Source organism: Streptomyces sp. NPDC110618, from assembly GCF_055657065.1.
On the sequence record NZ_JBVKBN010000010.1, the window covers coordinates 222,544 to 269,463 of the forward strand.

The following is a 46,920-nucleotide window of genomic DNA, read 5'->3' on the forward strand; positions in this document are numbered from 1 at the left end:
CGCCCCGGCGCCGGTCCCGGCCCCGGTCCCGGCGGGCGAGTTCCGCCTGCCCCCGCAGGGTCCGCAGTTCATCGGGCGGTAACGGGGCCAGGGCGGGTCAGCGGTCCGCCTTCGTCTTGTAGCCGCGGCCCCACTGCAGGCCCCAGCCGTACAGACGGTCCAGTTCGGCCTGGAAGCCGTAGACGAACTTGACCTCCCGGCGGACGATCAGTTCGCCCTTGACGTTCTCGATCATCACCACCGCGCAGGAGCGGGCCAGGGGGTGGCGTTCGTCGAGGCCGATCTCGATGCGGGGGCCGTTGCTGGGGAAGAGGGTGACCGTGGCCTCGGTGCGGTCGAAGGCCGGCGTCTGGTCGTAGATGTAGACGAAGACCAAGAGCCGCTTGATGTGCTCGCGCTGGTCGAGGTTGATGTACATCGTCTCGCCGGAGGCCGAGCCGAACCGGTCGTCGCCGCTGAGCTTGACGTACGGCGGTGAGTTCACATCGCCGAGCAGGCCGCCCAGCGGCTGGACGACGCCCTTGGTGCCGTCCGCCAGCTCATACAGGCACCCCAGGTCCAGGTCGACATTGACCATGCTCTGGCTGTGCGCGACGACCTCCGGCGGCTTGAGCGCCTTGAACGGGTGCCGCAGCAGGCTCTCCCGCTGCGGCCCGCCTATGTCGGAGCTGCGCATCCGCCAGTTCAGATTGATCCGCAGATGACCGGTGGCCGCGTCCTGCTTGGTCAGCGAGACCTGACCGTGCCGCTTGGTCAGCTCGATCGCGTTGCTCGACGCACTTCCCGAGTCGAACTGCGGGCTGCGCCCACGCCACAGCAGCCCGTCCAACAAGCCCATTCCCGCCCCCACACGCCGGTCAAGCAAGGAGAACGGGGCGGCCGGAGACCGGCCGCCCCGTCAAGAAGCGTTCCTCATACCGAGTGGTGTCACACCCCGGACGAGACCTCAGTCCTGTCCGAGGCCTCCGCTTTTCCCTCGGCCGCCGCGAGCGCCCGGTTGCGCCGCACCGAGGACCAGAAGGACCAGGCGATCAGAATGACACCGATGGAACCGGTGATCAGCTCGCTGATCTGGTACTGGATGGTGACCAGCAGGATCACGGCCAGGGCGCCGATGGCGTAGTGCGCGCCGTGCTCCAGGTAGACGTAGTCGTCGAGGGTGCCCTGGCGGACCAGGTAGACGGTGAGCGAACGGACGTACATCGCGCCGATGCCCAGACCCAGCGCCATCAGCACGATGTCGTTGGTGATGGCGAAGGCGCCGATCACGCCGTCGAAGGAGAAGGACGCGTCCAGGACCTCCAGGTAGAGGAACATGAAGAACGCGGCCTTGCCGGCGAGGGCGACCGCCGAGCGCGGCTTGCCCGTGCGCGCGGCCTCCTCTTCCTCCTCGTGCTCGCGCTCCTCCTCTTCCTCCAGCTTGTCCTCGAAGTAGCCGGAGAGACCGCCGACCACCATGTAGGTGATCAGACCGCCGATACCGGAGAGCAGAACCGTCTCTGCCTTGTCCGCGCTGCCCGCGTGCAGATGCGCGTGGGTCGCGAAGGTCATGGCGCTGATGAGCAGCACCACCAGCGCCACGCAGACCGACAGCATGTCGACCTTGCCGAGCTTGGCCAGCGGCCGCTCCAGCCAGGCGAGCCACTTGATGTCCCGGTCCTCGAAGATGAAGTCCAGGAAGATCATCAGCAGGAACATACCGCCGAAGGCGGCGATCGCCGGGTGGGCGTCCGTGACGAGCTGCTCGTAACGGTCCTTGTCGGTCAGCGCCAGGTCGACGGCCTCGATGGGGCCCATCGAGGCGCTGATGGCGACGATGACGACAGGGAAGACCAGCCGCATACCGAAGACGGCGATCAGGATGCCCACGGTGAGGAAGATCTTCTGCCAGAAGGCATTCATCTTCTTCAGGATCCCGGCGTTGACCACCGCGTTGTCGAAGGACAGCGAGATCTCAAGGACGGAGAGGATCGCCACGATGCCGAAGGCGGTCCACCCCCCGAAGAGGACCGCTGCGACGAGGCCGAGCGCGGTGACCGCGAACGACCAGCCGAAGGTTTTCAGAACCACTGGCTACCCAATCCTGTATGTACGGGTCTCCCCCGTGCCGTACTCGGCTTTACGAACTTTTGAAGCCGCAGTGTAGTCGTCAGTCCCTCGAACCCCAGGGGCCCCCGACTTTTGCTCATAACGCGTTACGAGCGTTGCCAACGCGTTATGAGACGTTGACCCCGAAGTCCAGGGCGATTCCCCGCAGACCGGACGCGTACCCCTGGCCGACCGCCCTGAACTTCCACTCGCCCTGGTACCGGTAGAGCTCACCGAAGATCATCGCCGTCTCGGTGGAGGCGTCCTCGCTGAGGTCGTAACGGGCGAGCTCCTGGCCGTCGGCCTGGTTCACCACGCGGATGAACGCGTTGCTGACCTGCCCGAACGTCTGGCCGCGCTCGTCGGCCATATGGATCGAGACCGGGAAGACGATCTTGTCGCACTGGGCGGGCACCTTGGACAGGTCGATCAGGAGCGATTCGTCGTCGCCGTCACCCTCACCCGTGAGGTTGTCACCGGTGTGCTCCACGGAGCCGTCCGGGCTCTTGAGCTGGTTGTAGAAGATGAACCACTCGTCCCCCATCACCCGTCCGCCGCTGCACATCAGCGCGCTGGCGTCGAGATCGAACGGGGCTCCGGTGGTCGAGCGCGCGTCCCAGCCGAGCCCGACCATCACCTGGGTGAGGTTCGGTGCGGCCTTGGACAGGGAGACGTTGCCCCCCTTGGCGAGCGTGACGCCCATGATGCTGGTCCTCCCCAGGTCAAGCTTCTTTGGTTGTTTCCCTGCACGTCCGGCGCCGCACGCAAACCGTGCGGCGCCGGGCGGTTGGAGCGCGGGTGGTGACGCGGCTCAGACGTTCACGCCGAAGTCCTGCGCGATACCGCGCAGGCCGGAGGCGTAGCCCTGGCCGATGGCGCGGAACTTCCACTCCGCACCGTGCCGGTAGAGCTCACCGAAGACCATCGCGGTCTCGGTGGAGGCGTCCTCGCTGAGGTCGTAGCGCGCGATCTCGGCGCCACCGGCCTGGTTCACCACGCGGATGAACGCGTTGCGGACCTGGCCGAAGGACTGCTGCCGGTTCTCGGCGTCGTAGATCGATACCGGGAAGGTGATCTTCTCGACGTCGGCCGGGACGGCGGCGAGGTTGACCTTGATCTGCTCGTCGTCGCCCTCGCCCTCACCGGTGAGGTTGTCACCGGTGTGCTCCACGGAGCCGTCCGGGCTCTTGAGGTTGTTGAAGAAGACGAAGTGCGCGTCGCTGGCGACCTTGCCGGAGCTGTTCAGCAGCAGCGCGCTGGCGTCCAGGTCGAAGTCCGTACCGGTCGTGGTGCGGACGTCCCAGCCCAGACCGACGATGACCGCGGTCAGGCCGGGGGCCTCCTTGGTCAGCGATACGTTGCCGCCCTTGCTGAGGCTGACTCCCACGAGTCCTCCATTGGTGTTCAGGGGCGGGGAGCCCCGCCGTGCGTGTGATATCGGATCAACGTGTCGATCCTAGTGAGGGGTTCCCGTGGCACGCAGGCCCTGGAACCGAAGAATCACAGGGTGTCGAGCGCCTGGACGTACTCGTTCAGGTCACGGGCGTCCGGCAGGGCGTTGACGACGGTCCAGCGGACGACGCCCTCCTTGTCGATGACGAAGGTGCCGCGGACCGCGCAGCCCTTGTCCTCGGCGAAGACGCCGTAGGCGCGGGAGACCTCGCCGTGCGGCCAGAAGTCGCTCAGCAGGGGGTAGTCGAGGCCCTCCTGCTCGGCGAAGACGCGCAGGGTGTGGATGGAGTCGTTGGAGACGGCGAGCAGCTGGGTGTCGCGGTCGGTGAACTTCGGCAGGTTGTCCCGCAGCTCGCACAGCTCGCCGGTGCACACGCCGGTGAAGGCGAACGGGTAGAAGAGCAGCACGACGTTCTTGTCGCCGCGGAAGTCGGACAGCTTCACGGTCCGGCCGTGGTTGTCCTTGAGCTCGAAGTCGGGGGCTTTGTCGCCGACCTGGATGGCCATCTGCGGCGGGTCCCTTCGGTGAGGCTGTTCGGGTGGTCGTAGCCCACCCTACGCAGGGATCACCGAAGGCCTGCGGACGGGCCGACCGGAGTCGGCCCGTCCGGTGTGCCGGGCCAGGGCCTGACGACAGGCCCCAAGGGCTACTTCTTGCCGGACTTCGCCGCCTTCGGCGTCACCAGCCGGCTGCCGCTCCAGTCCTTGCCGACGCTGACGCTCTTGGACGCGGACAGTCCGGCCGTGGTGGCGGCTTCGGAGATGTCGCTCGGCTCGACGTAGCCGTCACGTCCGGTCTTCGGCGTCAGCAGCAGGATCGAGCCGCCCTCCTCGATGTACGTGATGGCGTCCACCAGCGCATCCGTCAGGTCGCCGTCCTCGTCGCGGAACCACAGCACCACGGCATCGGCGACGTCGTCGTAGTCCTCGTCCACGAGGTCACTTCCGATGACCTCCTCAATGGCCTCGCGGAGTTCCTGGTCTACGTCTTCGTCGTAGCCGATCTCCTGGACCACCTGCTCGGGCTGGAACCCCAGCCTGACGGCAGGGTTCGTCCGCTCCTCCGCGTGGTCCGCGGTCGCGCTCACGGGTTGCCTCCAGATCATGTCTTCGGGAATAACTCAGCCACGCGCGTGCGCGAAGCATTGGCCGTAGTCCACACGGGCGGGACGGATCGCGCAAGTACCCGGCCGTGCGGACCGCCGAAACGGTGACGTTCCGTGCCGTGTCACCCCAACCAGCGTCATCACGTCACACCCCAAGGTGACACACGCCACACCGTTCTGCCCTCTTTGCGGTTTTGAGAACCCTCCGAGGGGACCACGCTTGGATTACCTCGCAGTAGAGATGACGTTTGCCGTCCCGAGGTACACGATGGGGATCGGCGCAGACAGAGCAAAACACCGGAAACAAGCCCTGAAGCAAGCCGAAGCAAGCCCCGAAAACCAGCCCTCTGACAGGTAAGGACCAGCGTGGCTTCCGGATCCGATCGCAACCCGATCATCATTGGCGGCCTTCCGAGTCAGGTTCCTGACTTCGATCCCGAGGAGACCAAGGAGTGGCTCGACTCCCTCGACGCCGCTGTCGACGAGCGCGGGCGTGAGCGGGCCCGCTATCTGATGCTCCGGCTGATCGAGCGGGCCCGCGAGAAGCGCGTGGCCGTGCCCGAGATGCGCAGCACGGACTACGTCAACACGATCGCGACCAAGGACGAGCCGTTCTTCCCCGGCAACGAGGAGATCGAGCGCAAGGTCCTGAACGCGACCCGCTGGAACGCCGCGGTGATGGTGTCCCGGGCCCAGCGCCCCGGCATCGGGGTCGGCGGGCACATCGCCACCTTCGCCTCCTCCGCCTCCCTGTACGACGTGGGCTTCAACCACTTCTTCCGCGGCAAGGACGAGGGCGACGGCGGCGACCAGGTCTTCTTCCAGGGCCACGCCTCGCCGGGCATCTACGCCCGGGCCTTCCTGCTGGACCGGCTCAGCGAGCAGAACCTGGACGCGTTCCGGCAGGAGAAGTCCAGGGCGCCGCACGGGCTGTCCTCGTACCCGCACCCGCGGCTGATGCCGGACTTCTGGGAGTTCCCGACGGTGTCGATGGGCCTCGGCCCGATCGGCGCGATCTACCAGGCGCGGATGAACCGCTACATGGAGGCGCGCGGGATCGCGGACACCTCCAAGTCACACGTGTGGGCGTTCCTGGGCGACGGCGAGATGGACGAGCCGGAGTCGCTCGGCCAGCTGTCCATCGCCGCGCGGGAGGGCCTGGACAACCTGACCTTCGTGGTCAACTGCAACCTCCAGCGCCTCGACGGGCCGGTGCGCGGCAACGGCAAGATCATCCAGGAGCTGGAGTCGATCTTCCGGGGCGCCGGCTGGAACGTGATCAAGCTGGTCTGGGACCGCAGCTGGGACCCGCTGCTGGCGCAGGACCGCGACGGCGTGCTGGTGAACAAGATGAACACCACGCCGGACGGGCAGTTCCAGACGTACGCCACCGAGACCGGCGCGTACATCCGTGAGCACTTCTTCGGTGACGACCACCGGCTGCGGGCGATGGTCGAGGGGATGACCGACGACCAGATCCTGCACCTGGGGCGCGGCGGCCACGACCACCGCAAGATCTACGCGGCGTTCTCGGCGGCCAAGGCTCACAAGGGCCAGCCGACGGTGATCCTGGCCAAGACGATCAAGGGCTGGACGCTGGGGCCGAACTTCGAGGGCCGCAACGCCACGCACCAGATGAAGAAGCTGACGGTCGACGACCTCAAGCGCTTCCGGGACCGGCTGCACCTGCCGATCCCCGACAAGGAGCTGGAGTCCGGCGCGCCGCCGTACTACCACCCGGGTCGGGACAGCGAGGAGATCCAGTACATGCACGACCGGCGCAAGGCGCTGGGCGGGTATGTGCCGACCCGGGTCGTGCGGGCGAAGCCGCTGCCGCTGCCCGAGGACAAGACGTACGCGACTGTGAAGAAGGGTTCCGGTCAGCAGTCCATCGCCACCACCATGGCTTTTGTCCGGCTGCTGAAGGACCTTATGCGGGACAAGGAGATCGGCAGGCGGTTCGTGCTGATCGCGCCGGACGAGTACCGCACGTTCGGCATGGACTCCTTCTTCCCGAGTGCGAAGATCTACAACCCGCTCGGGCAGCAGTACGAGTCGGTGGACCGGGAGCTGCTGCTGGCGTACAAGGAGGCCCCGAACGGGCAGATGCTGCACGACGGCATCTCCGAGGCGGGCTGCACGGCCTCACTGATCGCGGCGGGCTCGGCGTACGCCACGCACGGGGAGCCGCTGATCCCGGTCTACGTCTTCTACTCGATGTTCGGTTTCCAGCGCACCGGTGACCAGTTCTGGCAGATGGCGGACCAGCTCGCGCGCGGTTTCGTACTCGGCGCGACCGCGGGCCGTACGACACTGACCGGCGAGGGCCTCCAGCACGCCGACGGCCACTCCCAGCTGCTGGCGTCGACCAACCCGGGCTGCGTCGCCTACGACCCGGCATTCGGCTACGAGATCGCGCACATCGTCAAGGACGGTCTGCGCCGGATGTACGGGCCGACGGCGGACGGGAAGCCCGGCGAGGACGTCTTCTACTACCTCACCGTCTACAACGAGCCGATCCAGCACCCGGCCGAGCCGGAGAACGTGGACGTCGAGGGCATCCTCAAGGGCGTCTACCGGTTCAGCGAGGGCACGGCGGGCTCGATCCCGGCGCAGATCCTCGCCTCCGGTGTCGCGGTGCCGTGGGCGGTGGAGGCGCAGAAGATCCTCGCCGAGGAGTGGAACGTGAAGGCCGACATCTGGTCGGCGACCTCCTTCAACGAGCTGCGCCGCGAGGCCGTGGCCTGCGAGGAGCACAACCTGCTGCACCCCGAGGAGGAGCAGCGGGTGCCGTATGTGACCCGCAAGCTGTCCGGGGCGCAGGGTCCGTTCGTGGCCGTCTCCGACTGGATGCGCGCGGTTCCGGACCAGATCGCCCGCTGGGTGCCCGGCCGGTACCAGTCGCTGGGCGCGGACGGCTTCGGCTTCGCCGACACGCGGGGCGCGGCGCGCCGGTACTTCCACATCGACGCGCAGTCGATCGTGGTGGCCGTGCTGACGGAGCTGGCCAAGGAGGGCAAGGTCGACCGCTCGGCGCTGAAGCAGGCGATCGACCGGTACCAGCTGCTGGACGTCTCGGCGGCGGACCCGGGCGCGGCGGGCGGCGACGCGTAGCGCTGCGCGGCTGAGCCGCCGAAGGGCCGGAGGCAAAAGCCTCCGGCCCTTCGGCGTCCGCGCCCGATACGAACATCGGGGCGCCGGGTGAAGAAGACCCCCGCCGCTTCACATCGGCCAGGGACCCGCTAGCCACAGCAGGGCCAGCAGTGTGTCGATCGCGCCCAGGACCACGGCGATCAGGGCCGGGAGAGGGCGCTTGCCGGACCAGGTGCGGTCCATCGCGAGCCAGCCGCAGAGGACGGCCGCCGGGCCCAGGACGAGGCCCAGGGTGAAGAAGCCGGCCACCGCGCAGATGACGCCGATGACGCCGAGGGTCGCGCGATCCGGCCCGGACCGTGACCGTGTGCGGCCACGTGTGCGGGGGTGCCTGCGCGTTCCGTTTCCGAAGCCCGCCATGGAACTCAACTCCCGGGAACCGGTCGTGGGTTGGATTCGGTTCCCCGCGCGGGTACCCAGTGGGGAGGAGTTACTCCTCCTCAACTCCCCCTGGTCCTCCGGCCGGCGGCGCGCTGTCCCCCTCCGGCAGCGCGCCGCAGCACCGGGCACCCTTGCCGTACGAACGTGCCCGAGGAACATGCCGTACGGAGGGCTTGACCCACTGTGAACCGCGGCGCGTGCCGGGATCGAGGAATCTTTAGCTTTGTCACCCTGATAGGGGAAAGCCGGGTGAAACCCCTTGCCCGGAGCGGGCCTTAGATATGCGCGGCGCCCGCTCCCGCCTCCGCGTTCTCGCCCCGCTTGGTCAGGAACGCGACCGCGACGGCGACCGCCGCCACACCGGCCGCGACCAGCGACGCGAGGCTCATGCCGGAGATGAAGGTGTCGTGGGCGACGCCGGTGATCTTCGCGGCGATCTCCGGCGGGGTGTCCGCGGCCACCGGAGCGACCCCGACCTGGACCGCCTCGGCCGCCTGCGCCTCCTGGGCCGCCGACAGCTTCGGCAGGCCGGCCTCGGCCCAGTTGCCGGGCAGGTCGCTGTCCACCTTGGAGGCCATCACGGCGCCCAGCACGGCCGTGCCGAGGCTGCCGCCGATCTGCATGGCGGCCTGCTGGAGACCACCGGCGACACCGGACAGCTCCATGGGCGCGTTGCCGACGATGACCTCGGTGGCACCGACCATGACCGGCGCGAGGCCGAGGCCGAGGAGCGCGAACCAGACCGACATGACGCCGCTGCTGGCGTCCGTCTCCAGCGTGGACATGCCGTACATGGCGATGGCCGTCAGAGCCATACCGCCCGCCAGCGGGACCCGCGGGCCGAGCTTGGTGATCAGCGCGCCCGCGAGCGGCGAGCCGACGATCATCATGCCGGTGAGCGGGAGCAGGTGCAGACCCGCGTCGATCGGGCTCATGCCGTGCACGTTCTGCAGGTAGAACGTCACGAAGAACAGGCCGCCCATGAAGGCGATGGCCATCAGGACCATCAGCACCACACCCGCCGACAGCGGAATGGAGCGGAACAGTCCGAGCGGGATCAGCGGCTCCCTGACCTTGGTCTCCCAGAACCCGAAGACCGCGAACAGCGCCACCGAGCCGATGATGAACGACCAGGTCGAGGTGGAGCCCCAGCCCCACTCCGGCGCCTTGATGAGCGCCCACACCAGGCAGAACATCGCACCCGAGAGCAGCGCGATGCCGAGCACGTCGAAGGAGCGCGGGGCGTTCTCGGCGCGGTGGTCGAGCAGGATCAGCACGCCGAGGACGAGGGCGAGGATGCCGACCGGCACGTTGATGAAGAACACGGACTGCCAGTTGACGTGCTCGACGAGCACACCGCCGAGGATCGGGCCGCCGGCCGTGGAGGCGCCGATGACCATGCCCCAGATGCCGATGGCCATGTTGAGCTTCTCGGCCGGGAAGGTCGCCCGCAGCAGACCGAGCGCGGCCGGCATCAGCAGCGCGCCGAACAGGCCCTGGAGCACCCGGAAGGCGACGACGAGGCCGATGCTGCTGGACAGGCCGATCGCGCCGGAGGCGGCGGCGAAGCCGACCACACCGATGAGGAAGGTCTGCCGGTGCCCGAAGCGGTCGCCGAGCTTGCCCGCGGTGATCAGGGAGACCGCGAGGGCCAGGAAGTAGCCGTTGGTGATCCACTGGACCTCGGCGAAGGTGGCCCCGAGGTCCTTCTGGATGGCCGGGTTGGCGATGGCCACGATGGTGCCGTCCAGCGCCACCATCATCACGCCCACGGCGACGGTTATGAGCGTGAACCAGGGATGCCCACGAAGCCCTGACGGCGGGGCGGCGTCCTGGGGCGCCTTGTCGACGATGGTCTGACTAGTCATGCCCCGAGGCTAGTGACAGCCTCTGACAATTGACAAACCAATTCACAAGTCGGTAACTGACGCATATGCAGACACTTCGCGAGCGCAAGAAGCAGCGCACCCGCATCGCGCTGCTCCGCGCGGCGCTCGAACTGTTCACCACCCGCGGCTACGAGGAGACGACGGTCGACGACATCGCCGCCGCCGTCGATGTCTCCCAGCGCACCTTCTTCCGCTACTTCGCCAACAAGGAGGAGGCCGCCTTCGCCGTCCAGGAGATGGTGGAGGCGTACTACGTGGAGGCGGTACGCAGCAGGCCGCCCGGGGAGGCGCCGATGGAGGCGCTGCGGCGGGCGGTGCTGGAGAGCTGGGACGGGCTCAACGAGGCCATCGAGTCGGTCGTACCGGTGGAGCTGCATCTGCGGATGTACCGGCAGGTGGAGTCGACGCCCTCGCTGCTGGCCGCGCATCTGCGGCGCTCGGCGGAGACGGAGGAGAAGATCGCGCGGGTGCTGGCCGAGCGCGAGGGGCTCGATGTGGACGCCGATCCCCGGCCGCGGCTGGCGGTGGCGGTCTTCGGCGGAGTGATGCGCGTCACGGAGCGGCAGTGGAGCCAGGGCGATGACTTCAGCCTGGCCGGAATCCGCGAACTGACCGTCTCCTACCTGGAACAGGTGGGACCCGCGCTGACCGAGAGGTGGCGGCAGGGCTGACCGGGGGCGGGCGGCGGGAGCGGCGGGATGTATCACGAAACGTGATCCCGGTCACTCGGTTAACGCGAGACCCGTCCGTTCTCCTAGTGTGTCCTCCCAGTGACTTCCTTCGACACGTCCCCGCAACTGAACGTCTGGCGCGCACTGCTCGCGCTGGCCGTGGTGTTCGTCATGCTGACGACCACCGGCTGGACGGCGCTGCGCAACCAGCGCACCACGCCGCCGCTGCAGGCATCGCTCGCCGCCTGGGACAAGGGTCGGATAGCCGGACGCGATCTGCCCTCTCCGAACTCCGAACCGGCGCTGCTCGCCCGCTTCTTCGCCACGCTCACCAACGAGCAGAGCGCCGCCCTGGTGCGCCGCTACCCGCTCGCGGTCGGCAACATGAACGGCGCCCCGGTCAAGCTGCGCTACCGCGCCAACCGCGTGGCGCTGCTGCAGGCCCGCAAGGTGGAGCGCGAGCGGATGCACGACCGCCGGCTGTCGCGCGCGGGACAGGCGGAGGCGGGCCGCCGGATGGAGCGCTACGAGGCGCTGATGAGCCCCGGACGGCACATCCTCGCCTTCGACCCGGCGGGCTCGGGCCGGGTGGCCGAGGTCTTCGGCGACCTCGACCGCGCCCAGCGCGTCTCGGTGGTCGTCCCCGGCGTCGACACCGATGTGCTCACCTTCCAGCGCAGCTACCGCAAGTACTCGGCACCGGTCGGCATGGCGCAGTCGCTGTACGCGGCCGAGCGCACCGCCGCCCCGGCGACGCGTACGGCGGTGATCGCGTGGGCCGACTACACCGCGCCCGGCGGGCTCGGCATCGAGTCGGCCAGCGCGGGCCGCGCGGCGAGCGGCGCGGTTCGGCTGAACGCGCTGGTGCGGGCGCTGCCCGGAAGCTCCCCGGTCTCGCTGTTCTGCCACAGCTACGGCTCGGTGGTGTGCGGGGTCGCCGCGGACGAGCTGCCCGACCGGGTGGCCGACATCGCGGTGGCCGGCAGCCCCGGGATGCGCGTCGCCCATGTGTCCCACCTGGGCACCTCGGCCCGCGTGTGGGCGATGCGGGACGCCGACGACTGGATCGCGGACGTGCCCAACCTGGAGCTGGGCGGGCTCGGCCACGGCGCCGACCCGGTGGCCGAGGGCTTCGGGGCGCGGCTGCTGTCGGCGCGGGACGCGGAGGGCCACAGCGGCTACTTCGAGCCGGACACGGACAGCGTGCGCAACTTCGCCGAGATCGGGGTTGGCTCGTACGAGTCGGTGCAGTGCGCCGAAGATGGCGAAGACTGTCGGGAGGGTTTGTCCGGCACCACGAAGGTCGGACGCGCGTAGAGGCGCAGAAACTACGGTCTGCGCGAGGAGGCGACGGAGGAGCTCGTGCCGCATACGATGAGCCGCATGGGTGACGTACTGGCCGGATTTCATGCCGCCTGGGAGTTCGAGTCCGACTCCGTGCTCATCCGTTACGAACGGGGGATGCGAACACCCAAGCTCCTCCAGGCGCTGGGGGAACGCCGGGTGCCGCTGTCGGCGATCTCGGGGGTGACCCTGTCGCCGGGCAAGCGCGGGACGGTGGTGCTCCGCGCCGAGCTGCGGCCCGGGGCCGATCCACTGCTGGAGGCGGCGGACGGACAGCTGAAGGAAGGGTGCGACCCCTACCGGCTGGTACTGCCGGCCGACCGCGAGACCCTCGCGGAGTACTACGCCGACGAACTCAAGGCGCAGCTGGGCGAGTCCGGTCCGGCCGACCGCTTCCTGGTGGCGGCGCCCGAGCCGCCGCGGTCGTTCAAGGCGTACGACGGCAAGGCGTCCTTCGACGGACGCACGGTCTCCTTCCGCTGGTTCTGGACGGGCGCGTCCTCGGCGAAGTGGAAGGCGGGCGACCAGTCCTTCGCGATCGGTGACCTGACCGGCGTGGAGTGGCGCTCCCCCGAGGTGTTCGAGGGGTATCTGCGACTGCTCAGGCGCGGGGTCGACGCCCCGGCGCAGGCCGACCACGACCCGGCGGCCGTGGTGTTCGGGCTCGGGTACGGGCCGGTGCACGAGTCGCTGCCGTTCGCGGCGTCGGTGCTCGCGGCGGTGCGCTCGGCGGGGCCCGCGGTCCCGGCGGCGGTCGCGCCGCGCCGGGACCCCGCGGACATCGCCGAGCGGATCCGTCACCTGGGGGAGCTGCACCAGGCCGGGCTGGTCACCGACGAGGAGTTCTCGGTGAAGAAGGCCCAACTGCTGGCCGAGTTGTAGGCGTCGGTCACTCCCGGCCGGCGGACGTGAACGTCATGTCCGCGTACCGGTCCCCGGCGACCTGTCCGGCGATCGGCTCCAGCAACCCCAGTTCCTCGGCGGTCAGTTCGATCCGGGTGGCGGCCGTGTTCTCCGCCACCCGGCTCGGCTTGCGGGTGCCGGGGATCGGGACGACGGGCAGGCCGTGGACCTTGGCCTGCTGCTGGACCCAGGCGAGGGCGATCTGGCCCAGGGAGACGCCGTGCGCGTCCGCGATCTTGCGGATCGGCGCCAGGAGCGCGGCGTTGGCGGTGGCGTTGTCGCCGGTGAAGCGGGGCTGCTGGCGGCGGAAGTCGTCCTCGGTGAGGTCCTTGTCGGCCGAGCCGAAGGAACCGGCGAGGAAACCCCGGCCCAGCGGGGAGTACGGCACCAGGGCCACGCCCAGTTCCCGGGCGGCCGGGACCACATGGGCCTCGATGTCCCGACTGAACAGGGACCACTCCGACTGCACGGCGGCGATCGGGTGCACCGAGTGCGCGGCGCGCAGTTCGGCGGCGGTGACCTCGCTCAGGCCCAGGTGCTTGACCTTGCCCTCGCGGACCAGTTCGGCCATGACGGCGACGGTGTCCTCGATGGGGACGTTCACATCACGCCGGTGCATGTAGTAGAGGTCGATGGTCTCGACGTCCAGGCGCTTCAGGCTCGCCTCGACGGCCTGCCGGATGTAGGGCGCGTCGTTGCGGATGACCCGGCGCGTGGGCTCGCCGGGCGGGACGGACAGGGCGAACTTGGTCGCGATGACGACCTCGTCGCGGTGAGCGCGGAAGAACGGGGACAGGAAGAGTTCGTTCTCGCCGGCGCCATAGGCGTCGGCGGTGTCGTAGAGGGTGACGCCCAGTTCCAGGGCCCGTTCCAGGGTGGCGCGGGACTCCTTCGCGTCCGAGGGGCCGTAGGCGAAGCTCATGCCCATGCAGCCGAGGCCCTGCACTCCCGTCTCGGGGCCCTTGTCGCCCAGTTGTACGGTCGCGATCCTGCTGTTGTCGGTCATCGGGGCCTTTCCGACGCCAGGGCGCGCCCGGCGTCGCCGTAGAAAGCGATCTTGCGGTCGAGGACGGCGAGCGTGTCCTGGAGTTCCGCGATCCGGGACAGCACGTCCCGGCGGGTCTGCTCCAGGAGTTCGTAGCGCTCGCCGTAGGTGTGGTCGCCCTCGCGGACCAGTTCGGCGTAGCGGACCATGTCGGCGACGGGCATGCCGGTGAGCCGGAGCTTGCCGACGAGGTCGAGCCAGTCCAGGTCGCGGTTGCTGTAGCGGCGCTGGCCGGTGTGCGAGCGGTCGATGTGCGGCATCAGGCCGATCCGCTCGTACCAGCGCAGGGTGTGCGCGGTCAGGCCGGTGAACGCGGCGACCTCGCTGATGGTGTAGCTGTCCTGCCCGTCGGGGCGGCGGTCGGGGCTGGGCGGGCCCGCGCAGGTGTCGGTCCTGGTACCCGTGGTCTCCATCACCGTCATGCGCTCCACGCTATGGCCTTGGAGTGCGCTCCAAGCAAGCGGAAGCGGTAAGAAAACCGGGGGACATGAGGTGATCACCTTCACTAGCGTGCGACGCATGAGCCTCGTACGCCGAGCCACGCCCGAGGACGCCGCCGAAGTGCTGACGCTGCGTCAGGTGATGATCGACTCCATGGCCCCGGAGCCCGGCGAGACCGACTGGCACGCGGAGTCGTTGCCCACTCTGCGCGCCCGGCTGTCCTCCCCCGAGGACGACTTCGCCGCCTTCGTGGTCGACCACCCCGACCGCCCGGGTGCGTTGGCGGCCCTGGCCGCCGGGACCCTGGAGTACCGCATCGGCCGCTCCGGCAACCCGCACGGCCGCATCGGCTACGTGTTCAGCGTCGCCACCGACCCCACGGCCCGCCGCCGCGGTTACGCCCGGGCCTGCATGGAGGACCTGCTGGACTGGTTCCGCACGAAGGACGCGGGCTACGTGATGCTGACCGCCACGGAGGCGGCGGAACCGCTGTACGGCTCCCTCGGCTTCACCCGCGACCCGGACCCCTCGATGCGGCTGCACCTGTGAGCGGCTTAGGCTCCAGGCATGTCGCTGAGCAGTCTCGCGTTGATCGAAAACTGGCCCGTTCCGCACGCCGCCGCCGGCGTGGTGCGGGCGGACGGCACTGTCCTCGGGGTGCACGGGGACGTGGCGCGGCGGTTTCCGCTGGCGTCCGTGACCAAGCCGCTGGCCGCGTACGCCGCGCTCGTCGCCTACGAGGAGGGCGCCGTCGAGCTGGACGAGGCTGCCGGACCCGAGGGCGCCACCGTGCGACATCTGCTCGCGCACACCTCGGGGCTGGCCTTCGACGAGCACCGGGTGATGGCGCCGCCCGGGGAGCGGCGGCTGTACTCCAACGCCGGGTTCGAGCAGCTCGGGGACCACATCGCCAAGGCGGCCGACATCCCGTTCGCGGAGTATCTGCGGCAGGCCGTGCTGGAGCCGCTGGGGATGGGGGCGACCTCGCTGGAGGGGTCCTGCGCCAAGGACGGTGTGTCCAGCGTCGAGGATCTGCTGCGGTTCGCCGCCGAGGTGCAGGCACCCCGGCTGCTCGATCCCCGGACCGTCGCCGAGGCCATGAGCGTGCAGTACCCGGGGACCAAGGGCGTGTTGCCGGGGTACGGGCACCAGAACCCCAATGACTGGGGGCTCGGGTTCGAGATCCGGGACGGGAAGGCGCCCCACTGGACGGGGTCGGCGTCCTCGCCGCGTACCTTCGGGCACTTCGGGCAGTCCGGCACCTTCCTGTGGATCGACCCGGACGCGGGGGTCGCCTGCGTGGCGCTGACCGACCGGGCCTTCGGGCCCTGGGCGATCGAGGCGTGGCCCGCGTTCACCGATGCCGTGCTGGCCGAGGTGCGTACCCGCTAGACCGACATCTCCCAGATCAGCAGTTCCGCCGCGGTCACCCCGACCGCCTCCAGGTCCGGCTCCCCGCTGATCCGGGCCGCGTCCCCCGGCCCCAGGGTCTCCGCGCCCAGCCGGATCTCGCCGCGCACCACATGGACGTAGACCCGTTCCGCGTCCGGTACCGCCGTGCGCTCGCCCGGGGTCAGGCGGCGGACGTGGAGCAGGGTGCCGGCCTCGGGGACGGCGTACGGCGTGGAGTCGGCGATGCCGGGGACGTGGTCGTACGACGGATCGCCGCCCGGCTCCAGCGGGGCCAGCCAGGTCTGGACGAAGGTCAGGGGCGTGTCGCCGTCGTTGCGCTCCACGTGCCGCACGCCCGAGGCGGCGCTCAGGCGCTGCACGTCACCGGCCCGTACCTTCGTCTCGTGTCCCGTCGAGTCGCGGTGGGTCAGCTCGCCCGCCACCACCCAGGTCACGATCTCGGTGTGGCTGTGCGGGTGCTCGTCGAAGCCCGCGCCGGGCGCCAGGCGCTCCTCGTTGCAGGCGATCATCGCGCCGAACCGGAGGTTGTCCGGGTCGTAGTGGGGACCGAAGGAGAAGGCGTGCCGGGAGGTGATTCCGGTCTCCTCGTCGCCGCCTGGGTAGCGCTCGTCAGCGCGCCGTACGTCCATCACGGACCCCACCGTAGACCCCGACGGCGCACTCCCCCGTCCGGATAAGGCAGTCTTGTCCCCGTGCCCGAACCCGAAGCCCACAAGCCCGAAGCCGCAGCGCATGACGTCCACCCGCACGCAGCGACCCTGAAGCGGCTGGAGAAGTCCTCCGGCTCCCTCGCCGCCCAGGCGATCACGCGCATGGACGAGACCCTGCCGTGGTACCGGGCGATGCCCCCGGAGAACCGTTCCTGGATCGGCCTGGTCGCCCAGGCCGGTATCGCGGCGTTCACCGAGTGGTTCCGGCACCCGGACGCCCCACAGGCGATCTCCACGGACGTCTTCGGCACCGCCCCGCGCGAGCTGACCCGGGCCATCACACTGCGGCAGACCGTGGAGATGGTGCGCACCACCATCGAGGTCATGGAGTCCGCCATCGACGAGGTGGCCGCGCCAGGCGACGAGTCCGTGCTGCGCGAGGCCCTGCTCGTCTACGCCCGCGAGATCGCCTTCGCCACCGCCCAGGTCTACGCCCAGGCCGCCGAGGCACGCGGTGCCTGGGACGCCCGCCTGGAGTCGCTGGTGGTCAACGCCGTGCTCAGCGGCGAGGCCGACGAGGGCGCCGTCTCCCGGGCCGCCGCGCTCGGCTGGAACTCCCCGGAGCACGTCTGCGTGGTGCTCGGGACCGCGCCCGACGGGGACTCCGAGCTGACCGTGGAGGCGATCCGGCGGGCCGCCCGGCACGCCAAGCTCCAGGTGCTCACCGGGGTGCTCGGCGACCGGCTCGTGGTGATCGCGGGCGGCAGCGACAACCCGCTCGCCGTCGCGAAGTCCCTGATCGGCCCGTATGCCGCCGGACCGGTGGTGGCCGGGCCGATCGTGCCGGACCTGCTGGCCGCCACCCGGTCCGCGCAGGCCGCGGCCGCCGGGCTGAAGGCGTGCGCCGCCTGGCAGGACGCCCCCCGGCCCGTCCTGGCGGACGACCTGCTTCCGGAGCGCGCGATCGCCGGAGATCCCAGCGCGCGCGAGCAGTTGGTGGAGGAGATCTACAGACCGCTGGAGGAGGCCGGCTCCGCACTCCTGGAGACCCTCTCGGTCTATCTGGAACAGGCGAGCAGCCTTGAGGGCGCCGCCCGGATGCTGTTCGTGCACCCCAACACCGTGCGCTACCGGCTTCGACGTGTGACTGACGTCACCGGCTGGTCGCCTTCGGACGTACGTTCAGCGTTCACGCTGCGGATCGCGCTGATCCTGGGGCGTCTGGTCGACGGCGATCTCCAGCCGTAGGGTTTTGTCGGGGGCCCACAAAACCCCCTGCTGTTCTTCGTCCCTGTCCCCACGGGCGGCCGTGGCCGTCCACAAGAGAGAGTGTGAGAGTGCTCGTACTCGTCGCTCCCGGCCAGGGCGCCCAGACGCCCGGCTTCCTGACTCCCTGGCTCGACCTGCCCGGCGCCGCTGACCGCGTCGCCGCCTGGTCCGACGCCGTCGGCCTCGATCTCGTCCACTACGGCACCAAGGCCGACGCGGACGAGATCCGGGACACGTCGGTGGCCCAGCCGCTGCTGGTGGCTGCCGGAATCCTGTCCGCCGCGGCACTGGGTGCCGTCACCCCGGGCGCCGTCGCCGGGCACAGCGTCGGTGAGATCACCGCCGCCGCCTTCGCGGGCGTCCTGGACGACACCGCCGCCCTCACCCTCGTACGCAGGCGCGGGCTCGCCATGGCCGAGGCCGCCGCGATCACCGAGACCGGGATGTCGGCGCTGCTCGGCGGCGACCCCGAGACCTCGGTCGCGCACCTGGAGAAGCTCGGCCTGACCCCGGCGAACATCAACGGCGCCGGTCAGATCGTGGCCGCGGGCACCCTGGAGCAGCTCGCCGCGCTCGCCGAGGACAAGCCCGAGGGCGTGCGCAAGGTCGTCCCGCTGAAGGTCGCCGGCGCCTTCCACACGCATCACATGGCACCCGCCGTGGACGCGCTCGCCGAGGCCGCCAAGGAGCTGTCCGCGAACGACCCGAAGGTCGCCTACGTCTCCAACAAGGACGGCCGGACGGTGGCCACCGGCGCCGAGGTGCTGCAGCGCCTGGTCGGCCAGGTCGCCAACCCGGTCCGCTGGGACCTGTGCATGGAGACCTTCAAGGAGCTCGGCGTCACCGCGCTGCTGGAGGTGTGCCCCGGCGGCACCCTGACCGGCCTCGCCAAGCGCGCCCTGCCCGGCGTGAAGACGCTCGCCCTGAAGACCCCCGACGACCTCGACGCGGCTCGCGAGCTCATCGCCGAGCACAGTGCCTGACAAGGAGTCCGAGCAGATGGCGAAGATCAGGCCCAGCAAGGGTGCCCCGTACGCGCGCATCCTCGGTGTGGGCGGCTACCGTCCCACCCGGGTCGTGCCGAACGAGGTGATCCTCGAAAAGATCGACTCCTCCGACGAGTGGATCCGCTCGCGCTCCGGGATCGAGACCCGGCACTGGGCCTCCGACGAGGAGACCGTGGCCGCCATGTCGATCGAGGCGTCCGGCAAGGCCATCGCCGACGCCGGGATCTCCGCCGAGCAGATCGGCGGCGTGATCGTCTCGACCGTCTCGCACTTCAAGCAGACCCCGGCCGTCGCCACCGAAATCGCCGACAAGCTGGGCACCGACAAGGCCGCCGCTTTCGACATCTCGGCCGGCTGCGCGGGCTTCGGCTACGGCCTGACCCTCGCCAAGGGCATGATCGTCGAGGGCAGCGCCGAGTACGTGCTGGTCATCGGCGTGGAGCGGCTCTCGGACCTGACCGACCTGGAGGACCGCGCGACGGCCTTCCTGTTCGGCGACGGCGCCGGAGCGGTCGTCGTGGGCCCTTCCGAGGAGCCCGCCATCGGCCCCACCGTCTGGGGCTCCGAGGGCGACAAGGCCGAGACCATCAAGCAGACCGTGCCGTGGACGGACTACCGCACCGGCGAGGTCGACAAGTTCCCTGCGATCACGCAGGAGGGCCAGGCGGTGTTCCGCTGGGCCGTGTTCGAGATGGCGAAGGTCGCCCAGCAGGCGCTGGACGCGGCCGGGATCACCCCGGACGACCTGGACGTCTTCATTCCCCACCAGGCCAACGAGCGGATCATCGACTCGATGGTGAAGACGCTGAAACTGCCGGAGCATGTCACGGTCGCCCGCGACATCCGCACCACCGGCAACACCTCGGCCGCCTCGATTCCGCTCGCGATGGAGCGGCTCCTGGCGACCGGCGCGGCGAAGAGTGGCGACACCGCGCTCGTCATCGGCTTCGGGGCGGGTCTCGTCTACGCCGCCACTGTCGTTACCCTCCCCTAGGCACTCCGTGCCGGATCTTCACTCGGTCCGGACCGGCTGTACCTGCTCGCCGCTGACGCGGCGGGCGCTTGCCAAACCCTCTGGATTACTACGAAGGAGCGCCTGACATGGCCGCCACTCAGGAAGAGATCGTCGCCGGTCTCGCCGACATCGTGAACGAGATCGCCGGCATCCCGGTCGAGGACGTCCAGCTGGACAAGTCCTTCACCGACGACCTGGACGTCGACTCCCTGTCCATGGTCGAGGTCGTCGTCGCCGCCGAAGAGCGCTTCGACGTCAAGATCCCGGACGAGGACGTGAAGAACCTCAAGACGGTCGGCGACGCGACCGACTACATCCTCAAGCACCAGGCCTGAGTTTCCGCTTAGGCCGGATGTGCCCGGCCCCGCCACCCGGCGGTGGCGCCGCTGAATCCTCGTATCCCGTTGGAGAAAGAATTCCCGTGAGCTCGACCAATCGCACCGTGGTCGTCACCGGTATCGGCGCAACCACACCGCTGGGTGGCGACGCGGCCTCTACCTGGGAGGGCCTCGTCGCCGGACGTTCCGGCGTCAAGCCCCTCGACCAGGACTGGGCCGCGGACCAGGCGGTCCGTATCGCAGCGCCGGTCGCCGTGGAGCCCTCCGAGGTGATCCCGCGTCCGCAGGCCCGCCGACTGGACCGCTCGGCCCAGTTCGCGCTGATCGCCGCGAAGGAGGCCTGGGCCGACGCCGGTTTCACCGACAAGGCCGGTGAGGACTCCTCCGTCGACCCGGACCGGCTCGGTGCGGTCATCGCCTCCGGCATCGGTGGCGTGACGACCCTGCTCGACCAGTACGACGTGCTCAAGGAGAAGGGCGTCCGCCGCGTCTCCCCGCACACCGTCCCCATGCTGATGCCGAACAGCCCCTCCGCGAACGTGGGTCTGGCCGTGGGCGCCCGCGCGGGCGTGCACACGCCGGTCTCCGCGTGCGCCTCGGGCGCCGAGGCCATCGGCTACGCCATCGAGATGATCCGCACCGGCCGTGCCGACGTGGTCGTCGCCGGCGGCACCGAGGCGGCGATCCACCCGCTGCCCATCGCCGCGTTCGGCAACATGATGGCGATGTCCAAGAACAACGACGACCCCGAGGGCGCCTCGCGCCCCTACGACCTCGCGCGGGACGGTTTCGTCCTCGGCGAGGGCGCCGGTGTGATCGTCCTGGAGTCCGCCGAGCACGCCGCCAAGCGGGGCGCCCGGGTGTACGCCGAGGCGGTCGGGCAGGGCATCTCCGCCGACAGCCACGACATCGTGCAGCCGGAGCCGGAGGGCCGCGGTATCGCGCACGCCCTGCAGAACCTGATGGACCGCACCGACCTCCAGCCGTCGGAGATCGTGCACGTCAACGCGCACGCCACCTCGACGCCGGCCGGTGACATCGCGGAGCTGAAGGCGCTGCGCAAGGTGTTCGGCGACGACACCGACCACATGGCGGTCTCCGCGACCAAGTCGATGACCGGGCATCTGCTCGGCGGCGCGGGCGGTGTCGAGTCGGTCGCGACCGTGCTCGCCCTGTACCACCGGGTGGCCCCGCCGACCATCAACGTCGACACCATCGACCCGGAGGCCGAGGCCAACGCGGACGTGGTCCGCGGCGAGGCCCGCAAGCTGCCGGTCGAGGGCCGGATCGCCGCGCTGAACGACTCGTTCGGCTTCGGCGGTCACAACGTGGTGCTGGCGTTCCGCACCGTCTGACCATCGCCCTCGGGCATGTGAAAGGGCCTGCCACCTCGTCAGAGGTGGCAGGCCCTTTCGGTTCGTCTCAGACGACTTGGTGCAGCCAGCGCACCGGGGCGCCCTCGCCCGCGTACCGGAACGGCTCCAACTCGTCGTCCCAGGGCTTGCCGAGCAGCTTGGACAGTTCCGCCTCCAGGTCCGTCTCCCCGCGCTGGCTGCGCTGCAGGGCCGCGCGCAGCCGGTCCTCCGGGATGAGGATGTCGCCGTGGATGCCGGTGACGGCGTGGAAGATACCGAGGTCGGGGGTGCAGCTGTAGCGCTCGCCCTCGGCGGTGGGGCAGGGTTCCGCGGTCACCTCGAAGCGCAGCAGGTGCCAGCCCCTGAGGGCGGACGCCAGCTTCGACGCGGTGCCGGGCTGGCCCTGCCAGGAGAACTCCGAGCGCCAGGTGCCGGGCGCGGCGGGCTGCCGGATCCAGTCGAGGTTGACGCGCGTGCCGAGCACCCCGGCGACGGCCCACTCGACGTGCGGGCACAGCGCGCGCGGCGCGGAGTGCACGTACAGAACTCCACGTGTCGTCACCGGGACCTCCGGGCTGAGCGGGACATCTTGCGAACTGGTGGACGGCCGTGGCGGCAGGGCCACGTTGATGGCGAGGCTACCGTGCGGCGGCGCAAGGAGTGTGACGTACCGTCGGTCCCGGTGCCGTGAAACGCTCGCCATTCACCCGGCAGGACGCCTGTACGGGGCCCAACCGTTGCATCGCGCGCGCCCGGGAACTCCCGCACGTTGTATGGGGAGGGGGAACTCGGTCGTCGAGCGAGGGGATCAGCAGCGGATGCACAGGACCGGTCACCGCTCACTTGCCTTACTCGCCGCGGTGTCCGCGGCGGTTCTCGGACTGGCCGGCTGCGACGCCGTCGGGGGGAACTCACCGGGACCCTCGGGGACGAACGTGCAGCGGGGCAAGCCGAGCCCGAAGCCGACGCCGGCGTGGGACAGCAGTCCTGAGTCGGTCGCGGCCGTCGGCGACTCCATCACCACCGGCTTCGACGCCTGCTCGGTGCTCTCGGACTGCAAGGAGGTCTCGTGGGCGACCGGCACCAGCGAGGAGGTGGACAGTCTCGCGGTACGGCTGCTGGGCGCGGCCAAGGCGGCACAGAACAGCTGGAACTACGCGGTGACCGGGGCGCGGATCGCGGATCTGCCGGGGCAGATGGCGCGGGCGGCGACCCGGCGGCCGGAGCTGGTGACGGTTTTGGTGGGGGCCAATGACGCCTGCCGGGACAGCGCCGCGGCGATGACGTCGGTGGCCGACTTCCGGGCGCGGTTCGAGGAGTCGATGCGGACCCTGCGCGGGGCGGCGCCCAAGGCGCAGGTGTTCGTGGCGAGCGTGCCGGACCTGGAGCGGCTGTGGTCGCAGGGGAGGACCGATCCGCTGGGGAAGCAGGTGTGGAAGTGGGCCGGTATCTGCCAGTCGATGCTCGCCGACGCGGACTCGACGGACGCGGCGGCGACCGAGCGGCGGAACACGGTGCGGGAGCGGGTGGAGGACTACAACACGGTGCTGAAGGAGGTGTGCGCGAAGGACAGGCGGTGCCGGTTCGACGGGGGCGCGGTGCACTCGATCCGGTTCGGCACGGACCAGCTCAGCCGCTGGGACATGTTCCATCCGAGCGTGGACGGCCAGGCGAAGCTGGCCGAGACCGCCTACCGGGCGATCACGGCGAAGTCGCCGTGACTTAAAGTTCCGCACATGAACGAACTCTTCGGCACACTTTCCGACGGCACGGCCGTGCACCGCTGGACCCTGGAGCGGGCCGGGGTGCGGGTGCGGGTGCTGACGTACGGCGGGATCGTGCAGTCGGTGGAGGTCCCGGACCGGGACGGCGTGGCCGCGAACGTGGTGCTGGGGTTCGAGGAGGCGGCCGGGTATCCCGCGCATCCCGGGCCGTACTACGGCGCCCTCGTGGGCCGGTACGCCAACCGGATCGCCAAGGGGCGCTTCACGCTGGACGGCTGGTCGTACGCGCTTCCCGTCAACAGCGGGGCGAACTGTCTGCACGGCGGTGAGCGCGGTTTCGACGAGCGGCTGTGGGACGCGGAGCCGGTCGCGCACGGGGTGCGGCTGAGCCGGGTCTCGCCGCACGGCGAGGAGGGCTTCCCGGGCCGCCTGGAGGTGTCGGCGACCTACACCCTGGACGCGGACGGGGCGCTGCGGATCGCGTACGAGGCGGTGACGGACGCGCCGACCGTGGTGAACCTGACGAACCACAGCTACTTCAACCTCTCCGGGGCGGGCTCGGGCAGCGCGGCCGGACACGAACTGCGCCTGGCCGCCTCCCGGTTCACTCCGGTGGACGCCGATCTGATCCCGACCGGTGTGGAGTCCGTGGAGGGCACCCGCTTCGACTTCCGTGAGCCGCGCGAGGCGGGCCCGGGGTACGACCACAACTTCGTGCTGGACAAGGGCGTCACGGCCGCCCCCGTGAAGGTGGCCGAGCTGCACGACCCGGCGTCCGGCCGCGTCCTCACGGTCTCGACGACCGAACCGGGCCTCCAGCTCTACACCGGCGACCATCTCTGTGCCCCCTACGCCCCGAACGACGGCATCGCCCTGGAGACCCAGCACTTCCCCGACTCCCCCAACCGACCGGAGTTCCCGACCACGGTGCTCAGGCCGGGCGAGGTGTACCGCTCTCAGACGGTGTACGCCTTCTCGACGCGGTAGGGCATTCAGCCCCGGTCCGGGCGTCAGGTCCCGGACCGGGGCTGGGCTCGGGGACAGGGTCCCGGATCAGACGTTAATCGTCCCGGTGAGCCTGCGGTCCGTGATCGAGCGACCGGCCTGGATCTCGTACGAACCCTTCACAAACGACCACGAGCCGGTCTTCTCGTCCCAGATCTCGAACGTGCGCAGGGGGATGTCGATCACGGCCTCCACCGTCTCCCCCGGTGCCGCGCTCACCGTGGCGAATCCGGCCAGTTCGCGGGCCGGGCGCTCGGCGTCGGGCTCGATGGGGGCGGCGTAGAGCTGGACGACCTCGCGGCCGGGGCGGTCGCCGGTGTTGCGGACGCGGACCTTGGCGGTGGTGCCGTCGAGTTCGAGGGAGTCGTAGGCCCAGGTGGTGTAGCCGAGGCCGTGGCCGAAGGGGTGGGCGGGGGTGCGGCCCTCGCGTTCCCAGGCGCGGTAGCCGATGAAGACGCCCTCGGTGTAGGGCAGTTCGCCGTCGGTGGGGGCGACCCGGGTGACCGGGGCGTCGGCGAGGGAGCCCCAGGTGGTGGGCAGGCGTCCGCCGGGTTCCTCGGCGCCGGTGAGGACGTCGGCGAGGGCGGCGCCGCCCTCCTGGCCGGGGAACCAGGTCAGCAGCACCGCGGCGACCTCGTCGCGCCAGGGCATCTCCACCGGGGAGCCGGAGTTGACCACGACGACGGTGCGCGGGTTGGCGGCGGCGACGGCGCGGACCAGGTCGTCCTGGCGGCCGGGCAGGGTGAGGTCGGTGCGGTCGAAGCCCTCCGACTCCACGAGTTCGGTGGTGGCGACCACGACCACGGCGGTGTCGGCGGCCCGCGCGGCCGCCACGGCCTCGGCGATCAGCTCGTCCGGGTCGCGGCGCGGTTCCTGGTGGACGAGGGTGAGGCCGACGCCCTTGATGGGGGCGTCCGCCGGGATGCTGACGGTGTGGGTGAGGGAGACCTCGACCGGCTCCCCCGCGGTCAGTTCGACCACGGCGCGCGGCTCGGGGTCGCCGAAGAACGCGGCGAAGGGCTCGGACCGGTCGGTGCCCTGAACGCCGTCGAAGTACGTCGTGCCCGCGACGGTGAGGACGAAGTGGCCGCGGCCCTTGATGCCGAGGGTGTGCGGGCCGCGCTCGCGCGGGGTGAAGGTGCCGGTGAGTTCGACGGTGTGCAGGCAGTCGTGGGTGACGCCGTCGGGGAGGTCCGAACCCATCCACTGGATCTGGCCGTTGGGCGCGGAACAGGTGCCGATGACCTGCCCGTCCGCGTCCCGGCAGACGGCCCGCAGCGCGAACCCCTTGTCCGCGACGGCGAGTTCGGTGCTGGGGTCGGCGCCGACGGCGTAGCTGAGGCTGCCCTCGGGGAGGGCGGCGGTCAGTCCGTCGAGCGGGGAGACGGTCCGGGCCGGGAAGACGATGGCCGATCCGCCGCCGAGGACACGGGCGTCGCGCGCGGCGGCACCGATCAGCGCGACCGAGCCGCCGGGCGGCAGTGGCAGTGCGCCCTCGTTGCGGACGAGGACGAAGGAGCGGCGGGCGATCTCGCGGGCCAGCGCCTCGCCGTCGACCTCGGCGGGCGGCTCGGTGACCTCCGGCTCGGCGCCCTTGAGCGCGCCGACGCGGGCGGCGAGCCGCAGCACCCGGCGTACGGACTCGTCCACGCGTGCCTCCTCGACCTCGCCGGAGCGCACGGCCGCCGCGAGGGCCGGTCCGTAGACGGTGCCCGGGCCGGGCATGGCGATGTCGAGGCCGCCCTCGATGGCGCCGGTGGTGGAGCGGGCGGCCATCCAGTCGGAGACGTTCACGCCGTCGAAGCCCCATTCGCCGCGCAGGACTTCGTTCACCAGGTGGTGGTGCTCGGTCATCGTGGTGCCGTTGACCGCGTTGTAGGCGGTCATGACGCCCCACGGGCGGGCCTTGGCGACGATGGTCTCGAAGGGGGCCAAGTACAGCTCGCGCAGGGCGCGTTCGCCCACCTTGTTGTTCACGGTGAAGCGGTCGGTCTCGGCGTCGTTGGCGACGAAGTGCTTGACGGTGGTGCCGACGCCGCCGGACTGGACGCCCTCCACATAGGCCGCGCCGATCAGTCCGGTGAGCAGCGGGTCCTCGCTGTACGCCTCGAAGTGTCGTCCGCCGAGCGGGGAGCGGTGCAGGTTGACGGTGGGCGCGAGCAGGACGTGCACGCCCTTGCGGCGGGCCTCCTGGGCGAGCAGGACACCCGCGCGGTGGGCGAGTTGGGGGTCCCAGGTGGCGGCGAGGGCGGTCGGGGACGGCAGGGCGACGGAGGGGTCGTCGGCGGTCCAGCGCACGCCCCGGACGCCGATGGGACCGTCGGACATGACGAGGGGGGCGAGGCCGATCTCGGGGAGGGCGGGCAGGGTCCACATGTCCTGGCCGGCGAGCAGCCGGGTCTTCGCATCGAGGTCGAGCCGGGCCAGGGCCGCCTCGGCGGCCGCCTCGCGCGCTTCGTCGGCCTGGGTGCGGGTTCCCGCCATGACGGTGCCTCCTCGGTGAGTCCGTGCCGTGCCCCCATCGTGCACGCACTACCTGTAACGCGGTAGGTTTCGTTATCGTGCGGTAATATTTACGCCAGGTCGATGCCGTACGGTGACGCCATGAACGCCAGGGTCAGGAGCGAGGAGCGCCGCGCCGAGATCGTGCGGGCCGCCCTTGAGGTGATCGCCGAGCGCGGGTACCGGGGGGCCAGCCTCGCCGCGGTGGCGGAGCGGGTCGGGCTCACCCAGCAGGGGCTGCTGCACTACTTCCCGACCAAGGACGCGCTGCTGGTGGCGGTGCTCCAGGAGCGCGACCAGTGGGACGCGCTGCCCAACACCCAGTTGCGGGTGGATCTGCTGGCCTCGCTGGTGGAGTACAACGCGATGCGGCCCGCCATCATCCAGACCTTCTCGGCGCTGCTCGGCGAGAGCGTCACCGAGGACCACCCGGCACAGGAGTACTTCACCGGGCGCTACACCCGGGTCCGTGCCGCCATGGCGAAGGTCCTGCGTGCCGAGTACGGCGACCGCCTGCCCAACGGCCTCACCCCGGAGCGCACGGCTCCCCTGCTGGTCGCGGTGATGGACGGCCTGCAGTACCAGTGGCTGCTGGACCCGGAGTCGGTGGACATGCCAGGCGCCTTCCGGGACTTCCTCACCCTGCTGGGCGAGAAATAGATGGCGCGGTAGCGCCGGTTCCGGTGCGCCGTTGCGGGGAAGCGGACTGACATCACGTTCCTCCACCGCACCGGAAGGACCGCAACCCCCGTGCATCTCATACGTGTTGGGATCTGGGCCCTGGGCCTGGCGCTGGCCACGACACTGACCGCACCCACGACCGCGACCGCCGCCGAGCAGCCCACGGTGGAGGAGCTGAGGCTCGACCGGGCGGTGCCGCAGGAGATCCTGCGGCGGTCCGGATTCGACTCCGTGGCACCGGAGTTCGCGGCGGCGTTGCGGGGAGCGCGGTCGTACGAGCGGGCCCGTGCCGTCGTCGTACGGGAGGGCGGCGCGCTGTGGCGGCGGGCGGTGGAGCGGGCGCAGGGGCGGGGGCCCGCGGGCGGGGACCTGAGCCGGGACGACGACCGGCCGCTGTACTGGGCGCGGCTGGGGATGACCAGGGAACTGCGGTCCTGGGAGCCGGAGTTCGGGCTCTCCCAGGAGCAGCGGGCGGCACTGCTCGGGGAGTTGGAGCGGGCCTCGCGCGGGCAGAGCGCGATCCGGTATCCGCGCGGCAAGGGCATCAAGCGGATCCTGCTCACCGGGTTCGACCCGTTCACGCTGGACCGGGACATCCGGATCTCCAACCCCTCCGGGGCGACCGCGCTCGCGCTCGACGGCACGGTGATCGAGACCGCGGACGGTCCGGCGCGGATCGAGACGGCGGTGTTCCCGGTGCGCTGGCGGGACTTCGCGGACGGCACCGTGGAGCGGACCCTGCGGCCGTACCTGAAGTGCGTCGACCTGCTGACCACGGTGAGCCAGGGGCGGGTCGGGCGGTTCGATGTCGAGCGGACCAACGGGGCCTGGCGGGGCGGTTTCCCGGACAACGACAACATCGGCACCACCGGCCTCGTGCCGGTCGACGACCCGGCCACACAGCCGCAGTGGACGACCACGACCCTGCCGTACGAGCGGATCGTGGCCGCGGACACCGGGCGCTTCCCCGTCTACGACAACACCACCGTGACCGAGATCCCGGCGGGCGGTACGACGCCCGTGACGCGGCCGGACGGGCCGACTCCGGGTTCGACCGCGCGGGCCGGTGGCGGCGGTGACTACCTGTCCAACGAGATCGCCTACCGCGCCACACTCCTGCGCGACCGGCTCGGACTGCGCGACACACTGCCCGCGGGCCATGTGCACACACCGGTGCTCCAGTTCGGGCCGGGCAACACCACGGAGGTCACCGACCCCCAGTTCGTGCGCAACCGGCTCGACATCATCGACCAGGTGCGGGCGATCCTGCGGACTGCGGGCTGAGCTCCTCCTCGGTGTCCTCGTCGTCGTCCTCGGCGATCTCCTCACCGAGCAGGTCCCGCGCCATGAGGGTCGCGCCCGCGACCGCGCCCGGCATCAGGAAGACCGCCACGAACGGCACCACGAAGGCCACACCGAGCGGCGTGCCGAAGCCCCACACCAGGGTCCGGCGGGCGCGCAGCAGGCGCAGCCGGTCGCGGAGTTCGATCTCGCGGCGCTGCAGGGCGACCGCGGTCAGCTCCTCGGTGAGGAAGTAGCCGGTGACCATGAACCCGATCACCGGCACGACCGTCTGCCCGACGACCGGGACGAAGCCCAGCGCGAAGAGCAGCACGCCCCAGATCGCGGCCCGCACGACGATACGGAGGCTGTCGCGGCCGGAGATCCACAGCTCGCGCCAGAGCGGCAGCCCCGACTCGGGGGCGGTGCCGTCCGGGGAGACGTCCCGGTCGACCTGCTCGGAGAGGCTCTCGTAGAAGGGCTGGCCGATCAGCAGCGTGACCGCGGTGAAGGTGACCGTGGTCAGCAGCAGGGAGAGGGCGAACAGCAGGACCGTGAGGAAGCCGCGGAAGAGTCCGAGCCAGGGGCTCGACCAGTCGTCGGCGAACGGCGTGGCCCAGGCCACCAGGTCGTCGCCCCACAGCGCGAGGGCGACCAGGGCCGCGGCGTAGAGAACGAACGTGATCAGGCCGGGAATCAGCCCGAAGCCGTAGCTCTTGCCGTGCCGGGCCATCCAGCGCTGGCCCTTGAGGAGATAGCGGAAACCCACCCCGAGATCGTGCATGGCCGAACTCTATCGGCCACCCCCCGGCCACCTCGAAAGCGCCGGTCACCCCGCCGCCACCGACACCACCACCCCGGGCTCCGCCGACGGCGACACGGCCGCCGACACCCGTACCGCCGCCGCGCGGGCCACCCGGCCGGCCCGGGCGGCGCCGGACAGCAGCAGCGGCTGAAGCTGTTCCAGACCGGCCACCAGTAACTCCTCACCCGCGATCAGCACCGGCCGGGCCGCCCTCGTGGTCGCGGCGGCGGCCTCGGTGAGGTCGGCGAGCGGCGGCAGGGCGGCGCGTACGACACCGGCGCCCGCGTGGGCGGCGCGCTCGGCGAGGGACACCTGCAGCGGCACCAGCGGGGCCACCGCGGCGGTCAACGCGTCGGCGATGCGGCGCAGTTCGGGACCGCCGTCCTCCAGCACCTCCGCCGCCGCGCGCAGCACCGGGGTCAGGGCGAGGACGACGCCCGCGACCAGGCCCGCGCCCGCCGGGAGCAGCGGGGAGGCTGCCTCGACCAGCTCACCGAGGGCGGCGGTGAACTCCTCCACGGCCGGTTCCACCGCGTCCAGCACCGGCAGCAGGCTGTCGCCCAGCACCGCGAGCAGCGCCTGGGCCGGTTCGCTCACCGGGTGCACGGCGAGCGGGGCGCCGGTGGTGCCGAGGCGGGCGAGGGTGTCGACGACGCGCTGGAACGCCTGCTGGGCCTGCGGGGAGGCGCTGGCCTCGGCGAGTTCGGCGGTGGTGCGGCGCAGTACGCGCAGCATCTCCGTGCCCGAACCGTCCCTGGGGTCGAAGGTGTTGAGGGCGATCCTGGTGAGGTTCCCGGCCGTGTCCAGGAGCTGGCCGGTCATGTCGGTGGTGTTGCGGGCCATACGCAGAACGTCGTCCCTGCTGGGCAGTGGCGGGATCGTCGCCATCGGGTCTCCTCGGCTCGGCACCGTCGCCCTCAGGATGCCCTCTTCCTCAGTGCCCTGTACGCCATCCGGGGCATCGGTGACACCAACTCCTCACAGGTGCAGTTGAGTCGAACGGGTACACCTCGCCGTACGCATTTTCACGACGGCGCGGGCGGTCGTCGGACGGTGCGGGGCAGCCGGTGGGGAATTGGCCCTGCGGGTCAGGGCATGGTTCACCATGGCACACACGCACAGCGGTCAGAGAAGAACGAGGAGAGCGGATGACGCCGGAGGTTCACGGCACCGTCGCGGACGGTTTTGAAGCGGTGCGCGAGGAGTTCGCCGCTTTCGTGGCGGAGGAACGGCCCGACTACGAGGGCCAGTTGTGCGCGTATGTACACGGGCGCAGGGTCGTCGATCTGTGGGCGGGGGACGGCGCCGACGCCGGGTCGCTGTACGGCGTGTTCTCCTCGACCAAGGGCGCCGCGCACCTGGTGGTCGCCCTTCTCGTGCAGGACGGCACTCTCGAACTGGACCGCAAGGTCACCTACTACTGGCCGGAGTTCGGCGCGGAGGGCAAGGGCGCACTCACGCTGCGCGACCTGCTGGCGCACCGGGCGGGGCTGGTCGGTCTGGACGCCGGGTTCTCCGCGGAGGAGCTGGCGGACGACCGGGTGATCGCCGAGCGGCTCGCCGACCAGCGGCCGTTCTGGCGCCCCGGCACCGCCTTCGGCTATCACGCGCTGGTCATCGGCGCGCTCACGGGCGAGGTGGTGCGCCGGGCCACCGGCCGCACCCTCCAGGAGGTGTACGAGGACCGCGTGCGCGCGCCCTACGGCCTGGACTTCTACCTCGGGCTGCCCGAGGCGCTCGAACCCCGTTTCCGCTCGGTGCAGCCGATGGCGCCGACGCCGAAGCAGCAGGCGCTGCTGGACGCCGAGGCGACCGGTCCGCACACGCTCTCCTCGATCGCCTTCAACACGCATGTGCCGGAGCCGGGCGAGCTGGTGGACCACGCCAACTCCCGTCTGGTGCGCGCGAAGGGGCCCGCCTCGGCGGGCGGGGTGGCCGCGGCGCGGGGTCTGGCCGGGATGTACGCGGCGGCGATCAGCGAGGTGGACGACCGGCCGCCGCTGCTGAAGCCGGACACCATCGCGGAGTTCGGGCAGATCCACTCCGTGGGCTACGACCTGGTGGCCCGGGCGCACAAGGCGTTCGGCCTGGGCTTCCAGGCCACAGCGGACAACTGGTACCCGTTCCTCGGCGCGGGCGCCTTCGGGCACAGCGGGGCGGGCGGCGCCCAGGCCTTCGCCGACCCGCGCAGCGGCCTTGCCTACGGGTACACCAGGCGCCGGTGCGCGTTCCCGGGCGGGGCGGCACCCGAGAACGTACGGCTGGTGCGGGCGGTGCACACGGCGGCGCTGGCCGTGTGACCTACGACCACGCACGAAGGCCGCACCCTACGTCCAAGGGTGCGGCCTTCGCTGCTGTGCAACGAACGCGGTCAGACCAGGGTCACGGTGATGTTCCCGCGGGTCGCCTTGGAGTACGGGCACACCTCGTGGGCCTTCTTCAGCAGGGCGCGGGCCGATTCCTCGTCCACGTTCGGGATGTTCGCGGAGATCTCCACGATCAGGCCGAAGCCCTCGTCGTTGCGCCCGATGCCGACCTTGGCGGTGACCGTCGAGCCGGAGACGTCGGCGCCCTCCTGGCGGGCGACCACGCCGAGGGCGCCCTGGAAGCAGGCGCTGTAGCCGGCGGCGAACAGCTGCTCCGGGTTGGTCCCGGCGCCGCTGCCGCCCATCTCTTTCGGCGGGTTCACCACCACGTCGAGCCTGCCGTCGTCGGTGGCGACCCGGCCGTCGCGGCCGTTCTCTGCGGTGGCCACGGCGGTGTACAGGACGTCCGTCTGCTGGATGGACATGCGGTGTCTTCTCCTTCTCGGTCCGCCGCGACTCGCGCCCACGATCGACGACGGTTTCGGAAAGAAGTTACCGCATACCGAAAAACCGCAGTAGGGGTCAGAGCTTGACGATCATCTTGCCGATGTTGTCGCCGCGCAGGACCCCGAAGAACGCCTCCAGGTTGTTCTCGATGCCCTCGACGACCGTCTCGCGGTACTTCAGCGCGCCCGAGGCGACCCAGGGGCCGACCTCCTTCACGAACTGGGGCTGGAGGTCGTAGTGGTCGCCCACCAGGAAGCCCTCGATGCGTCCGCGGGTCTGGATCAGGCGGGCGAGGTTGCGCGGGCCGGGGGCGGGCTCGGTGTCGTTGTAGACCGAGATCATCCCGCAGACGGCGATCCGGCCGTCCCGGTTGAGCCGGCCGATGGCGGCCTCCAGGTGGTCGCCGCCGACGTTGTCGAAGTAGACGTCGATACCGTCCGGGGCGGCCTGCTTGAGCTGCTCGGCGACGGGGCCGTTCTTGTAGTTGAAGGCGGCGTCGAAGCCGTACTCCTCGACCAGCAGCTTCACCTTCTCGTCGGAACCGGCCGAGCCGATGACCCGGGAGGCGCCCTTGAGCTTGGCGATCTGGCCGACCTGGCTGCCCACGGCACCGGCGGCGCCGGAGACGAAGACCGTGTCGCCCTCCTTGAAGGACGCGGTGCGCAGCAGGCCCGCGTAGGCGGTGAGGCCGGTCATGCCGAGTACGCCGAGGTAGGTGGACAGGGGCGCGGCCGTCGCGTCGACCTTGACGGTCTGGGCGGCGCCGACGGTGGCGTACTCGCGCCAGCCGCCGAAGTGCAGGACGTGGTCGCCGGGGGCGATGCCGTCGATGTTCGAGGCGAGGACCTCGCCGACGGCGCCGCCCTGCATGGGCTTGTTCAGCTCGAAGGGGGCGACGTAGGACTTGGCCGCGCTCATCCGGCCCCTCATGTACGGGTCGACCGAGAGGTACGCGTTCCGCACCAGCACCTCGTCCGGTCCCGGCTGCCGGATCTCCGCCTCCACCAGGGCGAAGTCCTCGGGCTTCGGCCACCCGACGGGGCGGCTGAGCAGGTGCCACTCGCGGCCGGCGGCGGGGAGCGTGGGGGTGTCGGACATGAGGGTGACCTTCCTGAGTACTTCAGAGGGTGAAACTTCAGAACCTGAAACAACCATGCGCCTGAATATTTCAGGATGTCAAGTAACGGGGTACTCTGGTAGCCATGGCCACACCGCAGACGTCCCACCGCCCCGACGCGCTGACCATGGAGGTCGTCGACCTGATCGGGTCCGTGGTGGCGCGGTATCACGAGGAGTACGAGGAAGCCGCCGCCGAGCACGCCCTGACCGGCGCGCAGGCGCGGCTGCTGGGGCTGCTCACGCTGGAGCCGCTGCCCATGCGGAAGCTGGCCCTGCGCCTGAAGTGCGAGCCGTCCAACGTCACCGGGATCGTGGACCGGCTGGAGTCCCGGGGCCTGGTGGAGCGGCGCCCGGACCCGGCGGACCGGCGGGTGAAGGTGGCCGCCGCCACGGACGAGGGGCGCGAGGTGGCCCGCAGCCTGCGCGAGTCCCTGCGGTTCGCCCGGGAGCCGCTCGCGGGGCTGAGCGATCAGGAGCGGCTGGCGCTGCGGGATCTGCTGCGGCGGATGCTGGAGTCGTAGCCAGGAGGCGCCCGGACTCGCTCTAGGTGCACCACCACAGGAAGCGGTCGCAGGTCTCCGACGGTTCCGGATCCGGTTCCGGCTCGGGGTCCGGGCGGGTCGGCTTCGGCGTCGGGGTGGGGGTCGGGTCCGCCGGGGCCGGGTCGGGTGCCGTCGTCGGGGGCAGGCCGCCGTCCGTCTCGCCGGACTGCGCGTCGTTCGTCGACTCGTCCTCCGGCTTCCCGGACTCCTTGCCGTCCTTGTCACCCTTGCCGTCCTTGTCCTTGTCCGACTCCGACGGCGAGGGGGACGCCGACGTGCTCGGGGACGCCTCGTCGGACACCGTGTCCGCCGTGTCGCGGACCGGCTCCGCCGACTCCTCGGCCTCCTCGCCCGCGCCGCCGTCGACCGTGGTGTCGCCCGCCGTGGCCGGGGCGGAGGACGAACCCGGCGCGTCCAGACCCAGTTCGGCGAGGCTCAGACCACCCGCGGCGAGGAGGAACCCCGCCGTGACGAGCAGGGTGCGACGGCGGCGCCGGCGGTGGGCCGCCGCCTTGCGGTCACGGCGGCTGGTGCCGGTACCCTCTTCCTCGGCATCGTTGTCGGCGGCGGACTCGCCCCCGTACGGCTCCTCGGCGCGCCCGCGCCGGCTCCGGGCCGCCCGGCGGGCCGCCGCCCTGCCTTCCGGTGGTACCGCTTCCGCGGCCGGCTCCGGCTCGCTCGCGGGCTCCTCGTACACGTCCGTACGCATCGCCTCTTCGCTCGCGTACACGCGGAGTTCTTCGACCGGCGCGCCGCAGCCCGGACAGGCGAGGGCGCCATTCAGGTGCCGTCGGCACGGGTGGCAGTAGTCCATGACGCGGGAAGACTAAGTTCCGCACGGAGGACGTTCATAGGGCCGCCTGTGAAAGTTGTGTGCGGAACTACCCCCTCCGGTGGGCCGGTTGAGGTATACGCCCGATCCGTCACCGATGCCATGCCGACTCGGCACCGAAAGCCGTGTCGAAAGCGCTGTCGAAACCGTTATCCGTACGACCCATTGACACTCCGACCACCGCGTCCCTACTGTCACGTCAGCATTTCGAACGTATGACGAAATATCGAACATGCGGAATGAAGCCGACGACGCAGCAAGGGACAACTGCCGTGCGCATCACCGGAATCAGCACACACGTGGTCGGAACGCCCTGGCGCAATCTGACCTACGTCCAGGTGCACACCGACGAGGGGATCACGGGAGTCGGTGAGACCCGGATGCTGGGCCACACCGACGCGCTCATCGGCTATCTGCGCGAAGCCGAGGCCAACCACATCCTCGGCTCCGACCCGTTCGCCCTGGAAGACCTGGTGCGCCGGATGAAGTACGGCGACTTCGGCCGCGCGGGCGAGATCGTGATGTCCGGTATCGCCGTGATCGAGATGGCCTGCTGGGACATCAAGGGCAAGGCGCTCGGCGTCCCGGTGTGGCAGCTACTGGGCGGCAAGGTCACCGACCGGGTCAAGGCGTACGCCAACGGCTGGTACACCACCGAGCGCACGCCCGAGGCGTACCACAAGGCCGCGCAGGGGGTGATCGAGCGCGGGTACAAGGCACTGAAGATCGACCCCTTCGGCACCGGGCACTACGAGCTGGACCACGAGCAGACCCTGTACGCCGTCTCCCTGATCGAGGCCGTGCGGGACGCCATCGGCCCGGAGACCGAGCTGATGCTGGAGATGCACGGCCGTTTCTCCCCCGCCACCGCCGTCCGCCTCGCCCGGGAGCTGGCGCCGTTCAAGCCCGCCTGGCTGGAGGAGCCGGTCCCGCCGGAGAACCTCAAGGCGCTGGAGAAGGTCGCCGCCAAGGTGGACATCCCGGTCGCCACGGGTGAGCGCATCCACGACCGGATCGAGTTCCGGGAGCTGTTCGAGAGCCAGGCCGTCGACATCATCCAGCCCGACGTCGGCCACATCGGCGGCATCTGGGAGACCCGCAAGCTGGCGGCCACCGCAGAGACCCACTACATGCTGGTCGCCCCGCACAACGTGGGCGGCTCGGTGCTGACCGCCGCCTCGCTCCAGGTCGGCTTCACCTCCCCCAACTTCAAGATCCTGGAGCACTTCAACGACTTCGCGGACGCCGAGATCAAGAAGGTCGTCAAGGGCGCCCCGCAGGTCGTGGACGGGTACTTCCAGCTCTCCGAGGCCCCCGGACTCGGGGTCGAGTTCGATGCCGACGCCGCGGCCGAGTTCCCGCAGCAGCAGGCCCGGTTCGATCTGTGGGCCGAGGGCTGGGAGCAGCGCAAGCCGAAGGGCGGTGGGCGGTGAGCACCGAGGTCGTCGTCGAGGCGCCGGGCGAGCACCGGCTGGCCCCGCACGAGCCGCGCGAGCCCGCGGCCGGGGAGGCGCTGGTGCGCGTCCACGCGGTGGGCATCTGCGGCAGTGACCGCGAGGTGTACCAGGGCAACCGGCCCGAGGGGTACGTCCGTTACCCGCTGGTGCCGGGGCACGAGTGGTCCGGGACCGTGGCGGCGGTGGGCGCCGGGGTGCCCGGGTCACTGGTCGGCCGGAAGGTCGTCGGGGAGGGGTTCCGCAACTGCCAGGTCTGCGACCGCTGCCACGCGGGCGAGACCACGCTGTGCGGCGCCGGGTACGAGGAGACCGGGTTCACCCAGCCCGGCGCCATGGCAGCGACGCTGACGCTGCCGGCCCGGCTGCTGCACGCGCTGCCCAACGACTGCGACCTGACCGCCGCCGCCCTGCTGGAGCCCGCCGCGTGCATCGCCGCCGCGGCGCTCAAGGCGAACGCCCGCCCCGGTGAGCGGGTCGCGGTGGTCGGCACCGGGACGCTCGGCATGTTCGCCGTGCAGTTCCTGCGCGCCGGATCGCCGGGCGAGCTGCTGGTCGTGGGCACCCGGCGGGACCGGGAGGCGCTGTCCCGGGAGTTCGGGGCGACCGGCTTTTGTACCCGGGACCAGGAACTGCCCGCCGACTTCGACGTGGTGATCGAGACCGCCGGGTCCGCCTCCGCGGCACGCACCGCCGCCTCCCTGCTCCGGCGCGGCGGGCGGCTGGTGCTCACCGGGATCCCGGCGCCGGGTGCCGACGGTCTGGACCCGACGGACCTGGTCGTACGGCAGTTGGAGGTGCACACCGTGTTCGGGGCGCCCCCGGCGGCCTGGGCGCACACCGTCCGGGTGTTCGCGGCGGGGCTGCTGGCCCCGCCGCCGCTGGTCACGCACGAGCTGCCGCTGGAGGAGTTCCCGCAGGCCATCGAGCTTGTCGGGTCCGGCGATCCGAAGGTGGGCAAGGTCCTGCTCCGACCCTAGTCACCCCTCCACCCCAGCCGTACGCCGGTACGGGGGCGACCTGACGGTCCCCGTACCGGCGTACACCCAGAGCCGTACCGGTGCTCCCGGCCCTCTTTCCTACCCAGAGCCGCGAACTCCGTCCGAAATACCGAACAAGAAGGACAGCTTGTGACCGACGCTTCCGCCACGGCAGCCCGTCGACCCGGTGAGCAGGCGCTCGCCGCCCTCGGCCTGGGCGCGCCCGACCTCTCCCCCGCCGACGCCTCCCCCCACACCTTCCCGGGCGGCGGCCGCTGGCGCACCGAGATCCCCTCCTGCGAGGGCCCCGAAGCGCTGGCCGTCGTCCTGAAGGAGTCCTCGCGGCTCGATGTGCCGATCCACCGGATCAGCCAGGGCAGCGGCGTATGGATGCTGACCGACTCGGAGATCACCGAGATGGTCGAGGCCACCGCCGAACGCGACATAGAACTCTGCCTGTTCACCGGCCCGCGCGGCACCTGGGACATCGGCGGCTCCACCCGCACGGACTCCCGGGGCGCCGGACTGCGCGCCCGCGGCCACGACGCGGTCGCCGGGTGCGTGGAGGACGCGGTACGCGCCACCGAACTGGGCGTGAAGTGCCTGCTCGTCGCCGACGAGGGGGTGCTGTGGACGCTGCACCGGGCGCGGGCCGCCGGGATCATCCCGGCCGACACCACACTCAAGGTCAGCGCCCTGATCGGCCCGGTCAACCCGGCCGCCTACGCGGTCTACGAGCGGCTCGGCGCCGACTCGGTGAACGTGCCGAGCGATCTGACCCTGGACCATCTCACCGAGATCCGGCGGGTCTCCGCCTGCCCCATGGACATGTACATCGAGGCCCCCGACGACCTCGGCGGCTACGTCCGGATGTACGAGGTCGCCGAGCTGATCCGGCGCGGCGCCCCGCTGTACCTGAAGTTCGGCCTGTCCAAGGCCCCCGGCATCTACCCCTACGGGCACCACATGCGGGAGCTGACGCTGGCCACCGCCAAGGAGCGGGTGCGCCGCGGCCGGTTGGCACTCGACCTGCTCGCCCGGCACGGGGCCGACGGGGAGATGGCCCCGCTCGGTTCACGGCTTCCCGGCGCACTCCGACGTTTCGAAACATATTCATAAAGGTTTCGACGCCCCCTCTTCACAGAAGCCGACGTAGTCAAACAGAATCCCACACACCCCAGCCGTGCTGAGACATCGAGGAAGATGACCATGCGCAACCGCAGAGCCGCACTCGCCGCGATAGCCACCGCCGCCTCCCTGGCCCTGACCCTGACCGCCTGCGGCCAGGACAGCGAGGGCGGCAGCGAGGAGGGGAAGGGCAGCACCGAGGGCGCCACCATCGGCATCGCGATGCCGACCAAGTCCTCCGAGCGCTGGATCGCTGACGGCAACAACGTTGTCGACCACCTGGAGGAGAAGGGCTACAAGACCAAGCTGGTCTACGGGGAGGACGACCCCGACCAGCAGGTCTCGCAGATCGAGAACCTCATCACGCAGGGCGTGAAGGCGCTGATCGTGGCCGCCATCGACAACAAGTCGATGAACAACGTCCTGCAGCAGGCCAAGGACGCCGACATCCCGGTCATCTCCTACGACCGCCTGATCCTCGGCACCGAGAACGTCGACTACTACGCCTCCTTCGACAACGAGAAGGTCGGCGAGCTGCAGGCCACCTACATCGTGGAGAAGCTCGGCCTGAAGGACGGCGCTGGTTCGTCGGCGAAGGGCCCGTTCAACATCGAGCTGTTCGCCGGCTCCAACGACGACAACAACACCCGCTACTTCTTCCAGGGCGCGATGAACGTCCTGCAGCCCTACATCGACAAGAAGCAGCTCGTCGTCCGCTCCGGCCAGACCGAGCTGACCCAGGTCACCACCCTGCGCTGGGACGGCGGCACCGCCCAGAAGCGCATGGACGACATCCTCACCTCGGCCTACAAGTCCGAGCGGGTCGACGCGGTGCTCTCGCCGTACGACGGCATCTCCATCGGCATCCTGTCGGCGCTGAAGTCCGACGACTACGGCTCCAAGTCCAAGCCGCTGCCGATCGTCACCGGCCAGGACGCCGAGGTCGCCTCGGTGAAGTCGATCATCGCCGACGAGCAGTCGATGACCGTCTACAAGGACACCCGCGAACTCGCCAAGGTCGCCTCGAACATGGTCGACGCGGTGCTCAACGACAAGAAGCCCGAGGTCAACGACGAGAAGACCTACGACAACGGCTCGAAGGTCGTCCCCGCGTACCTGCTGGAGCCGGTCAGCGTCGACAAGGCGAACTACCAGAAGGTCGTCGTCGACTCCGGCTACATCAAGGAAAGCGACCTCAAGTAAGCGCCGGCACTTACGGATTGGAAGGCACGACCATGGCGGGACCCGTCCTGGAAATGCGCTCGATCGTCAAGACCTTTCCCGGCGTCAAGGCGCTGTCGGACGTCACTCTGACCGTCCAGCAGGGCGAGGTCCACGCCATCTGCGGGGAGAACGGCGCCGGCAAGTCGACCCTGATGAAGGTCCTCTCCGGCGTCCACCCGCACGGCACCTACGAGGGCGAGATCCTCTTCGAGGGGGAGGTCTGCTCCTTCAAGGACATCAGGGCCAGTGAACAGCGTGGCATCGTCATCATCCACCAGGAACTGGCGCTGATCCCCTACCTCTCCATCGCGGAGAACATCTTCCTCGGCAACGAGCACGCCACCCGCGGGATCATCAGCTGGACCGAGACGCTGAGGCACGCCACCGAGCTGCTGCGCCGGGTGGGTCTGACCGACCACCCCGACACCCGCGTCGCCGACATCGGCGTGGGCAAGCAGCAGCTGGTGGAGATCGCCAAGGCGCTGTCGAAGAAGGTGAAGCTGCTCATCCTGGATGAGCCGACCGCCGCCCTCAACGACGAGGACAGCGGCAAACTCCTCGATCTGATCCTGGAGTTGAAGAAGCAGGGCATCACCTCGATCATCATCAGCCACAAGCTCAACGAGATCCGCAAGGTCGCCGACTCGGTGACGATCCTGCGCGACGGCCGGACCATCGAGACCCTCGATGTGAAGGCCGAGGAGACCACCGAGGACCGCATCATCAGCGGGATGGTCGGCCGGGACCTGGAGCACCGCTTCCCCGAACGCACCCCGCACACGCCCGAGGAGGGCGCGGCCCCGGCCCTGGAGATCCGCGACTGGACCGTGCACCACCCCATCGACCAGCAGCGCAAGGTCGTCGACGATGTCTCGCTCCAGGTGCGGCGCGGGGAGATCGTCGGCATCGCGGGCCTGATGGGCGCGGGCCGCACCGAACTGGCGATGAGCGTCTTCGGGCGCTCCTACGGCCGGTACGCGGGCGGCACGGTCCTCAAGGACGGCAAGGAGATCCGCACCCGGACGGTCCCCGAGGCGGTCCGCAACGGCATCGCCTACGTCACCGAGGACCGCAAGCACTACGGCCTCAACCTCATCGACACCATCAACCGCAATATCTCGCTCAGCGCGCTGGGCAAGGTCGCCCGGCGCGGAGTGGTCGACGAGCACGAGGAGCGGCAGGTCGCCGAGAGCTTCCGCACGTCCATGAACATCAAGGCGCCCACGGTCTTCGAACCGGTGGGCAAGCTGTCCGGCGGCAACCAGCAGAAGGTCGTCCTCAGCAAGTGGATCTTCGCGGGTCCCGATGTGCTGATCCTGGACGAGCCGACCCGCGGTATCGACGTCGGCGCCAAGTACGAGATCTACACCGTCATCGACCAGTTGGCCGCCGAGGGCAAGGCGGTGGTCTTCATCTCCTCCGAACTGCCCGAGCTGCTCGGCATGTGCGACCGCATCTACACCATGGCCGCCGGCCGGCTGACCGGCGAGTTCTCGCGGGCGGAGGCCTCGCAGGAATCGCTGATGCGACAGATGACCAAGGACAAAGAGGTAACCCGATGAGCACGGATGTGACCGCCAAGACGCCGGCTCCGGCGCCGCCCGGCAAGGGCGGTTCGGCCACGGGCGACGGACTGCTCCAGCTGGTGCTGGACGGCATGCGCCGCAACATGCGGCAGTACGGCATGCTGTTCGCGCTCGGCCTGATCGTGGTGCTGTTCGCCGTGTGGACCGACGGTGACCTGCTGCTGCCGCGCAATGTCTCCAACCTGGTGCTGCAGAACAGCTACATCCTGATCCTCGCGATCGGCATGATGCTGGTCATCATCGCGGGTCACATCGACCTGTCGGTGGGATCACTGACGGCGTTCATCGGCTCGATGGCCGCGGTGTTCATGGTGAAGAACGATCTGCCCTGGCCGGTCGCGGTCGTGCTGTGCCTGGCCATGGGCGCGCTCGCGGGCGCGGTGCAAGGGTTCTTCATCGCCTACGGCGGCATACCGTCGTTCATCGTCACCCTGGCCGGCATGCTGATCTTCCGCGGTCTGACGGAGATCTTCCTGGAGGGGCAGACCCTCGGCCCGTTCCCGGAGGGCCTGCAGAAGGTGTCCAACGGCTTCATGCCGGAGGTCGGCCCGGACACCAACTACCACAACCTCACCTTGCTGCTCGGGCTCGCGCTGATCGCGTTCGTGGTCCTCCAGGAGTACCGCGACCGGCGCCGCCAGCAGGAGTTCGCGCTGGAGGTGCTGCCCCGCAACCTCTTCCTGCTCAAGCTGGTCGCGCTCGGCGCCGCCATCCTCACGGTGACCCTGCTGCTCGCCAGCTACAAGGGCGCCCCGTACGTCCTGCTGATCCTCGGGGCGCTGCTGGTCGGGTTCGGCTACGTCATGCGCAACGCGATCATCGGCCGCCACATCTACGCCATCGGCGGCAACCTGCCCGCGGCCAAGCTGTCGGGTGTGAAGGACAAGAAGGTCACCTTCCTGGTCTTCCTGAACATGGGCATGCTCGCGGCCCTGGCGGGTCTGGTCTTCGCCGCCCGCTTCAACGCGGCCTCGCCCAAGGCCGGCCTCAACTTCGAGCTGGAGGCCATCGCCGCCTCGTTCATCGGCGGCGCGTCGATGAGCGGTGGTGTCGGCACGGTGCTCGGCGCGATCATCGGCGGCCTGGTCCTGGGCGTGCTGAACAACGGTATGAACCTCGTCGGCATCGGCACCGACTGGCAGCAGGTCATCAAGGGACTGGTGCTGCTGGCCGCGGTCGGGTTCGACGTGTGGAACAAGCGCAAGGTCGGTTCGTAACGTCACCGGGCCCCGCTCACCGAGCGGGGCCCCTCCTTTTCACGGGAGCCGCTGCATGGAACTGAACAGACGCACCCTCCTCGCCGGGGCGGCCGCCGCCGGTGTCACCGCAGCACTCAGCTCGACCGCACACGCCACAGGGGGCAACAGGCCGGTGAAGTCGCTCTTCGGCAAGCTCGCGGACGGGACCAAGGTCTACCGCTGGTCGCTGGAGAACGGCGGGACCCGCCTGAAGGTCCTCTCCTACGGCGGCATCGTCCAGTCCCTGGAGATCCCCGACCGGCGCGGCCGGTACACCAACGTCTCCCTGGGCTTCGACAACATCGAGGACTACGTCTCCTCCAGCCCCTACTTCGGCGCCCTCATCGGCCGCTACGGCAACCGCATCGGCAAGGGCCGCTTCACACTCGACGGCAAGGCCTACCAGCTCTCCGTCAACGACGGCGAGAACAGCCTGCACGGCGGGGCCAAGGGCTTCGACAAGGTCGTCTGGGACGTCGAGCCGTTCACCAAGGGCTCCGACGTCGGCCTGTACCTCTACTACACCTCCGTCGACGGCGAGATGGGCTACCCCGGCACGCTGCGCACGAAGGTCACGTACACCCTGACCCGCGACGGCGACTGGCGCATCGACTACGAGGCCACCACCGACAAGGCCACTGTCGTCAACCTCACCAGCCACGTCTACTGGAACCTGGCGGGCGAGTCGAGCGGCACCATCTACGACCACGAGCTGTCCATCGCCGGCTCCCGCTACACACCGGTCGACTCGGGGCTGATCCCCACCGGCGAGCTGGCGAAGGTCGCCGGCACCCCCTTCGACTTCCGCCGCACCAAGACCGTCGGCGAGGACATCCGCGTCCCGCACCAGCAACTGCTCTACGGCAAGGGCATCGACCACAACTGGGTCCTCGACAAGGGCGGCACCGCGAAGCCGCAGTGGGTGGCCACCCTGCGGGACCCCTCCTCCGGCCGCACCCTGAAGATCGCCACGACCGAGCCCGGGCTGCAGTTCTACTCGGGTAACTTCCTCGACGGCACCCTGGTCGGCACCGGCGGTTCGGTCTACCGCCAAGGCGACGGACTGTGCCTGGAGACACAGCACTTCCCGGACTCGCCGAACCACCCGTCGTTCCCGTCCACAACGCTGCGACCTGGGCAGACGTACCGGACGACGACGGTGCACTCGTTCAGCGCGTGACTGAGGGTCACAGCGTCTTCACAACTTCCCAACTTTTTCACAGGGGTTGAACAGCGCCCCAGAGGCATCCGTACGTATGGGCGGCCCGTGCTCCCCCGCGCGGGCCACCCACAGACGGAGGTTGCCTTGGCTGAGAACGTCACCTCGCTGTTCCGCAGCACGGCGGCGCACAGCCCTTCGATGGCCGCGCTGACCCGCGAAGGCGGTGACGGAGTCGGGCCGATCGACTTCTGCATTCCGTGCAACCCGTACTTCCCCACCCCGGCCATGTTCGACGACATGGCGAGCCGGTTGCGCGACATCATCACGTACTACCCCAGCAGCGCCGACACCATCACGGCCGAGCTGTGCAACCTCCTGCAACTCCCCCCGCAGGCCGTCGCGATGGGCAACGGCTCCACCGAGCTGATCACCTGGATCGACCACCTGCTGGTCCGCGAGTCCCTCGCCGTCCCCGTCCCCACCTTCGGCCGCTGGACCGACCAGCCCATGGAGACCGGCAAGCGGGTCGACATGTTCCCGCTCCAGGAGTCCAGCGGCTTCGCCCTCGACCTCGCCCAGTACGCCGAGTTCATCCGGGCCCGCGGCACCAGGGTCGCGGTCATCTGCAACCCCAACAACCCCGACGGCGGCTTCCTGCACCGGCACGCCATCGTGCAGTTCATGGACGCCATGGCCGACCTGGACCTGGTCGTCATCGACGAGAGCTTCCTCGAATTCGCCGACGCGGAGGCCGAACCGTCGGTCGTCCAGGAGGCGATGCTCCGCCCCAACGTCATCGTGCTGCGCAGCCTCGGCAAGAACTTCGGCCTGCACGGCATCCGCTTCGGCTACCTGGTCGCCAACCCTGCGCTCGCCGGGAAGGTCCGCTCCATGCTGCCCAAGTGGAACCTCAACGCCTTCGCCGAGCACGTGGTGTTCATGCTGAAGAACCACGGCCGGGAGTACGCGGACAGCCTCCAGCAGGTGCGCCGGGACCGGCTCGACATGGCGGGCCAGCTCGCCGCGCTGCCCGGCCTCACCGTCTACCCCTCCCAGGGCAACTTCCTGTTCGTGCGCCTTCCGGTGGGCGCCGAGGGCACGGTCGTCCGCGACCGGCTCCTCACCGAGCACCGGATCCTGGTCCGTGAATGCGGCAACAAGATCGGTTCGTCCAGCCGCTTCCTGAGACTCGTGGTGCGCCCCCAGACGGACGTGCGTCGCCTGGTGTCCGGTCTGGAACAGGTGCTCTACGGGACCAGGAGGGGAGCGGCCGCCGTGCCCGAGCTGGCTAATGGGACCAGCTACAGCTCGGGCACGGCGGCCGTGGACCGGCTCGTCAGCTCGACCAACGGGGCCGGGATGTCCCTCGGGGGCGGGATGTCCATGCCGGCGCAGATACCGGCGGCGGCCGCACCGGTGCCGGAGCCGGTGCCCGCGGCACCCATGCCGACCCCGGCCCCCATGCCGGCGCCCGTTCCCGCCCCGGCACCGATGCCCACTCCGGCTCCGGCCCCGGCCCCTGTTCCGACGCCCGCACCCATGCCCGCGGCGGCGTCGTACGGCCCCACGCCGCCCGGTGTACCGGCCCGAGGGGGGCTCACGGCGGCGCAGGTCCGGGGGACGACGGGGCCTGGGCTCGCACCCGCCCCGGCGACGGGGTGGCCGCAGGCTACGGCTTGGCCTAACGCGGCGGGGTAGGCCGGCCGCTCGGTTCAGGCCGGGTTCAGACGCCACTGCTGGCAGGCGTTGTTCAGCCACGTCCACTGGCGTACGTCCGTGCCGTCCGCCGTGCCGCAGTTGGCGACGTCCGCCACCTTGCCCGTCGCCTGGTTGACGATGCGGACGTAGGTGTCGGTCGTCGCGACGAAGCGGAAGCGCTGGGAGGTGTTGTTCAGCCAGGACCACTGGCGCAGGTCCGCGCCGTCGGCCGCGGAGCAGTCGGCGGTGTCCAGGACCTTGCCGGTGGCCACGTTCACCAGTCGGTGGGTGTCGTCGCCCAGGTCCTCCAGCCGCCAGCGCTGGTTCGCCCCGCCGTTGCACGTCCACTGCTGGACGTTGGCGCCGTCCGCCGTCGAACCGCCCGCCACGTCCAGGCACTTGCCGCTGTTGCGGTTGGTGACCGTGTACGTCGTGGAGGTGGCCGGCGGTTCGCCGGACGGCCCCGCCAGACCGCTGCCCAGGGCCACCGGTGTGCCGAGGTTCGGGGAGCCGTCGGAGTCCCAGGTGAACCTCTGCGCCCTGGCCGTACGGCCGTTGTCGCAGCCGTCGGAGGCGGAGTCGTTGGCGTGGTAGACGATCCAGCTCTCGGTGCCGTCGGGTGACGTGAAGAAGCCGTTGTGCCCGGGGCCGTAGACCCCGGCGGAGTCGTTGCGCTGGAAGACCGGGGTGGACTTCTTCGTCCAGGAGGAGGCGGAGAGCGGGTCGGAGCCGGTGAGTTTGAGCTGGCCGAGTTTGTAGTCGGGGGTCCAGCAGCCGCTCGCCGAGTAGATGAGGTAGGTCTGGCCGCCGCGCTGCAGCAGCTCGGGCCCCTCGTTGACCGTGCCGCCCTGGCGCTCCCAGTCGTAGGTGGGCGTGGAGACGGTGGAGAAGCCGGTGGCCAGGGTGTACGGGTTGGACATCCGGGCCGCGACGAGGTTCTGGGTGCCGCCGCTGGCACTGCCGAACAGATACAGCTGACCGTTGATGGTGCCGACGGTCGGGTCCAGCATCCAGGCGGAGTTCAGCTGGTTGCGGTAGGTGTACGGGCCCATGGGGTCGGAGCCCGCGCTCTCCAGGACATGGGTGCGCTGGGTGGGGATGTAGTCGGAGACGTTCTGCCCGGCCACGTAGTAGAGGTACCAGCGGCCGTTGAGGTAGTGCAGTTCCGGCGCCCAGATGTTGCAGCAGCGGGAGGCGGCGTCGCCCTGCCACACCTGCACGCTGGGCGCGGTGGCCAGTCCGGCGAGGGTGGTGGACTTGCGGATGGTGATCCGGTCCGTCCAACTCGTCGTCACCATGTAGTAGTTGCCGTTGTGGTAGGCGATCCAGGGGTCGGCGCCCTTGACCGACTTCACCGGGTTGCTGAACGAGGCGGCACTGGCGGGGGTCTGCCCCAGGGCGAGCAGGAGGGCCAGCGCGGCCAGCAGGGTCAGTAGGCTCTACGTTCTTGATCGGGTTGATCGAGCCATTCGTAGGGTTGGGTCGCCCAGGGGTGCTGGGTGTGGCTATCAGTGGGCTGCCATCTCGTGGCTTCCATCGCTTCGCCGCCCGGTGCCCCACGACGACTCGGCCGCCGATTAGGAAGTGCGAACAAGTCGCTGTGTAGAGCAATGCCGGCGAGGTCGT

At 70.1% G+C, this 46,920-nt stretch carries 45 protein-coding genes (1 of these 45 only partly in view); 26 read left to right on the forward strand and 19 right to left on the reverse strand.

What is annotated here, in order from left to right:
* A protein-coding gene (locus tag ACZ7L7_RS19500; RefSeq protein ID WP_472076641.1) for a TerD family protein crosses the window boundary here: on the forward strand, positions 1–82 show its 3' portion. It extends 761 nt beyond the left edge of the window; only the last 82 of its 843 coding nucleotides appear in the window; the start codon falls outside the window, past its left edge; the stop codon is at positions 80–82.
* A 15-nt stretch (positions 83–97) separates the two neighbouring features.
* On the opposite strand, the gene ACZ7L7_RS19505 is transcribed toward ACZ7L7_RS19500, so the two are convergent.
* The 6 genes from ACZ7L7_RS19505 to ACZ7L7_RS19530 form a co-directional block, all read right to left on the reverse strand.
* The gene (locus ACZ7L7_RS19505; RefSeq protein WP_472076643.1) at positions 98–838 is read right to left on the reverse strand and encodes a TerD family protein; all 741 of its coding nucleotides are present in this window, start codon (positions 836–838) and stop codon (positions 98–100) included.
* A gap of 89 nt (positions 839–927) precedes the next feature.
* Positions 928–2,070, reverse strand: coding sequence for a DUF475 domain-containing protein (locus ACZ7L7_RS19510; protein ID WP_472076645.1), 1,143 nt, complete (start codon positions 2,068–2,070; stop codon positions 928–930).
* Between the two features lie 145 nt (positions 2,071–2,215).
* Positions 2,216–2,791 (reverse strand): TerD family protein, encoded by a 576-nt coding sequence (locus ACZ7L7_RS19515; RefSeq protein WP_285516343.1) that lies wholly within the window; start codon positions 2,789–2,791, stop codon positions 2,216–2,218.
* A gap of 108 nt (positions 2,792–2,899) precedes the next feature.
* On the reverse strand, positions 2,900–3,475 hold the full coding sequence (locus tag ACZ7L7_RS19520; RefSeq protein WP_093720091.1) for a calcium homeostasis/redox stress adaptation protein: 576 nt from the start codon (positions 3,473–3,475) through the stop codon (positions 2,900–2,902).
* 113 nt (positions 3,476–3,588) lie between these two features.
* The gene (locus ACZ7L7_RS19525) at positions 3,589–4,047 is read right to left on the reverse strand and encodes a peroxiredoxin (RefSeq protein WP_285516344.1); all 459 of its coding nucleotides are present in this window, start codon (positions 4,045–4,047) and stop codon (positions 3,589–3,591) included.
* A gap of 140 nt (positions 4,048–4,187) precedes the next feature.
* The gene (locus tag ACZ7L7_RS19530) at positions 4,188–4,628 is read right to left on the reverse strand and encodes a DUF3052 domain-containing protein (RefSeq protein WP_285516345.1); all 441 of its coding nucleotides are present in this window, start codon (positions 4,626–4,628) and stop codon (positions 4,188–4,190) included.
* A 384-nt stretch (positions 4,629–5,012) separates the two neighbouring features.
* On the opposite strand from ACZ7L7_RS19530, the gene aceE reads away from it, so the two are divergent.
* Positions 5,013–7,760 carry a pyruvate dehydrogenase (acetyl-transferring), homodimeric type gene (gene aceE, locus ACZ7L7_RS19535; protein ID WP_471593200.1) on the forward strand — a complete coding sequence of 916 codons (2,748 nt, stop codon included), beginning with the start codon at positions 5,013–5,015 and terminating at the stop codon, positions 7,758–7,760.
* Positions 7,761–7,868: 108 nt separating this feature from the next.
* On the opposite strand, the gene ACZ7L7_RS19540 is transcribed toward aceE, so the two are convergent.
* The gene (locus ACZ7L7_RS19540; protein ID WP_453606117.1) at positions 7,869–8,159 is read right to left on the reverse strand and encodes a small hydrophobic protein; all 291 of its coding nucleotides are present in this window, start codon (positions 8,157–8,159) and stop codon (positions 7,869–7,871) included.
* 296 nt (positions 8,160–8,455) lie between these two features.
* On the reverse strand, positions 8,456–10,048 hold the full coding sequence (locus ACZ7L7_RS19545; RefSeq protein WP_472076648.1) for an MFS transporter: 1,593 nt from the start codon (positions 10,046–10,048) through the stop codon (positions 8,456–8,458).
* 65 nt (positions 10,049–10,113) lie between these two features.
* On the opposite strand from ACZ7L7_RS19545, the gene ACZ7L7_RS19550 reads away from it, so the two are divergent.
* The 3 genes from ACZ7L7_RS19550 to ACZ7L7_RS19560 all read left to right on the forward strand — a co-directional run bounded on the left by ACZ7L7_RS19550 (position 10,114) and on the right by ACZ7L7_RS19560 (position 12,966).
* On the forward strand, positions 10,114–10,740 hold the full coding sequence (locus ACZ7L7_RS19550) for a TetR family transcriptional regulator (RefSeq protein ID WP_472076650.1): 627 nt from the start codon (positions 10,114–10,116) through the stop codon (positions 10,738–10,740).
* Between the two features lie 99 nt (positions 10,741–10,839).
* Positions 10,840–12,057: an alpha/beta hydrolase gene (locus ACZ7L7_RS19555; protein WP_453606113.1), complete on the forward strand. Its 1,218-nt coding sequence runs from the start codon at positions 10,840–10,842 to the stop codon at positions 12,055–12,057.
* Positions 12,058–12,114: 57 nt separating this feature from the next.
* Entirely contained in the window at positions 12,115–12,966 is an 852-nt protein-coding gene (locus tag ACZ7L7_RS19560; protein ID WP_285516378.1) for a DUF4429 domain-containing protein, read from the forward strand.
* Between the two features lie 7 nt (positions 12,967–12,973).
* Here ACZ7L7_RS19560 and ACZ7L7_RS19565 read toward each other — a convergent pair whose 3' ends face one another.
* Positions 12,974–13,993 carry an aldo/keto reductase gene (locus tag ACZ7L7_RS19565; RefSeq protein WP_472076652.1) on the reverse strand — a complete coding sequence of 340 codons (1,020 nt, stop codon included), beginning with the start codon at positions 13,991–13,993 and terminating at the stop codon, positions 12,974–12,976.
* Positions 13,990–14,454, reverse strand: coding sequence for a MerR family transcriptional regulator (locus ACZ7L7_RS19570; RefSeq protein ID WP_285516352.1), 465 nt, complete (start codon positions 14,452–14,454; stop codon positions 13,990–13,992). Before ACZ7L7_RS19570 ends, ACZ7L7_RS19565 begins: the two co-directional genes overlap by 4 nt.
* A 97-nt stretch (positions 14,455–14,551) precedes the next feature.
* Here ACZ7L7_RS19570 and ACZ7L7_RS19575 point away from each other — a divergent pair, with 97 nt between their 5' ends.
* Entirely contained in the window at positions 14,552–15,022 is a 471-nt protein-coding gene (locus ACZ7L7_RS19575) for a GNAT family N-acetyltransferase (RefSeq protein ID WP_472076654.1), read from the forward strand.
* Between the two features lie 18 nt (positions 15,023–15,040).
* On the forward strand, positions 15,041–15,865 hold the full coding sequence (locus ACZ7L7_RS19580) for a serine hydrolase domain-containing protein (protein WP_285516354.1): 825 nt from the start codon (positions 15,041–15,043) through the stop codon (positions 15,863–15,865).
* Here the strand turns inward: ACZ7L7_RS19580 and ACZ7L7_RS19585 are convergent.
* Positions 15,862–16,515 carry a pirin family protein gene (locus ACZ7L7_RS19585; protein WP_471432011.1) on the reverse strand — a complete coding sequence of 218 codons (654 nt, stop codon included), beginning with the start codon at positions 16,513–16,515 and terminating at the stop codon, positions 15,862–15,864. The genes ACZ7L7_RS19580 and ACZ7L7_RS19585 overlap by 4 nt on opposite strands.
* Before the next feature lie 63 nt (positions 16,516–16,578).
* Here ACZ7L7_RS19585 and fasR point away from each other — a divergent pair, with 63 nt between their 5' ends.
* The 5 genes from fasR to fabF all read left to right on the forward strand — a co-directional run bounded on the left by fasR (position 16,579) and on the right by fabF (position 21,520).
* Entirely contained in the window at positions 16,579–17,784 is a 1,206-nt protein-coding gene (gene fasR, locus ACZ7L7_RS19590) for a fatty acid biosynthesis transcriptional regulator FasR (RefSeq protein WP_285516355.1), read from the forward strand.
* A gap of 89 nt (positions 17,785–17,873) precedes the next feature.
* On the forward strand, positions 17,874–18,788 hold the full coding sequence (locus tag ACZ7L7_RS19595) for an ACP S-malonyltransferase (protein WP_285516356.1): 915 nt from the start codon (positions 17,874–17,876) through the stop codon (positions 18,786–18,788).
* Between the two features lie 16 nt (positions 18,789–18,804).
* A complete protein-coding gene (locus tag ACZ7L7_RS19600) occupies positions 18,805–19,806 on the forward strand; it encodes a ketoacyl-ACP synthase III (protein ID WP_453606109.1) in 1,002 nt (333 codons plus the stop codon).
* A 107-nt stretch (positions 19,807–19,913) separates the two neighbouring features.
* Positions 19,914–20,162, forward strand: coding sequence for an acyl carrier protein (locus ACZ7L7_RS19605; protein ID WP_015660680.1), 249 nt, complete (start codon positions 19,914–19,916; stop codon positions 20,160–20,162).
* Between the two features lie 86 nt (positions 20,163–20,248).
* On the forward strand, positions 20,249–21,520 hold the full coding sequence (fabF, locus tag ACZ7L7_RS19610; protein ID WP_453606107.1) for a beta-ketoacyl-ACP synthase II: 1,272 nt from the start codon (positions 20,249–20,251) through the stop codon (positions 21,518–21,520).
* A 67-nt stretch (positions 21,521–21,587) separates the two neighbouring features.
* On the opposite strand, the gene ACZ7L7_RS19615 is transcribed toward fabF, so the two are convergent.
* Positions 21,588–22,082 carry a DUF3145 domain-containing protein gene (locus ACZ7L7_RS19615; RefSeq protein WP_250754998.1) on the reverse strand — a complete coding sequence of 165 codons (495 nt, stop codon included), beginning with the start codon at positions 22,080–22,082 and terminating at the stop codon, positions 21,588–21,590.
* A 256-nt stretch (positions 22,083–22,338) separates the two neighbouring features.
* Here ACZ7L7_RS19615 and ACZ7L7_RS19620 point away from each other — a divergent pair, with 256 nt between their 5' ends.
* Together ACZ7L7_RS19620 and ACZ7L7_RS19625 are read left to right on the forward strand one after the other, a co-directional pair.
* Positions 22,339–23,241, forward strand: a complete 903-nt coding sequence (locus ACZ7L7_RS19620; RefSeq protein WP_471593198.1) for an SGNH/GDSL hydrolase family protein — start codon at positions 22,339–22,341, stop codon at positions 23,239–23,241.
* Between the two features lie 15 nt (positions 23,242–23,256).
* Positions 23,257–24,231: an aldose epimerase family protein gene (locus ACZ7L7_RS19625; RefSeq protein ID WP_285516359.1), complete on the forward strand. Its 975-nt coding sequence runs from the start codon at positions 23,257–23,259 to the stop codon at positions 24,229–24,231.
* A 66-nt stretch (positions 24,232–24,297) separates the two neighbouring features.
* Here ACZ7L7_RS19625 and ACZ7L7_RS19630 read toward each other — a convergent pair whose 3' ends face one another.
* Positions 24,298–26,733, reverse strand: coding sequence for a beta-glucosidase (locus ACZ7L7_RS19630; protein WP_472076658.1), 2,436 nt, complete (start codon positions 26,731–26,733; stop codon positions 24,298–24,300).
* A 102-nt stretch (positions 26,734–26,835) separates the two neighbouring features.
* Here ACZ7L7_RS19630 and ACZ7L7_RS19635 point away from each other — a divergent pair, with 102 nt between their 5' ends.
* Together ACZ7L7_RS19635 and ACZ7L7_RS19640 are read left to right on the forward strand one after the other, a co-directional pair.
* Positions 26,836–27,411, forward strand: coding sequence for a TetR/AcrR family transcriptional regulator (locus ACZ7L7_RS19635; RefSeq protein WP_285516361.1), 576 nt, complete (start codon positions 26,836–26,838; stop codon positions 27,409–27,411).
* 90 nt (positions 27,412–27,501) lie between these two features.
* The gene (locus ACZ7L7_RS19640; RefSeq protein ID WP_285516362.1) at positions 27,502–28,716 is read left to right on the forward strand and encodes a pyroglutamyl-peptidase I; all 1,215 of its coding nucleotides are present in this window, start codon (positions 27,502–27,504) and stop codon (positions 28,714–28,716) included.
* On the opposite strand, the gene ACZ7L7_RS19645 is transcribed toward ACZ7L7_RS19640, so the two are convergent.
* Positions 28,676–29,497 carry an EI24 domain-containing protein gene (locus tag ACZ7L7_RS19645; RefSeq protein WP_285516363.1) on the reverse strand — a complete coding sequence of 274 codons (822 nt, stop codon included), beginning with the start codon at positions 29,495–29,497 and terminating at the stop codon, positions 28,676–28,678. The two genes, ACZ7L7_RS19640 and ACZ7L7_RS19645, sit on opposite strands and share 41 nt — an antisense overlap.
* A 45-nt stretch (positions 29,498–29,542) precedes the next feature.
* The gene (locus tag ACZ7L7_RS19650) at positions 29,543–30,406 is read right to left on the reverse strand and encodes a hypothetical protein (RefSeq protein WP_285516364.1); all 864 of its coding nucleotides are present in this window, start codon (positions 30,404–30,406) and stop codon (positions 29,543–29,545) included.
* A 260-nt stretch (positions 30,407–30,666) separates the two neighbouring features.
* On the opposite strand from ACZ7L7_RS19650, the gene ACZ7L7_RS19655 reads away from it, so the two are divergent.
* A complete protein-coding gene (locus tag ACZ7L7_RS19655) occupies positions 30,667–31,818 on the forward strand; it encodes a serine hydrolase domain-containing protein (protein ID WP_285516365.1) in 1,152 nt (383 codons plus the stop codon).
* Positions 31,819–31,889: 71 nt separating this feature from the next.
* Here the strand turns inward: ACZ7L7_RS19655 and ACZ7L7_RS19660 are convergent, their stop codons facing one another.
* The gene (locus ACZ7L7_RS19660; RefSeq protein ID WP_285516366.1) at positions 31,890–32,309 is read right to left on the reverse strand and encodes an organic hydroperoxide resistance protein; all 420 of its coding nucleotides are present in this window, start codon (positions 32,307–32,309) and stop codon (positions 31,890–31,892) included.
* A gap of 97 nt (positions 32,310–32,406) precedes the next feature.
* Positions 32,407–33,429, reverse strand: a complete 1,023-nt coding sequence (locus ACZ7L7_RS19665) for an NADP-dependent oxidoreductase (RefSeq protein WP_471432001.1) — start codon at positions 33,427–33,429, stop codon at positions 32,407–32,409.
* A 104-nt stretch (positions 33,430–33,533) separates the two neighbouring features.
* Between ACZ7L7_RS19665 and ACZ7L7_RS19670 the strand changes: the two genes are divergently transcribed.
* The gene (locus ACZ7L7_RS19670; protein WP_285516368.1) at positions 33,534–33,971 is read left to right on the forward strand and encodes a MarR family winged helix-turn-helix transcriptional regulator; all 438 of its coding nucleotides are present in this window, start codon (positions 33,534–33,536) and stop codon (positions 33,969–33,971) included.
* 22 nt (positions 33,972–33,993) lie between these two features.
* On the opposite strand, the gene ACZ7L7_RS19675 is transcribed toward ACZ7L7_RS19670, so the two are convergent.
* On the reverse strand, positions 33,994–34,806 hold the full coding sequence (locus ACZ7L7_RS19675) for an SCO2400 family protein (RefSeq protein WP_472076662.1): 813 nt from the start codon (positions 34,804–34,806) through the stop codon (positions 33,994–33,996).
* Between the two features lie 290 nt (positions 34,807–35,096).
* Here ACZ7L7_RS19675 and ACZ7L7_RS19680 point away from each other — a divergent pair, with 290 nt between their 5' ends.
* The 8 genes from ACZ7L7_RS19680 to ACZ7L7_RS19715 all read left to right on the forward strand — a co-directional run bounded on the left by ACZ7L7_RS19680 (position 35,097) and on the right by ACZ7L7_RS19715 (position 45,294).
* Entirely contained in the window at positions 35,097–36,257 is a 1,161-nt protein-coding gene (locus tag ACZ7L7_RS19680; protein WP_472076664.1) for a mandelate racemase/muconate lactonizing enzyme family protein, read from the forward strand.
* Positions 36,254–37,258, forward strand: coding sequence for a zinc-dependent alcohol dehydrogenase (locus ACZ7L7_RS19685; protein ID WP_285516371.1), 1,005 nt, complete (start codon positions 36,254–36,256; stop codon positions 37,256–37,258). Before ACZ7L7_RS19680 ends, ACZ7L7_RS19685 begins: the two co-directional genes overlap by 4 nt.
* 150 nt (positions 37,259–37,408) lie before the next feature.
* A complete protein-coding gene (locus ACZ7L7_RS19690; protein ID WP_453606090.1) occupies positions 37,409–38,377 on the forward strand; it encodes a glycosyltransferase family protein in 969 nt (322 codons plus the stop codon).
* A gap of 90 nt (positions 38,378–38,467) precedes the next feature.
* Positions 38,468–39,589 carry a multiple monosaccharide ABC transporter substrate-binding protein gene (gene chvE, locus ACZ7L7_RS19695; RefSeq protein ID WP_285516373.1) on the forward strand — a complete coding sequence of 374 codons (1,122 nt, stop codon included), beginning with the start codon at positions 38,468–38,470 and terminating at the stop codon, positions 39,587–39,589.
* Positions 39,590–39,621: 32 nt separating this feature from the next.
* Positions 39,622–41,172 (forward strand): multiple monosaccharide ABC transporter ATP-binding protein, encoded by a 1,551-nt coding sequence (gene mmsA / locus ACZ7L7_RS19700; protein ID WP_285516374.1) that lies wholly within the window; start codon positions 39,622–39,624, stop codon positions 41,170–41,172.
* Positions 41,169–42,413, forward strand: a complete 1,245-nt coding sequence (mmsB, locus tag ACZ7L7_RS19705; RefSeq protein WP_093718273.1) for a multiple monosaccharide ABC transporter permease — start codon at positions 41,169–41,171, stop codon at positions 42,411–42,413. Before mmsA ends, mmsB begins: the two co-directional genes overlap by 4 nt.
* A 55-nt stretch (positions 42,414–42,468) precedes the next feature.
* The gene (locus tag ACZ7L7_RS19710; RefSeq protein ID WP_472076667.1) at positions 42,469–43,614 is read left to right on the forward strand and encodes an aldose epimerase family protein; all 1,146 of its coding nucleotides are present in this window, start codon (positions 42,469–42,471) and stop codon (positions 43,612–43,614) included.
* A 126-nt stretch (positions 43,615–43,740) separates the two neighbouring features.
* Positions 43,741–45,294 (forward strand): pyridoxal phosphate-dependent aminotransferase, encoded by a 1,554-nt coding sequence (locus ACZ7L7_RS19715; protein ID WP_472076669.1) that lies wholly within the window; start codon positions 43,741–43,743, stop codon positions 45,292–45,294.
* Between the two features lie 14 nt (positions 45,295–45,308).
* On the opposite strand, the gene ACZ7L7_RS19720 is transcribed toward ACZ7L7_RS19715, so the two are convergent.
* Positions 45,309–46,727, reverse strand: a complete 1,419-nt coding sequence (locus ACZ7L7_RS19720; RefSeq protein ID WP_472076674.1) for a family 43 glycosylhydrolase — start codon at positions 46,725–46,727, stop codon at positions 45,309–45,311.
* Positions 46,728–46,920: the final 193 nt, after the last annotated feature.

What these genes read in the sequence shown, in the direction of transcription:
- ACZ7L7_RS19635 (WP_285516361.1), top strand. Translation starts at nt 26,836, where the DNA reads ATGCCGTACGGTGACGCCATGAACGCCAGGGTCAGGAGCGAGGAGCGC.
- ACZ7L7_RS19605 (WP_015660680.1), top strand. Translation starts at nt 19,914, where the DNA reads ATGGCCGCCACTCAGGAAGAGATCGTCGCCGGTCTCGCCGACATCGTG.
- ACZ7L7_RS19630 (WP_472076658.1), bottom strand. Translation starts at nt 26,733, where the DNA reads ATGGCGGGAACCCGCACCCAGGCCGACGAAGCGCGCGAGGCGGCCGCC.
- ACZ7L7_RS19540 (WP_453606117.1), bottom strand. Translation starts at nt 8,159, where the DNA reads ATGGCGGGCTTCGGAAACGGAACGCGCAGGCACCCCCGCACACGTGGC.
- ACZ7L7_RS19505 (WP_472076643.1), bottom strand. Translation starts at nt 838, where the DNA reads ATGGGCTTGTTGGACGGGCTGCTGTGGCGTGGGCGCAGCCCGCAGTTC.
- ACZ7L7_RS19565 (WP_472076652.1), bottom strand. Translation starts at nt 13,993, where the DNA reads ATGACCGACAACAGCAGGATCGCGACCGTACAACTGGGCGACAAGGGC.
- ACZ7L7_RS19665 (WP_471432001.1), bottom strand. Translation starts at nt 33,429, where the DNA reads ATGTCCGACACCCCCACGCTCCCCGCCGCCGGCCGCGAGTGGCACCTG.
- ACZ7L7_RS19545 (WP_472076648.1), bottom strand. Translation starts at nt 10,048, where the DNA reads ATGACTAGTCAGACCATCGTCGACAAGGCGCCCCAGGACGCCGCCCCG.
- chvE (WP_285516373.1), top strand. Translation starts at nt 38,468, where the DNA reads ATGCGCAACCGCAGAGCCGCACTCGCCGCGATAGCCACCGCCGCCTCC.
- ACZ7L7_RS19600 (WP_453606109.1), top strand. Translation starts at nt 18,805, where the DNA reads ATGGCGAAGATCAGGCCCAGCAAGGGTGCCCCGTACGCGCGCATCCTC.
- ACZ7L7_RS19645 (WP_285516363.1), bottom strand. Translation starts at nt 29,497, where the DNA reads ATGCACGATCTCGGGGTGGGTTTCCGCTATCTCCTCAAGGGCCAGCGC.
- mmsB (WP_093718273.1), top strand. Translation starts at nt 41,169, where the DNA reads ATGAGCACGGATGTGACCGCCAAGACGCCGGCTCCGGCGCCGCCCGGC.
- ACZ7L7_RS19670 (WP_285516368.1), top strand. Translation starts at nt 33,534, where the DNA reads ATGGCCACACCGCAGACGTCCCACCGCCCCGACGCGCTGACCATGGAG.
- ACZ7L7_RS19575 (WP_472076654.1), top strand. Translation starts at nt 14,552, where the DNA reads ATGAGCCTCGTACGCCGAGCCACGCCCGAGGACGCCGCCGAAGTGCTG.
- ACZ7L7_RS19550 (WP_472076650.1), top strand. Translation starts at nt 10,114, where the DNA reads ATGCAGACACTTCGCGAGCGCAAGAAGCAGCGCACCCGCATCGCGCTG.
- ACZ7L7_RS19525 (WP_285516344.1), bottom strand. Translation starts at nt 4,047, where the DNA reads ATGGCCATCCAGGTCGGCGACAAAGCCCCCGACTTCGAGCTCAAGGAC.
- ACZ7L7_RS19570 (WP_285516352.1), bottom strand. Translation starts at nt 14,454, where the DNA reads ATGACGGTGATGGAGACCACGGGTACCAGGACCGACACCTGCGCGGGC.
- ACZ7L7_RS19585 (WP_471432011.1), bottom strand. Translation starts at nt 16,515, where the DNA reads ATGGACGTACGGCGCGCTGACGAGCGCTACCCAGGCGGCGACGAGGAG.
- ACZ7L7_RS19675 (WP_472076662.1), bottom strand. Translation starts at nt 34,806, where the DNA reads ATGGACTACTGCCACCCGTGCCGACGGCACCTGAATGGCGCCCTCGCC.
- ACZ7L7_RS19625 (WP_285516359.1), top strand. Translation starts at nt 23,257, where the DNA reads ATGAACGAACTCTTCGGCACACTTTCCGACGGCACGGCCGTGCACCGC.
- ACZ7L7_RS19620 (WP_471593198.1), top strand. Translation starts at nt 22,339, where the DNA reads ATGCACAGGACCGGTCACCGCTCACTTGCCTTACTCGCCGCGGTGTCC.
- ACZ7L7_RS19580 (WP_285516354.1), top strand. Translation starts at nt 15,041, where the DNA reads ATGTCGCTGAGCAGTCTCGCGTTGATCGAAAACTGGCCCGTTCCGCAC.
- mmsA (WP_285516374.1), top strand. Translation starts at nt 39,622, where the DNA reads ATGGCGGGACCCGTCCTGGAAATGCGCTCGATCGTCAAGACCTTTCCC.
- ACZ7L7_RS19515 (WP_285516343.1), bottom strand. Translation starts at nt 2,791, where the DNA reads ATGGGCGTCACGCTCGCCAAGGGGGGCAACGTCTCCCTGTCCAAGGCC.
- ACZ7L7_RS19655 (WP_285516365.1), top strand. Translation starts at nt 30,667, where the DNA reads ATGACGCCGGAGGTTCACGGCACCGTCGCGGACGGTTTTGAAGCGGTG.
- ACZ7L7_RS19710 (WP_472076667.1), top strand. Translation starts at nt 42,469, where the DNA reads ATGGAACTGAACAGACGCACCCTCCTCGCCGGGGCGGCCGCCGCCGGT.
- ACZ7L7_RS19660 (WP_285516366.1), bottom strand. Translation starts at nt 32,309, where the DNA reads ATGTCCATCCAGCAGACGGACGTCCTGTACACCGCCGTGGCCACCGCA.
- ACZ7L7_RS19560 (WP_285516378.1), top strand. Translation starts at nt 12,115, where the DNA reads ATGAGCCGCATGGGTGACGTACTGGCCGGATTTCATGCCGCCTGGGAG.
- ACZ7L7_RS19650 (WP_285516364.1), bottom strand. Translation starts at nt 30,406, where the DNA reads ATGGCGACGATCCCGCCACTGCCCAGCAGGGACGACGTTCTGCGTATG.